The following is a 57671-nucleotide window of genomic DNA, read 5'->3' as shown; positions in this document are numbered from 1 at the left end:
ACGGGCGCGGCGTGGATCGCACGCAGCTGGGCCAGGGTCAGGGTGCCGGGCTTGAGGGTGAATTCGGTCACGTTGCTACTCCAAATCGCGTGGAGCCGCAGGCCCGTTTTTCGGTGCCTGCGCGCTCCTTCTTGTTGTTCAGTATCACCCCTTGCAGGGTGCGATCCAAAGCGCGGCGATCAGCCAGTGATCATCGGCAGGTCCAGGCCCTGCTCCTTGGCGCAGTCGATGGCGATGGCGTAACCGGCATCGGCGTGGCGCATCACGCCAGTCCCCGGGTCGTTGGTCAGCACGCGGGCGATACGCTCGGCGGCTTCGTCGGTACCGTCGCAGACAATCACCATACCCGAGTGCTGCGAGAAGCCCATGCCCACGCCACCTCCGTGGTGCAGCGACACCCAGGTGGCGCCGCCTGCGGTGTTCAGCAGGGCGTTGAGCAGCGGCCAGTCGGAGACAGCGTCCGAGCCATCACGCATGGCTTCGGTTTCGCGGTTAGGGCTGGAGACCGAACCCGAGTCCAGGTGGTCACGGCCGATCACCACCGGTGCCGACAGCTCGCCGCTGCGGACCATTTCGTTGAACGCCAGGCCCAGCTTGGCGCGCAGGCCCAGGCCAACCCAGCAGATACGTGCCGGCAGGCCCTGGAAGCTGATGCGCTCGCGGGCCATGTCCAGCCAGCGGTGCAGGTGGGCGTCATCGGGGATCAGTTCCTTGACCTTGGCGTCGGTCTTGTAGATGTCCTCGGCATCGCCAGACAGCGCCGCCCAGCGGAACGGGCCGATACCACGGCAGAACAGCGGGCGAATATAGGCCGGCACGAAGCCCGGGAAGTCGAAGGCATTGGCCACGCCTTCTTCCTTGGCCATCTGGCGGATGTTGTTGCCGTAGTCGAAGGTCGGGATGCCCTGCTTCTGGAAGTCCAGCATGGCTTGTACGTGCACGGCCATCGACTGCTTGGCGGCCTTGACCACGGCAGCCGGTTCGGTCTGCGCACGGTCGCGGTACTGTTCCCAGGTCCAGCCGGCTGGCAGGTAGCCGTTCAGTGGGTCGTGGGCGCTGGTCTGGTCGGTGACCATGTCCGGGCGCACGCCACGCTTGACCAGCTCTGGCAGGATTTCGGCAGCGTTGCCGTGCAGGGCGATGGAGATGGCCTTGCCTTCGGCAGTGTACTTGGCGATGCGCGCCAGGGCGTCGTCGAGGTCGGTGGCCTGCTCGTCGACGTAGCGGGTTTCCAGGCGGAAGTCGATGCGGCTCTGCTGGCATTCGATGTTCAGCGAGCAGGCGCCGGCCAGGGTAGCGGCCAGTGGCTGGGCGCCGCCCATGCCGCCCAGGCCTGCGGTGAGTACCCACTTGCCTTTCAGGCTGCCGCCGTAGTGCTGGCGACCGGCTTCGACGAAGGTTTCATACGTGCCCTGGACGATGCCCTGGCTGCCGATGTAGATCCAGCTGCCGGCGGTCATCTGGCCGTACATGGCCAGGCCTTTGGCGTCCAGTTCGTTGAAGTGTTCCCAGTTGGCCCAGTGCGGCACCAGGTTGGAGTTGGCGATCAGCACGCGTGGGGCGTTGCTGTGGGTCTTGAACACGCCGACCGGCTTGCCCGACTGCACCAGCAGGGTTTCGTCGTCTTCCAGGCGGGTGAGGGTTTCGACGATCTTGTCGTAGCATTCCCAGTTACGGGCAGCGCGGCCGATACCGCCGTACACCACCAGTTCTTTCGGGTTTTCCGCAACCTGTGGGTCGAGGTTGTTCATCAGCATGCGCAGTGGCGCTTCGGTCAGCCAGCTTTTGGCGGTCAGCTTGTTGCCACGTGGGGCACGGATTTCAACGTCACGGTATTTGTTGTTGTCGGTCACGGGAAAGGTCCTCTGCGGTCGTCCGCGGGCGGGTATGTCGTGGTCAATATACAAACACACCTTTACTTGTATGTACAAGCATGGACAACCAAAATATTTGGACTGATCCGCTGAACGGCTGAAAAAGCTGGGGCCGCTTTGCGGCCCCGAATAGCTCAACGTGAAATGAGTTCGATCAGGCAGAACCGCCCCTGAACCTCCAGCCCAAGCAATTCGTCATTGCCTTCGAGCCGCAGGCAGTCATGCAACCCCAACCGCTGCGTTTCGCGCCCTGCCATGGTCACCTCAACCTGGCTACTGGCCGCAAACAACAACACCGTCGACGCCGAGCTGTACAACCGGCTGGTGCCATCGAACCACTGCAACCGCGCCCGATACCGCTGCGGTGCATAGATCAGGTTGAAATCGCGAATCGGCCCGCCCAGCAGCTTGCAGCTGACCTGGCTTTCGCCGCTGAAGGCAAAGGCATCCAACGGCAACAACGGTCGACTGGCCTGGCCATTGACCAGCAGTCGCATGCCATCGCCCTGCAGCACAGTGATGATCCGCTGGTAGCCGGCGAACGTGGAAAACCCGCCCGACTCCTCGATATCGGCAATCGACAGGCGCCAGCCAAAACCGTCCAGCCCTTCACCGCTGTCGCGGGTAATTTCTTCGGTGAAACCGCCACCGTTCTTCCACGGCATGCGCGGGTAATCCTGCGCACGCAACAACTGCAGTTGGCTCATTTACTGAAACGTCCTTCCAGGCGATGACGGGAACCGGGGTGTATCAACCGTGCAGCGGTCACCGGCTGGCGGCCGGACCAGGTGCGGCGGCGAATCAGCAGACAAGGCTCGCCCCGCTCGATCTGCAACAGGGTGCATTCGTCCGGCTCGGCCAGGATGGCCTCGACCACGTGCTCGCCCTCGGTCAGCGGCGCCACCTGGGACAGGTAGGCGTAAGGCGTCTGCCGGGTGAAGTCCTGCTTGAGGTAGTCAGGGGCAATGGCCGCGTTGACGTAGCGGTCCTCGATCTGCACCGGCACGCCGTTTTCAAAATGCACGATCAGCGAGTGGAACACCCGCTGGCCTTCACGCATGTCCAGGGCCAGGGCCCGTTCGGAGCCGGCGGCTTCTTCGGCAAGGGTAATGACCTGGCAGCTATGCTGATGGCCGCGTGCGGCGATTTCGTCGGCAATGTTGTTGACCTCGAACAACGCCGATCGGCCCTTGGGCTCAGCCACGAAGGTACCCACGCCTTGCATGCGCACCAGCAGGCCTTCAGCCGTAAGCTCGCGCAGGGCGCGGTTGATGGTCATGCGGCTGAAACCCAGCTCGCTGACCAGTTCGCTCTCGGAGGGAACCCGGTGGTGGGGCGGCCAGCTGCCGTTGTCGATCTGCTGGACGATCATGTGTTTGACCCGGGCATACAGCGGCGCCGGGCCCTCGCCCATCTGGGCAACCAGCGCGGAGACAGGAGGTGTCGGCACGGCGTTGAGTCCTTTGCAATGGAATGAGCGGTAGCTTGCCGCAGTTTACCCGGCAGGCAAACGCCTGTATATGTATATACAAGTTAACAATAACAGGATTTTACCGATGTCCGCCTACTTCGCCGAACGCGCCCTGCTGCCAACGGGCTGGGCCAACCATGTCCGTATCGAGGTCGCCAGCGATGGCCATGTAGTCAGCATCGAGCCGGGCGCTTCGGCCGAAGGTGCTGAACGCCTGGCCGGCCCGTTGCTGCCCGGCATGCCCAACCTGCACTCGCATGCCTTCCAGCGCGCCATGGCAGGCCTGGCGGAAGTCGCTGGCAACCCCAACGACAGTTTCTGGACATGGCGCGACCTGATGTACCGCCTGGTCGGGCAGATCACCCCGGACCAGCTGCAGGTCATCGCCCGCCAGCTGTACATCGAGATGCTCAAGGCCGGCTACACCTCGGTAGCCGAGTTTCATTACGTGCATCATGACAATGCCGGCAAGGCCTACGCCGACCCGGCCGAGCTTTCCCGCCGCATCAGCGCGGCTGCGGCCGACAGCGGCATTGGCCTGACCTTGCTGCCGGTGCTGTACAGCCACGCCGGCTTCGGCGGCCAGGCACCGAACGACGGGCAGCGGCGCTTCATCAATTCCACCGAAGGGTACCTGCAACTGCAGGCACAACTGTCCCCGATCCTGGCCGCGCAACCTGCACAGCAGTTGGGCCTGTGCTTCCACTCGCTGCGAGCGGTAACGCCTGGGCAGATCGCCGACGTGCTGACGGCCAGCGACAAGCAATGCCCGGTGCATATCCATATCGCCGAGCAGCAGAAGGAAGTGGACGACTGCCTGGCCTGGAGCGGCCTGCGCCCGCTTCAATGGCTGTACGAACATGTCGATGTCGATCACCGCTGGTGCCTGGTGCATGCCACTCATGCCGAGCCGGATGAAGTCACCGCCATGGCCCGCAGCGGTGCCGTGGCCGGGCTGTGCCTGACCACCGAGGCCAACCTGGGTGACGGGATTTTCCCGGCGGTGGACTACCTGGCGCAGGGCGGGCGCATGGGCATTGGTTCAGACAGCCATGTGTCGCTGAGCGTGGTGGAAGAACTGCGCTGGCTGGAATATGGCCAGCGCCTGCGTGACCAGCGGCGTAACCGCCTGTACCGCGCCGACCAGCCGATGGTCGGGCGCACGCTGTATGACGCAGCACTGGCAGGTGGTGCGCAGGCACTGGGGCAAGGGATTGGAGAGCTGGCCGTGGGCAAGCGTGCCGACTGGCTGGTACTCGACGGGCAGGACCCTTATATCGCTATGGCGGATGGGGATGCCATTCTTAACCGCTGGCTGTTTGCGGGTGGGGATCGCCAAGTGCGCGATGTGATGGTGAATGGGCAGTGGGTAGTGCGCCAAGGGCGGCATGCACAGGAAGAGGAAAGCGCGCGGGCGTTTGCTCAGGTATTGCGGCAGCTTTTGGGTTGAGTGTACTGGGGCTGCTTTGCAGCCCCAAAAAATCAGTGCATTTTTACAATCTGTTGATCAGACGCCCGCCAAATCAAGCGGCTGGTGTCATACCCCTGCTGCCGAGCCTTGGACAACAGGTTCTCACGCTCCCACGCCGGCAATGTCGGCGTACGCGACAGAATCCACAGGTGCTTGCGATCCGGGCTGCCGACCACTGCCGTGCGGTAACGGTCATCCACGTACAGAATCCAGTACTCGCCCCGAGCCACGCCCGGCACCAGCTTGGTAAACCAGTTGTCGAACTCTACCCACAGCTTGTCGGTATGCCCCGGTTCCTGAATGCTGGCGTGCCCCTCGGCACGCAGCCATTCATCACCCATGGTGCGGCAACGGTTGAGCACGCCAAAGCTGCCATCCGGCTTGAGGTTGTAGTGCGCCTCGGACTGCTCGCAGCCGGTCTGGTAGCGCATAGGCAGGCGTGCCAGCTCGAACCATTTGCCCTGATAGCGCTTGAGGTCGACATTGCCGGCGGTTTTCGGCGCCAGCGGGTCATGCACGGAGCCTGCACAACCGCCCAGCAGCAACGCCAGGCACACCCCCATCAGCAGGTACGCACGCCTCATTTGAGACCCTGCCCTGAATACATCAGCACCTTGTCAGCTGCGTACTGCACGCTGATGAAGCTCTTCTCGTCCCCCCAGGTGCAGCTGCTCATGCCCAACGCGCCAGAGCACTCGGTCGGCGTGCCGAGCAACTTCTCGACCTCGGCCTTGTTCATACCGGCCTTGATCTTGGAATAGTTTTCCTGGTTGATCTTGCTGCAGGCAGTAAGGACGACGCACAGCGACAACAGGGCGAGGGAACGCAACGACATGAAGGACACTCCTGGAGAGGGGATACAGGCGAGTGGCCTGTAGTGACCTTCGACGGAAAAAACCCTCCCAGGTTCCCTACTCCACCCCATTTACCCCTACACCATTGGTCGGGTGGCCACTACCGTGCGATTAATCACAAAGTAATAGTCATCGCCCAATAAAAAAGGCCGCCCCTTGTAGGAGCGGCCTTGCGTCACGACAGCCTGCGCAGCAGGCCCAATGCCTCAGAACCTGGACCCGGGCTCCAGCAAAAAGTCCATCTCTTCACTGGTACTCGGCCGCTCCAGCACCAGATTGCGGTGCGGGAAGCGCCCGAACCGGGCAATCACGCGCTGATGCTGCTCGGCATAGTCGAGGAAGCCTTCGAACAGCCGGCGATGGGCCTCTGGCTGCTCGTCGAGCAATACCTGATAACGCTCGACACACAGGTTCTGCCAGTCCAGCACCTCGGCATGCTCCAACACCAGCAGCACGAACACCCGCTGGATGGGCAGCAACTGGTAGTCCCAGCCCTTCTGCAGGCCCTGCATGGCCACCACCTGGGCACGCCGGTCGCCCTCGAAAGCGCGCGGCGTGTCGCGGTAGATCATGCGCGGCAGCTGGTCCAGCAGAATCAGCAGGCCCAGCCAGCCCTGCGGGCTTTGCTGCCACTCGTCGAGCCCGCCGGCCAAGGCCTGCTCGGTCAGGTCGCCAAACAGCGCATGGGCATCGGCATCGTGATGCTTGCCGAACCACAGCGTGCTCTTCTCGTCAGCCACGGCCTGGGGACTGGTGCCCCAACCGAACCACCATTCCAGCAACGGCTGCCAAGGTGCGAGCATGACTTACTCCTTGTGGTAGGCGGTAACGCGCTCGACCTCTTCCTTCGAGCCGAGGATCACCGACACGCGCTGGTGCAGGCTTTCTGGCTTGATGTCGAGGATGCGATCGTAACCGTTGGTGGAGGCGCCGCCGGCCTGCTCGATGATGAAGGACATCGGGTTGGCTTCGTACATCAGGCGCAGCTTGCCCGGCTTGCTTGGTTCACGGGCGTCACGTGGGTACATGAACAGGCCGCCACGGGTCAGGATGCGGTGCACGTCGGCCACCATCGAGGCGATCCAGCGCATGTTGTAGTTCTTCTTCAGCGGGCCGGTCTCGCCTGCCAGCAGCTCGCCCACGTAGCGTTGTACCGGGGCTTCCCAGTGGCGCTGGTTGGACATGTTGATGGCGAATTCGGCGGTGCTTTCCGGCACACGGATGTTTTCGTGGGTCAGAACGAAGCTGCCCAGCTCGCGGTCCAGGGTGAAGCCCTTCACGCCATTGCCCAGGGTGAGGATCAGCATGGTCTGCGGGCCGTAGATGGCGTAACCGGCGGCGACCTGCTGGGTGCCTGGCTGCAGGAAGGCGTTTTCGTTCAGGGTTTCGTTCTGGCTCAGGTATTCGTTAGGGCAACGCAGTACCGAGAAGATGGTGCCGACCGACACGTTGACGTCGATGTTCGACGAACCGTCCAGCGGGTCGAAGACCAGCAGGTAGGCGCCTTTCGGGTATTTACCCGGGATCTGGTAGGCGTTGTCCATTTCTTCGGACGCCATGCCGGCCAGGTGGCCGCCCCACTCGTTGGCTTCCAGCAGGATATCGTTGGAAATCACGTCCAGTTTCTTCTGGACTTCGCCCTGCACGTTTTCAGTGCCCATGCTGCCCAGCACACCACCCAGGGCGCCTTTGGACACGTGATGGCTGATTTCCTTGCACGCACGCGCCACCACTTCGATCAGGAAGCGCAGATCGGCAGGGGTATTGTTGCTGCGGGTCTGCTCAATCAGATAGCGACTCAGGGTAACGCGGGACATGTATGGCTCCGAACGGATTGGGGGGGATGAAAAACCCCCGCAGTTTACAGGGAGAGTTGCAGGCTAGCGAGTGATGAGACTCGCCACGGCTCTCTGACGGCACAATAGGTCGGTAGTTCAGCCTTCGCCAGGCCGGTGGTCTGGTTGTGGGCCCATTCGCGGGCACGCCCGCTCCCACAGGTGTCTCGCAAGCTGCGAGGCTTGTGATGCACCTGTGGGAGCGGGCGCGCCCGCGAATGGCCTCACATCAATCCAAAGCCTTCCAGATCTCGGTGGCATACTCCCGAATGGTCCGGTCCGACGAGAACCACCCCATCCGCGCCGTGTTCAGCACCGCCATGCGCCACCACTCCTGCGGCGTGTGCCACAGTTCCTCGACCCGCCGCTGGGCATCCCAGTAGGCATCGAAGTCGGCGCACACCAGGAAGCGGTCATACGCCACCAGCCCGTCGATCAAGCCGGCGTAGCGCGAAGGGTCGTCCGGCGAGAACACACCGCTGCGAATCGCCTGCAGCACGTCACTCAGGCGGTTGGACGCAGCAATCGCCGCACTGGCACCAAAATCACCCGCCTTCTTGCGCGCCTCGACCTGCTGGGCTGTCAGGCCAAAGATGAACATGTTGTCGGCACCCACCTGCTCGCACATCTCCACGTTGGCGCCATCCAGCGTGCCGATGGTCAACGCGCCGTTCAGCCCGAACTTCATGTTGCTGGTACCGGAGGCTTCATAACCGGCCGTGGAAATCTGCTCGGAAAGGTCTGCCGCCGGGATGATGCTTTCAGCCAGGCTGACGTTGTAGTTGGGCAGGAACACCACCTTCAGCAGGCCACGGACGGTCGGGTCGTTGTTCACCACCCGAGCGATGTCGTTGGCCAGTTTGATGATCAACTTGGCCTGGTGATAACTGGCTGCCGCCTTGCCGGCGAAAATCTTCACCCGCGGCACCCAGTTGGTACCGGGGTCGTTGCGTATGGCCTGGTACAACGCCACGGTGTGCAGCAGGTTTAGCAACTGGCGCTTGTACTCGTGGATGCGCTTGACCTGCACGTCGAACAACGCCTCGGGGTTTACCGTAACGCCTATGCGGTCCTGGATGATGCTGGCCAGCGCGCGCTTGCTGTGCAGGCGCTGGGCGGCGAACTGCTTGCGAAAACCAGGCTTGTCGGCAAACGGCACCAGGCCGGCCAGCCGCCCTTCAGGGTCGTCCTTGAGCTCTGGCCCGAGCGCCTCGACCAGCATGTCGGTCAACTGAGGATTGGACTGGTACAACCAGCGGCGGAAGGTAATGCCGTTGGTCTTGTTGTTGATACGCTGCGGGTAAAGCTTGTGCAACTCGGAGAACACGGTGCTCTTCATCAACTTGCTGTGCAGCGCCGACACGCCGTTGACGCTGTGCGAGCCAAGAAACGCCAGGTTGCCCATGCGCACGCGGCGGCCGTTGTCTTCCTCGATCAGCGACACGGCGCGCAGCACGTCGAAATCGTGCAGGCCTTTGGCGCGCAGCGAGTCGATATGGTAGGCATTGATGAGGTAGATGATCTGCATGTGCCGGGGCAGCATGCGTTCCATCAGCGCGACCGGCCAGGTTTCCAGGGCTTCGGGCAGCAGCGTGTGGTTGGTGTACGCGAGCGTGCCGACAGTCAGCTCCCAGGCCTTTTCCCACGGTATTTCATGCTGATCCACCAACAGCCGCATCAACTCCGCCACCGCAATCGATGGGTGGGTGTCGTTGAGCTGGATGGCTGCCGCATCGGGCAGGTTGAGCAGGTCTTTGTGCATGTTCAGGTGACGGCGGAGCAAATCCTGCAACGAAGCCGACACGAAGAAGTACTCCTGACGCAGGCGCAGTTCCTGCCCCGCCTCGGTGCTGTCCGCCGGGTACAGCACGCGAGAAATGCTCTCGGCCCGCGCCACTTCGGCCACGGCCCCCAGGTGGTCGCCCGCATTGAAGCGTTCAAGGTGCAGCTCTTCCAGCGCCCGCGCACGCCACAAGCGCAAGGTGTTGACGCTGGACCCGCGCCAGCCGACAACGGGCGTGTCATAGGCGACCGCCCGCACCGTTTCACCCGGCGACCAGACCTGGCGCTGGGCACCGCTATCATCGCTCAAGGTTTCAACGCTGCCGCCGAAGCTGATCGGGTAGATCACCTCGGCACGCTCGAACTCCCACGGGTTGCCGAAATCCAGCCAGTTTTCGGTCTGCTCCTGCTGCCAGCCATCGACCACGGCCTGACGGAACAGCCCATGCTCGTAGCGGATGCCATAACCATGGGCGGCAATGCCCAAGGTGGACATACTTTCCATGAAGCATGCTGCCAGCCGGCCAAGGCCTCCGTTACCCAGCGCGGCATCGGGTTCGAGCAGGCGGATGCGCTCCAAGTCCACATCCAGCCCTTCCAGTGCATCGCGGGCGATGTCCAGCAGCCCCAGATTGCTAAGGCTGTCGTACAGCAGGCGCCCGATAAGGAATTCCAGGGAGAGGTAGTAGACCCGCTTCTGGCTGCGTCGATAAGCCTGGCGGGTATGGTCCATCCAGTGGTCGACCATGTGATCGCGCGCAGCCAGGGCAATGGCTTCGAACCAGTCATGGTCGAAGGCGTGCTCCGGGTCCTTGCCAACCGCATAGGTCAGCTTGTTCAGTACGGCGGCGCGAAAATCCGCGACTTCGGCGTCACGTGCTTTGGGTTCCTGGGACATGCGACATCCTCGGGCAAGTTGACGAAAGCGGAGGGAGATTGTTGAGACTAGACCCTTCGACCGGGAGTGACAGTTACGGTTCGCAGTTTTCATGCCCACTCTGCGATTCCGGCAAAAGGTTGTTCATAAATTGAACAATTCCGGTATCATCGCGCGCCCCAAGACCGTGATCCACCCTATAAAGATGAAAACAACCCTGATCGCCGCCGCCGAAGTCGACCGCCTGGAGACTTGGCAGCGCTACACCAGCCACATGTGCGGTGGCTGCCACTCGACCTGTTGCACCCTGCCGGTGGAGGTGAAGATCAAGGATCTGATCCGTATCGGCGTGGTAGACGAGTTCGAAAAAGACGAACCGCCGAAGAACGTGGCCAAACGCCTGCAGAAGGAAGGCATCATCGAGCGCTTCAACCAGAAGTCGGGGATCTTCACCCTGACCCGGATGAGCAACGATGACTGCATGTATCTGGATCGTAAAAGCCGCCTGTGCACCATTTATGACAAGCGCCCGGATACCTGCCGCAACCACCCCAAGGTCGGGCCGCGACCGGGGTATTGTGCGTACAAGCCCAAGGTGGTTGGGCGCTGATCGTTAGCCTTCAAGTGCCGCTTCGCGGGCTTGCCCGCGAAGCGGGCAGCACAATTCCTGAAGGCATAAAAAAACGCCCCCGGCCTTTCGACCGGGGGCGTTTTCATTCAGCCTGAGCTAACTCAGTTCTTGGCTTTCTTGGCAGCGCGGGTACGCTCGCCTTCGTCCAGGATCTTCTTGCGCAGACGGATCGACTTAGGCGTCACTTCGCACAGCTCGTCGTCCTGGATGAATTCCAGGGCCTGTTCCAGGGTGTGGCGAACTGGCGGTACCAGGGCGATGACTTCGTCTTTGCCCGAAGCACGCATGTTGTCGAGCTTCTTGCCTTTGGTCGGGTTCACGCCCAGGTCGTTGTCTCGGCTGTTCAGGCCGATGATCTGACCGTTGTAGATCTCCTGGCCGTGCTCGACGAACAGCTTGCCGCGCGCCTGCAGGGTTTCCAGCGAGTAGGTCAGCGCCTTGCCGGTTTCGACCGAAACCAGTACGCCGTTCAGGCGGCCGGACATCTGGCCCGACTTCATGGTGTCGTAACGATCGAAGATCGAGGTCAGGATGCCTGCACCGTTGGTCAGGGTCAGGAACTGGTTACGGAAACCGATCAGACCACGGGCTGGAATGTTGTACTCCAGGCGCACACGGCCCTTGCCATCCGGAACCATGTTGGTCAGGTCGCCTTTACGCAGACCCATCTCTTCCATCACCTTGCCCTGGGATTCTTCAGGGATGTCGATGGTGACGTTCTCGAACGGCTCCTGCTTCACGCCGTCAACTTCGCGGATGATTACTTCAGGACGGCCTACGGCCATCTCGAAGCCTTCACGGCGCATGGTTTCGATCAGAACCGACAGGTGCAGCTCACCACGGCCCGATACCTTGAACTTGTCAGGGGAATCGGTTTCCTGAACGCGCAGAGCAACGTTGTACAGCAGCTCTTTGTCCAGACGGTCCTTGATGTTACGGCTGGTGACGAACTTGCCTTCTTTACCGCAGAACGGCGAGTCGTTGACCTGGAAGGTCATGGAAACGGTCGGCTCGTCAACGGTCAGCGGCTTCATCGCTTCTACCGCATCCGGGGCGCACAGGGTGTCGGAGATGAACAGCTCGTCGAAACCGCTGATGCAGACGATGTCGCCAGCCTGGGCTTCTTCAACGTCTACACGGTGCAGGCCGTGGTGGCCCATCAGCTTCAGGATACGGCCGTTACGCTTCTTGCCGTTGGTGTCGATGGCAACAACCGGGGTGTTCGGCTTGACGCGACCACGGGCAATACGGCCAACGCCGATAACGCCGAGGAAGCTGTTGTAGTCCAGTGCGGAGATCTGCATCTGGAACGGGCCGTCACGGTCAACAGACGGCGCAGGTACGTTGTCGACGATCGACTGGTACAGGGCGGTCATGTCTTCGCCCATTTCGGTGTGGTCCAGGCCGGCAATGCCGTTCAGGGCCGAGGCGTAGACGACTTTGAAGTCCAGCTGTTCGTCGGTAGCACCGAGGTTGTCGAACAGGTCGAAGATCTGGTCCAGAACCCAGTCAGGACGTGCGCCCGGGCGGTCAACCTTGTTGATCACGACGATTGGCTTCAGGCCGGCTTCGAAGGCTTTCTTGGTCACGAAGCGGGTTTGCGGCATCGGGCCGTCCTGGGCGTCGACCAGGAGCAGCACGGAGTCGACCATCGACATTACACGCTCAACCTCGCCACCGAAGTCGGCGTGGCCGGGGGTGTCGACGATGTTGATGTGGTAGCCGTTCCAGTTGATGGCGGTGTTTTTCGCCAGAATGGTAATACCGCGCTCTTTTTCCTGGTCGTTGGAGTCCATGACGCGCTCGTCGTTGAGCTCGTTACGCTCCAGAGTGCCGGACTGACGCAGGAGTTTGTCGACCAGGGTGGTTTTACCATGGTCAACGTGGGCGATGATGGCGATGTTACGCAGATTTTCGATCACAAGTGTATCTCGATCAGAGGATTCGGTTGCCGCCCAGTGTAGGCGGCCAATATGTACTGTTTAAGGCTCAGCGGGCCCGGCGGTCGGGAGGGCGATGGCGGATACTGCCGCCATACAGCCCCGGCGTCTTATGTCGGACGATAAACACGCACATTGGCATGTCCCTCACTGAGCAGGTGGTGTGCGTGCAAACGGCTCATCACACCCTTGTCGCAATACAGCAAGTACTGGCGCGTGGGGTCCAGGTGCTTGAACTTGCTGTTGATCGCGTAGAACGGCATGGCCTGGACTTCGATACCTTCCAGCGCCAGGGGTTCGTCTTCCTGGGCATCGGGGTGACGAATGTCGATGACGATCTGGCCTGGCAACGCTTCGGCCACTTCCTCGATTTCGATGTCCTTGCCCAGCTCATCGATCACATGGTCGATGGAAATGAATTTGGCGCGCTCCAGGGCGCGCTCCAGCACGGCCATGTCGAACTGTTTTTCTTCATGCTCCATGCGGTGGCGCTTGGCGTGGGTGGTCGGGTTTACCGAGATCACGCCGCAGTATTCTGGCATGTGCTTGGCGAAATCGGCGGTGCCGATTTCGGTGGCCTGGTCGATGATGTCCTGCTTGTGGCTGGCCAGCAACGGGCGCAGCACCAGCTTGTCGGTGGCCGAGTCGATGATCGACAGGTTCGGCAGCGTCTGGCTGGACACCTGGGAAATCGCCTCGCCGGTGACCAGCGCGTCGATCTGCAGGCGGTCGGCCATGTGCGCGGCACCGCGCAGCATCATGCGCTTGAGGGTGACGCCCATGTAGCTGTTGTCGACCTTGTTGAGGATTTCGCCGACCACTTCTTCGAACGGCACGCTGATGAACAGCACACGCTGGCTGCTTCCGTACTTTTTCCACAGGAAATGGGCCACTTCCATCACGCCCAGCTCGTGGGCACGGCCGCCGAGGTTGAAGAAGCAGAAGTGGGTCATCAGGCCACGGCGCATCATCTGGTAGGCCGCCACGGTGGAGTCGAAACCACCGGACATCAGCACCAGGGTCTGCTCCAGGGCGCCCAGCGGGTAACCGCCGATGCCGTTGTGCTGGTTGTGGATCACGTACAGGCGCTGGTCGCGGATTTCGATGCGCACCAGCACTTCAGGGTTCTTCAGCTCGATGCCGGCGGCGCCGCATTGCTGGCGCAGCTGGCTGCCGACGTAGCGGTCGACGTCCATCGAGGTGAAGTCATGGTGGCCACCGCGCTTGCAGCGCACGGCGAAGTGCTTGCCGGCCAGCAAGTGGCCGAAGTGGTGCTTGCACTTGGCGACGATGTCGTCGAAGTCACCCAGCGGGTATTCCTCTACCTGCAGGAAGTGGGTGATACCCGGCGTGCAGGTGAGGCGCTCGATCATCTCGCGCTGGACTTTCTCGTCTTCGACGCGGGTGACCACTTCGAGATTGTCCCAGACACCATCGACCGCGAGCTCAGGGTCGAGGTCCTTGAGCACGTTGCGGATGTTCTTGCCGAGCTGGCGGATGAAGCGCTTGCGCACCGGCCGGCTCTTGATGGTGATTTCTGGGAAGACTTTGACGATAAGTTTCATTGGTTAACAGCGCGCACAGGGCCTGCCGAAAATGAGGGGCGCGAATTATAGCGGAAATTGCTCAGGATTTGACCAACTTTTGATCAGAAGCTTTCAGATAAATGCAAGGCGGGGGTTTTGCGGTGCCCGTGAGATCGATCGCAGTCGCGACACAAATCAAGTAATGCACTTCTTTGGTGCGCCGACACCAAAGCCCGCATCTTAAGGGTGCATTTTTCGCCATCATCCGCGTACCAAATGCCCGCAAACGCCCCCTTTTATCCCGCCCTCGCCATTTTCGGGCACTGGCATGCAATTTGCTCCCTTGTGAGGCAGGTAAGCTTGGCCGACTATCCGCGCCCGGCAACACCCTTTTTCCAGGGCAGCGGCCCACCGCGCTCTAGACCATCCGGAGGACAACATGTCGAAGTCGGTTCAACTCATCAAAGATCATGACGTCAAGTGGATTGATCTGCGTTTCACGGACACCAAAGGCATTCAGCACCACGTGACCATGCCGTCGCGTGATGCGCTGGACGAGGACTTCTTCGAAGTCGGCAAGATGTTCGACGGTTCCTCCATCGCTGGCTGGAAAGGCATCGAAGCTTCCGACATGATCCTGATGCCGGTTGACGAAACCGCCGTGCTGGACCCGTTCACCGAAGAACCAACCCTGATCATCACCTGCGACATCGTCGACCCGTCGAGCATGCAGGGCTACGATCGTGACCCACGCGCAATCGCCAAGCGCGCCGAAGAGTACCTGAAGAGCACCGGCATCGGTGACACCGTATTCGCAGGCCCGGAGCCAGAGTTCTTCATCTTCGACGAAGTGAAGTTCCAGTCGGACATCTCCGGCTCGATGTTCAAGATCTTCTCCGAGCAAGGCTCGTGGATGACCGGTGCTGACGTGGAAGGCGGCAACAAAGGCCACCGTCCAGGCGTGAAAGGCGGCTACTTCCCGGTTCCGCCGTTCGACCACGACCACGAAATCCGTACTGCCATGTGCAACGCACTGGAAGAAATGGGTCAGACCGTTGAAGTTCACCACCACGAAGTGGCGACTGCCGGCCAGAACGAAATCGGCGTCAAGTTCAACACCCTGGTGAAGAAGGCTGACGAAGTACAAGCCCTGAAATACGTCGTGCACAACGTTGCCGACGCCTACGGCCGTACTGCCACCTTCATGCCGAAGCCACTGTACGGCGACAACGGTTCGGGCATGCACGTACACATGTCGATCTGGAAAGACGGCAAGAACACCTTCTCGGGTGAAGGCTATGCCGGCCTGTCCGACACCGCCCTGTACTTCATCGGCGGTATCATCAAGCACGGTAAGGCCCTGAACGGCTTCACCAACCCGTCGACCAACTCGTACAAGCGTCTGGTTCCAGGTTTCGAAGCCCCGGTAATGCTGGCCTACTCGGCGCGTAACCGTTCCGCCTCGATCCGTATTCCTTACGTCGGCAGCCCGAAAGCCCGCCGTATCGAAGCACGCTTCCCGGACCCATCGGCCAACCCGTACCTGGCCTTCGCGGCCCTGCTGATGGCTGGCCTGGACGGCATCCAGAACAAGATCCACCCAGGCGATGCTGCCGACAAGAACCTGTACGACCTGCCACCAGAAGAGGCCAAGGACATTCCGCAAGTGTGCGGCAGCCTGAAAGAAGCCCTGGAAGAGCTGGACAAAGGCCGTGCGTTCCTGACCAAGGGCGGCGTGTTCTCCGACGACTTCATCGATGCCTTCATCGAGCTGAAATCGGAAGAAGAGATCAAGGTCCGTACCTTCGTGCACCCGCTGGAATACGAGCTGTACTACAGCTGCTGATCTGATCGGCGCCTTGCGCCGATGACATGATCAGGAACGGCCTCCCTCGGGAGGCCGTTTTCGTTTCTGCGCCACACAGAAATCACCTCACCCACGCTATGCTCTATATTGGTGCACAACAAAGCGCCATGCCCCTATTTGCTCCCCAATCTGGTTCACATGAAACGTTTCATCCAGAGTTTCTGATCCGAATTTGCGCAGATACAGGCCTTTATCGGCAAATCCCGCTTCTTTTCGGAGCTTTGGTTTGTTTCTTGCATTTCTAGCAGGTACAGAGCTTCGCACCAGCGGGGCCACCGCACCTGGCCCTGGCCAAAGCAGTGCCAGGCAAGCGCCAAAAGAGGTCAACGACGCCTTATGACCATCAGCGATGCACAGCACCGTCTGCTTCTGGACAACCTGACCACCGCCACGTTGCTGCTCAATGCCGAGCTGCGCCTGGAGTACATGAACCCGGCTGCGGAAATGCTGCTGGCTGTCAGCGGGCAACGTAGCCATGGGCAGTTCATCAGCGAGTTGTTCACCGAGTCGACCGAAGCGCTCAGCTCGTTGCGCCAGGCGGTCGAACAGGCGCACCCGTTCACCAAGCGCGAAGCGCAGCTCACCTCGCTGACCGGGCAGACCATCACCGTCGACTACGCGGTAACACCCATCCTCAACCAGGGCCAGACCCTGCTGTTGCTGGAGGTGCACCCGCGCGACCGGCTGCTGCGTATCACCAAGGAAGAGGCCCAGCTGAGCAAGCAGGAAACCACCAAGATGCTGGTGCGCGGCCTGGCTCACGAAATCAAGAACCCCCTCGGCGGCATCCGTGGCGCGGCGCAGTTGCTGTCACGCGAATTGCCCGAGGAAGGCCTGCGCGACTACACCAACGTGATCATCGAAGAGGCCGACCGCCTGCGTAACCTGGTAGACCGCATGCTCGGCTCGAACAAGCTGCCGTCACTGGCCATGACCAACATCCACGAAGTGCTGGAGCGGGTCTGCAGCCTGGTCGAGGCCGAAAGCCAGGGTTGCATCACTTTGGTGCGCGATTACGACCCAAGCCTGCCGGACGTCCTGATCGACCGCGAGCAGATGATCCAGGCCGTCCTCAACATCGTGCGTAACGCCATGCAGGCAATCAGTTCGCAGAACGAGCTGCGCCTGGGCCGCATCACCCTGCGCAGCCGCGCCTTGCGCCAGTTCACCATCGGCCATGTGCGCCATCGTCTGGTGGCGCGGGTAGAAATCATCGACAACGGCCCGGGCATCCCGCCGGAACTGCAAGACACCCTCTTCTATCCCATGGTCAGTGGCCGCCCCGACGGTACCGGGCTGGGCCTGGCCATTACCCAGAACATCATCAGCCAGCACCAGGGCCTGATCGAGTGTGAAAGCCACGCAGGCCACACCGCCTTTTCGATCTACCTGCCTCTGGAACAAGGAGCCACCGCCTCATGAGCCGAAGTGAAACCGTATGGATTGTCGACGATGATCGCTCCATCCGCTGGGTACTGGAAAAAGCCCTGCAACAGGAAGGCATGACCACCCAGAGCTTCGACAGCGCAGATGGTGTGATGGGCCGCCTTGCACGCCAGCAACCGGACGTGATCATTTCCGACATCCGCATGCCGGGTGCCAGCGGCCTCGACCTGCTGGCACAGATTCGCGAGCAGCACCCACGCCTGCCGGTCATCATCATGACCGCTCATTCCGACCTGGACAGCGCCGTGGCGTCTTACCAGGGGGGTGCCTTCGAATACCTGCCCAAGCCGTTCGACGTGGACGAGGCTGTCTCGCTGGTCAAGCGTGCCAACCAGCATGCCCAGGAACAGCAAGGGCTGGATGTGCCACAGAACCTGGCGCGCACACCCGAAATCATCGGCGAAGCACCGGCCATGCAGGAGGTGTTCCGCGCCATCGGCCGCCTCAGCCACTCCAACATCACCGTATTGATCAACGGTGAGTCGGGTACCGGTAAAGAGCTGGTCGCCCATGCGCTGCACCGCCACAGCCCGCGTGCGGCGTCGCCGTTCATTGCCCTGAACATGGCCGCCATCCCCAAGGACTTGATGGAGTCCGAACTGTTCGGCCATGAGAAAGGCGCTTTCACGGGTGCCGCCAACCTGCGCCGGGGCCGCTTCGAGCAGGCGGATGGCGGCACGCTGTTCCTCGACGAAATCGGTGACATGCCTGCCGACACCCAGACCCGCCTGCTGCGGGTGCTGGCCGATGGCGAGTTCTATCGCGTTGGCGGCCACGTGCCGGTCAAGGTCGATGTGCGCATCATTGCCGCGACCCACCAGAACCTGGAGTCGCTGGTACAGGCCGGCAAGTTCCGCGAAGACTTGTTCCACCGCCTGAACGTGATTCGCATCCATATTCCTCGGCTGGCCGACCGCCGTGAGGACATCCCCGCCCTCGCCCGCCATTTCCTCGCCCGCGCCGCCCAGGAGCTGGCGGTGGAGCCGAAAATTCTCAAGCCGGAGACCGAAGAGTTCATCCGCAACCTGCCGTGGCCGGGCAACGTGCGGCAGATGGAGAACACTTGCCGCTGGATCACTGTGATGGCCTCCAGCCGCGAGGTGCTGATCGGCGACCTGCCGCCTGAACTGCTGAACCTGCCGCAGGATGCCGCACCGGTCACCAACTGGGAGCAGGCCTTGCGCCAGTGGGCCGACCAGGCGTTGGCACGCGGGCAGTCGAACCTGCTGGACAGCGCGGTGCCAAGCTTTGAGCGGATCATGATCGAGACGGCGCTCAAGCATACCGCCGGTCGGCGCCGGGATGCGGCGCTGTTACTGGGTTGGGGGCGTAATACCTTGACCCGCAAGATCAAGGAGCTGGGGATGAATGTCGCGGGCGGTGATGACGAGGAAGGTGACGACCACTAACTCTCGGTAATCCTGCAAGATCCCTGGGGCCGCTTTGCGGCCCCAGCCATTTCAGCCTACCGATGCACCGATCCTGTGCCCAATGCACCTCTCGAAGGCACAAATCCCCTCAAAAACCGGCCAAATACCCCTCAAAGCCCAATATTCAAGGGCTTTGCAAAATTGGCACGCCCCCTGCAATACCTAATACATACCCAGTTTCGGGGGCCCTGGTACAGGCAGGCCGGGTGAACCCCTCTTTTATTCGCAACACCGCCCGTTTTGGGGACCTCGGTACAGGCAGGCCGGGACATCCCCCCTTTACACGCAACACGCAGTACCCCTTTTGGGGACCCTGGTACAGGCAGGCCGGGATATCCCCTCTTTTATTCGTGCAGCTTCACCTGCACACGCCAACGCCCAGCGTCCTCTGTACCGGCCCACTCGCCGTGCAGGGGACGCGCGGCCACCACTGTCAGCAACAGCCCTTCCTTGCTCTCCTGCACCCGCCAGCTAACTGGCTTCCCCGCCAGGCTCAATTGCCCTTGCTGGGCCTTGCCCTGGGCCTGGAACAGCAACGCAACCGTCCCTTCCACGTTCTCGCCGTGCAGCTGCGGTTCTTCATTGAACCAAAGGTCCAGGCCGTCCTGCACCACCTCCACCTGCTGCAACACCCGCTCTTCGGGCGTTGTCAGGCGGCCAATCATCAACCCGACCATGACGCCAACGATCGCCAGCGACAGCATCATCCGTGGGAAGGCCTTCGAACGCACGTCCGGTTCAGGGGTAGAATGCCCGTCATCTTCACGCTTGGAGCCGTGCATGTTTCACGTCATCCTTTTTCAACCAGAAATTCCGCCAAATACCGGCAACATCATTCGCCTGTGCGCCAACAGCGGCTGCCACCTGCACCTGATCGAACCCATCAGCTTCGAACTGGACGACAAGCGCCTGCGCCGTGCGGGGCTGGACTACCACGAGTATGCCACGCTCAAGCGCCATGAGAGCCTGGCCGGATGCCTGGAAAGCCTGGGCAATCCACGGCTGTTCGCCTTTACCACCAAGGGCTCGCACCCGTTCCATGAAGTGGCCTATCAACCGGGTGATGCCTTCCTGTTCGGGCCAGAGAGCCGCGGGTTGCCAGCCGAGGTGCTGGACAGCTTGCCGGCTGAGCAGCGCCTGCGCCTGCCAATGCGGCCGGGGTGCCGTAGCTTGAACCTGTCGAACACTGTGGCGGTGACCGTGTATGAGGCGTGGCGGCAGAATGCGTTTGCCGGCAGTTGATGCATGGGCAGGAACGGCCTCTTCGCGGGGCAAGCCCGCTCCCACATTCAAATGTGTACGCCAAACCATTGTGGGAGCGGGCTTGCCCCGCGAAGAGGCCCGCACAGGCAATAAAAAAGCGCCCCGAGAGGCGCTTTCTTGATACCGGCAGTGATTACTGCACAGTCGGCGCAGCGCCCGCTTCCTGCATGCGTTGCAGTTCTTGCGCATACAGTGCGTCGAAGTTGACCGGCGACAGCATCAGGGCCGGGAACGAACCGCGGGTCACCAGGCTGTCCAGGGTCTCACGGGCGTACGGGAACAGGATGTTCGGGCAGAACGCACCCAGGGTGTGGCTCATCGAAGCTGCATCCAGGTTGGCGATCAGGAAGATACCGGCCTGCTGTACTTCAGCGATGAACGCCACTTCGTCACCGTTCTTGACGGTAACCGACAGGGTCAGCACCACCTCGTGGAAGTCGCCTTCCAGGGCTTTCTGCTTGGTGTTCAGGTCCAGCGCAACGCTCGGCTCCCAGCTCTGGCGGAAGATCTGCGGGCTTTTCGGGGCTTCGAACGACAGATCGCGCACGTAGATGCGCTGCAGGGAGAACTGTGGGCTGTTGTCTTCTGCAGCAGCGCCGTTGGTCTGTTGGTCAGTCATGGCAGATCCTTATCCTAATGTTTTTGAATGCAGTGCAAATCAGGCCGCCAGCAGCGCGTCGAGCTTGCCGGCGCGCTCCAGGGCATAGAGGTCATCGCATCCACCGACATGGGTGCTGCCGATCCAGATCTGCGGCACCGACGTACGGCCGGCCTTCTGGCTCATCTCGGCGCGCACCTGCGGTTTGCCGTCGACCTTGATTTCCTCGAAGGCCACGCCTTTGCTCTCAAGCAAGTACTTGGCGCGCATGCAGTAGGGGCAGTAGTCGCTGGAATAGACGATGACGGGCTTCATATCACTTCACCAGGGGCAGGTTATCGGCTTTCCAGCTGGAAACGCCACCGCTCAGTTTGGCAGCGGTGTAGCCAGCCTTGAGCAGTTCGCGGCAGTGGGTGCCGGACTGCTGGCCCATTGCGTCGACGACGATCAGGGTCTTCTCTTTGTGCTTGTCCAGCTCGCTCATGCGGGTGGCCAGCTTGTCCTGCGGAATGTTGATCGCACCGACGATGTGGCCGGCGGCATATTCCTTGGCAGTACGGATGTCGACGACCAGACCCTTGTCGGCATTGACCAGGGCGGTCAGCTGGCCGTTGCTCAGGCTCTGGCCGCCACGGCGGATTTCATTGAGCAGCAGCAGGACCAGCAGAACAACGAAGATCGCAACCAGGATGTAGTGATCTGTCGCGAATTGAATCAGGTGAGCAACCATCAGCGGTGTTCCAGGCGATTGAAAATGCCGGCCAGTATACACAGCCCCCCAGTGCCACCAAAGCCCGACAGGCCGGCCGGAAAGGTACCTTCATGTTGCTACATCGGGCGCGCTGGTCAGGCAACAGGACGAATATTCGCCGCTGGTGGCGGATTTGCCCTAAAATGCGTGTCTTTATCATCTTTGAACAACCGTGAGTTTGATTGATGACGAGTACGCCCAAACCCCTGGTCCTGATCATCCTGGATGGCTTCGGCCACAGCGAAAGCCCCGAATACAACGCCATCTACGCCGCCAACACACCGGTCTATGACCGCCTGCGCGCCAGCCAGCCGCACGGCCTCATTTCCGGTTCGGGCATGGATGTCGGCCTGCCGGACGGGCAGATGGGCAACTCCGAAGTCGGTCACATGAATCTCGGCGCCGGCCGCGTCGTGTACCAGGACTTCACCCGGGTGACCAAGGCCATCCGTGACGGCGAATTCTTCGAAAACCCTGTGCTCACCGGCGCCGTGGACAAGGCCGCCAGTGCCGGCAAGGCCGTGCACATCCTCGGCCTGCTGTCCGATGGCGGCGTACACAGCCACCAGGACCACCTGGTGGCCATGGCCGAACTGGCCGCGCAGCGCGGTGCAGAAAAAATCTACCTGCACGCCTTCCTCGATGGCCGCGACACCCCGCCGCGCAGCGCGCAGTCGTCCATCGAACTGCTCGACGCCACCTTCGCCAAGCTGGGCAAGGGCCGCATTGCCAGCCTGATCGGCCGCTACTTCGCCATGGACCGCGACAACCGCTGGGACCGCGTCAGCGCTGCCTACAACCTGATCGTCGACAGCACTGCCGAATACACCGCCGACACCGCGCTGGCTGGCCTGGAAGCGGCCTACGCACGCGACGAAAGCGACGAGTTCGTCAAGGCCACGCGCGTTGGCGAAGCGGTCAAGGTCGAAGATGGCGATGCCGTGATCTTCATGAATTTCCGCGCCGACCGTGCCCGCGAGCTGTCGCGCGTGTTCGTCGAAGCCGACTTCAACGAATTCCCGCGTGCCCGCCTGCCAAAACTGGCGGCCTACATCGGCCTGACCCAGTACTCGGCCAAAATCCCGGCCCCTGCGGCCTTCGCCCCGGCCAGCCTGCACAACGTGCTGGGCGAGTACCTGGCGAAAAACGGCAAGACCCAGCTGCGCATCGCCGAAACCGAGAAATACGCTCACGTCACCTTCTTCTTCTCCGGCGGCCGCGAAGAACCGTTCGAAGGCGAAGAACGCATCCTCATTCCATCGCCGAAGGTTGCTACCTACGACCTGCAGCCGGAGATGAGCGCACCGGAAGTGACCGACCGCATCGTCGAAGCCATCGAGCAGCAACGCTATGACGTGATCGTGGTCAACTACGCCAACGGCGACATGGTCGGCCACACGGGTGTGTTCGAGGCGGCTGTGAAAGCCGTCGAGGCCCTGGACGGCTGCGTCGGCCGCATCGTTGACGCGCTGGACAAGGTGGGCGGCGAAGCGCTGATCACCGCCGACCACGGCAACGTCGAGCAGATGGAAGACGAATGCACCGGCCAGGCGCACACCGCGCACACCACCGAGCCGGTGCCGTTCATCTATGTGGGCAAGCGCAACGTGAAAGTGCGTGATGGCGGCGTGCTGGCCGACGTGGCACCGACCATGCTGAAGCTACTGGGGCTTGAGAAGCCGGTGGAAATGACCGGCACCTCGATCCTGGTTGACGCCTGATTCGGTGGGTTGGGGCTGCAAAGCAGCCCCTTTGCACATGAATTCCGGACAAACGCCCCTCTGCACCCGCAGCGAGGCGTTTTTTTTGCCCGCCCGGGCGGGCATACTAGGCCAGTCTCCATCCTTGGTACGCCAAACCCCATGCTTCGCGCCCTGATTCTCCTAGCCCTGTCTTGCCTGCTCAGCCCGGCATTCGCCGATGAGCGTGCGCAGACCCAGCAGCAACTGGACGCCACCCGCCAGGACATTGCCGAGCTCAAGAAGACGCTGGGCAAGCTCCAGGAAGAAAAGGCCGGTGTGCAAAAGGACCTCAAAGCCACCGAGACCGACATCGGCAACCTCGAAAAACAGGTGGAGGCGCTGCAGCAAGAGCTAAAAAAGACCGAGGGCGATCTGGAGCGCCTTGATACCGAGAAAAAAAAACTCCAGAGCGCCCGCGTTGAACAACAACGGCTGATCGCCATCCAGGCCCGCTCGGCCTACCAGAACAACGGCCGCGAGGAATACCTCAAGCTGCTGCTCAACCAGCAGAACCCTGAGAAGTTCGCCCGCACCCTCACCTACTACGACTACATCAGCAAGGCGCGCCTGGAACAACTGCGCACCTTCAACGAGACCCTGCGCCAGCTGGGCAACGTCGAGCAGGAAATTGCCACCCAGCAGGAGCAGTTGCTGGCCCAGCGCGCCGACCTCGACAGCCGCCGCCAGGCCTTGGAAGCCGAGCGCGGCAAGCGCCAGCAGGTGCTGGCCAAGCTCAATGGCGACATGAAGGACCGCGACCAGAAGTTGCAGGCCCGCGAGCAGGACCAGGCCGACCTGTCCAAAGTCCTCAAGACCATCGAGGAAACCCTGGCCCGTCAGGCCCGCGAAGCCGAGGAGGCGCGCAAGAAAGCCTTGCTGGCCCAGCAGGAAGCGGAAAAACGCCGCCAGCAGGAAGCCCTGGCCGCCGCCGCCCGCGAACAGGCCAAGGAACCTGTGGAACCGCCCAAAAAGGCCCGTACCACCCTCGGCCCGATGGTTTCCAGCGATGGCGCCAACTATGGCGGCGCTTTTTCTGCCGCGCGGGGCAAACTTCCATGGCCCGTCAATGGTCGACTGCTGGCACGCTTTGGTGATGCCCGCGGCAGCGATGCCCGTGCCAAATGGGACGGGGTGATGATCAGCGCCAACCCAGGCACCCAGGTACGTGCGGTGCACGGCGGGCGTGTAGTGTTCGCCGACTGGTTGCGCGGTGCGGGGCTTCTGGTCATTCTCGACCATGGCAACGGTTACCTGAGCCTGTACGGCCACAACCAGAGCCTGCTCAAGAGCGCCGGTGATATCGTCAAGGCCGGTGAAGCCATTTCCACCGTTGGCGACAGCGGCGGCCAGGACGCGGCAGGCTTGTACTTCGCCATCCGCCAGCAGGGCCGCCCGACCGACCCTTCGCAGTGGTGCCGGGGCTAGTCAAATTTCTACGGCGTAGCCTGAGTGCTGCGCCGATGCTCCCCAGGGAGCGCTTACAGGATCAGGAGTTCGTTCGACATGCTGCACTCGCCTCGTCTCACCCAGCTGGCCTTGTCCATCGCCCTGGCGGTCGGTGCGCCCCTGGCCATCGCTGCCGAGCCGGCCAAGGCCGCCGCAGTGCCTGCCACCGAGGTCACGGCCAAGGCGCCACTGCCGCTGGAAGAGCTGCGCACCTTCGCCGAGGTCATGGACCGCATCAAGGCGGCCTATGTAGAGCCAGTGGACGACAAGACCCTGCTGGAAAACGCCATCAAAGGCATGCTCAGCAACCTTGACCCGCACTCGGCCTACCTCGGCCCCGAGGACTTCCAGGAGCTGCAGGAAAGCACCAGCGGCGAGTTCGGCGGGCTGGGCATCGAAGTGGGCCAGGAAGACGGCTTCATCAAGGTGGTCTCGCCTATTGATGACACCCCGGCCTCCCGGGCTGGCGTGCAGGCCGGCGACCTGATCGTCAAGATCAACGGCGCCCCCACCCGCGGCCAGACCATGACCGAAGCGGTCGACAAGATGCGCGGCAAGGTTGGCGAAAAAATCACCCTGACCCTGGTGCGCGACGGCGGCAACCCGTTTGACGTGACCCTGGCCCGCGCGGTCATTCAGGTCAAGAGCGTGAAGAGCCAGCTGCTGGAAAACGACTACGGCTACATCCGTATCACCCAGTTCCAGGTCAAGACCGGCGACGAAGTGGGCAAGGCCCTGGCCAAGCTGCGCAAGGACAACGGCAAGAAGCTGCGCGGCGTTGTGCTGGACCTGCGCAACAACCCGGGCGGCGTACTGCAATCGGCGGTGGAAGTGGCCGACCACTTCCTGACCAAGGGCCTGATCGTCTACACCAAAGGCCGCATCGCCAACTCCGAACTGCGCTTCTCCGCCGACCCGGCGGACGCCAGCGAAGGCGTGCCACTGGTGGTGCTGATCAACGGCGGCAGTGCCTCGGCCTCCGAGATTGTCGCCGGCGCCCTGCAGGACCAAAAACGCGCTGTGCTGATGGGTACCGACAGCTTTGGCAAAGGCTCGGTGCAGACCGTGTTGCCGCTGGCCAACGACCGCGCCCTGAAGCTCACCACCGCGCTGTACTTCACCCCCAATGGCCGCTCGATCCAGGCCCAGGGCATCGTCCCCGATATCGAAGTGCGCCCGGCCAAGCTCACCGCCGAAGTCGACACCGACAATTTCAAGGAAGCCGACCTGCAGGGCCACCTGGGCAACGGCAACGGCGGCGCCGACCGCCCGACCGGCAGCAGCAAGCGCAAAGAGCGCCCACAGGATGACGACTTCCAGTTGAGCCAGGCGCTGAGCCTGCTCAAAGGGCTGAACATCACCTCAGGCAAGTGATTCACCCTATGCGGTATCTGCTGTGTCTGTTGTTCTGCCTGTTGGCCGGGATCGCGCAAGCGGCACCGGCCAACAAGGCCTACATGAGCATCATCATCGACGACCTGGGCCAGAGCACCGAGCGGGACAGCCGCACCCTCGCCCTGCCCGGCCCGGTGACCATGGCGATCATGCCCGACACCCCGCATGCCAGCGATTTCGCTCGTCAGGCACACAAAGCTGGCAAGACGGTGATCCTGCACATGCCGATGGACCCTGCGACCGGTCCCTATGCCTGGCATCCCGAGTTGCCGCTGCCGGTCCTGGCCAACAGGTTGGATGCAGCCTTGGCCAAGGTGCCATTCGCCGCCGGCATCAACAACCACATGGGCAGCCGGATGACCGCACAGCGTGATGCCATGATCTGGTTGATGGGTGAGTTGCAACAACGTCACCTGTTCTTCGTCGACAGCCGCACCAGCGCGGCCACCGTAGCGGCTGCCGAAGCCCAGCGCATCGGCCTGGCCCACGTTTCGCGTGATGTGTTCCTCGACGATGTGCGCACTACCGAGGCCATCAGCGGGCAGTTGCAGCAAGGCATCGCCCTGGCGCGCAAGCAGGGTTCGGCTGTGTTGATCGGGCACCCTTATCCTCAGACTCTCGATGTGCTGGAGCGGGCACTGCCACAGCTCAGAGGCCAAGGCATCGAACTGATCAAGCTCAGCCAGATGATTGCCCTGCGAAGCAACCAAGCGATGCCTGGGCATGGCAAGAATGGCCGCTACACCAATCGCTGAGAAGCAGGGGCTACAACGCGGCCCAATAAAAAACCCGCTCAGGTGAGCGGGTTTTCTTTTACCTCAACAGCCATCAGCTATACACACGCCCCAACAGCTGGCGGTGGCTTTCGAACTGGTCCAGCACATCACGCACGATCTGCTCCGGCGCAAAGCCCATCAGGTCGTACTCCTGGCTGCCGTCGTGCAAATACACCTCGGCACGGTAGAAGCGCTGGCGCACTTCCGGCTCGCCTTCCACCGGCGCCTCGCTCGGCGCGGCCATGTAGCCGTCCAGGCTGACTTCGTAAACGAACGGGTTACCCTCGTCCATCATCACCCGCAGGCCCATCATGTTGCGCGACTGGCCAACACGGGTTTCCACTTCGAAGCCCAGGGTTTGCAGCTGCGCGGCCGCTTCTTTCAGCGCCGGGCTAACCTGCTTGTCCATGAAGCGCTGCACCACGGCCTGGGTCGGCTGCAGTTCCAGCTGGGTGAGGCGCTCGCTGAAGCCGCGACGGCCACGGGCGGCCAGCTCGGCGCGCTCGCTTTCCACCGCCACGTCCTGCTTCATGGCCTTGTACAGACCGAACATGAACAGCACCAGCACCACCGAGAACGGCAGGCCCGCCAGCACCACCATGGTCTGCATGGCTTCGAAGTTACCGGCAAACAGCAGGCCGATGGTGACCAGGGTGATAACCACCGACCAGAACACCACCATCCAGTGCGGGGCGTCTTCGTCGACCTTGCCGCCTTTGCACGACAAGTTGGCCATCATCACCGCGCCGGAGTCGGCCGGGGTGAGGAACAGCACGAAGCCCACGAACACCGCTACACCGATCACGATCTTGGCCGCCGGGAAGTATTCCAGCAGCTGGTAGATCGACATTGACGGTTGTTCCAGCGCGGTCTTGCCCAGCTCCACGGCGCCCTGGTTGATCACCAGGTCCAGCGCGGTGTTGCCGAAGATCGACAGCCAGGCCAGGGTAAAGCCCAGCGGGATCAGCAGCACGCCCATCACCAGTTGGCGCACGGTGCGGCCCTTGGAGATACGGGCAATGAACATGCCGACGAACGGGCCCCAGGAAATCCACCAGGCCCAGTAGAACACGGTCCACAGGCCCAGCCAGCGCTCGGACTTGCCCGCCTCGCCTTCATACACATACAGGTCGAAGGTTTTCAGCACGATGCCGTTCAGGTAGTCACCGATGTTCTGCACGAAGCCGTTGAGCAGGTGCAGTGTTTCACCACCCAGCAGTACGAAGATCAGCAGGCCGCTGAACAGCATGATGTTCAGGTTGGACAGGCGGCGAATGCCGTTCTCCACACCCGACACCGCCGCCACGGTGGCCACACCGGCCATGACCAGGATCACCACCAGCAGGTTGGTCTTGCTGTGGTCCATGCCGAACAGGTATTCCAGGCCGGAGGACACCTGCATCGACCCGATCCCCAGGTTGGTCACCAGGCCCAGCAGGGTCACGAACATGCCGAAGATGTCCACGGCGTTGCCGGCAGCACCCTTGACCCAACGCTCACCCACCAGCGGGTACAGCGCCGAGCGCAGTGCCAGCGGCTGGTTGTGGCGGTAGGCGAAGTAACCCACGGCCAGGCCAACCAGGGCATAGATCGCCCAGCCGTGCAGGCCCCAGTGCAGGAAGGTAAGTTGCAGGCCCTGGCGCGCAGCTTCGAGGCTGGCTGGGGTGCCTTCCGGTGGGTTGAAGTAGTGGTCCAGCGGTTCGGACGCGCCGAAGTACAGCAGCGAAATACCGATACCGGACGAGAACAGCATGCCGGCCCAGGCGCCGTAGCTGAAGTCCGGCTGGTCGTCCTTGCCCCCCAGCTTGAGGCTGCCGTAGTCGGAGAAGGCCAGGTAGACGACAAACAGCAGGTAACCGCAGATCACCAGCATGTAGTACCAGCCAAAGGTGCGCGTCAGCCATTTCTGGGCCACGCCCAGCACCTGGCCGGCGGTTTCGGGTACAGCGATCAGCAAGGCAGTCAGAACAAGGATCATCAGCGCGGAGGTGAAGAACACCACGCGGTTGACCCGTACCCTCTCGGCGGGGGGCTTGGTAAGTGAGGCAGAACTCATTGCACGAATGCTCCGGGCAGTGCGGCTGTGGAGGCTAATCAGTCTTTCCCGAGCAATTGGTGGAATATCCCCACTGCATCAGGTGTTATAAAAGCACCCTGGAAACCGTGATCCCGAATCGATACGTTGCAAAAAAACAGACAGGTGGCCTGCTGAAAAAGCCACACCTCGGCAGAGGTGCGCGCATTCGTCACAGATCACCCCGCCCGCTCCAAGGGCCTGTCGCAGGGCCAGTGACCGTACGGCAGAATCTGCATTTCGCATCGCTCATGCCCGTCAACGCCTTGTATTCCGGGGGTTACGCGATTTCCTGGGGTGTCAACTCGTGCCTTCTCGACCGCCTGAAAAACTGTCAATGGCACAAATTGTCGCAGAGCTTATTCTTTATTGATTGAACGTTCAATCAAAACAAAATAGACTGGCCTTCGCCGAGTCAGCCGCCCGTCGTCTGCTCGCAGGCCTGAGGAGATAGCAAGATGCCCAAGGTCGGTATGCAACCCATCCGCCGCCAGCAGTTGATCGAAGCCACGTTACAGGCGGTCGATCAGGTCGGTCTGGGGGACGCCAGCATTGCGCTGATTGCCCGTTTGGCCGGTGTGTCGAACGGCATCATCAGTCACTACTTTCGGGACAAGAACGGCCTGATTGCAGCGACGATGGGCTACATCATGAACATGCTCAACGAAGGTGTTCGAGCACGTCGCCAGGCCCTGAAGGACGACAGCCCGCGCGCCCACCTGAAAGTGATCATCGAGGGCAACTTCGATGCCAGCCAGGTGAACGGCCCGGCAATGAAAACCTGGTTGGCCTTCTGGGCTTCCAGCATGCACCAGCCCGATTTGCACAGGTTGCAGCGGATCAACGACCACCGCTTGTATTCCAACCTGTGCTGCCAGTTCCGCCGCGCCTTGCCGCTCTACCATGCGCGCAAGGCAGCCCGCGGCCTGGCAGCTTTGATCGATGGCCTGTGGCTGCGTGGTGCCCTGTCGGGTGATGCATTCGACACCGACCAGGCGATACGGATTGCTTACGAATACATGGATCTACAACTGGCTAAACAGCACACCCTGGGTACAAACGACCAGGCCGCTGAACAACCGCGCACGGCCCTTGCCAACCCGGCTGGAGCGTGACGCGCAAGCCAAACCACACACTGCACTTGCGAGGACACTATGGCCCGTTTCGGAACGCAAAAACTCTACATTGATGGCGCTTACGTCGACGCTGGCAGCGATGCCACCTTCGAAGCCATCAACCCGGCCACCGGCGAAGTCCTCGCCCACGTACAGCGTGCCACCCAGGCTGACGTCGAGAAGGCTGTGGAAAGCGCCGAGCGCGGCCAGAAAGTCTGGGCAGCGATGACTGCCATGCAGCGTTCGCGCATCCTGCGCCGCGCCGTCGACATCCTGCGCGAGCGCAACGACGAGCTGGCCATGCTGGAAACCCTGGACACCGGCAAGTCGTACTCCGAAACCCGCTACGTCGACATCGTCACCGGCGCCGACGTGCTGGAATACTACGCAGGCCTGGTACCGGCCATCGAAGGTGAGCAGATCCCGCTGCGCGAATCGTCCTTCGTCTACACCCGTCGCGAGCCGCTGGGCGTCACCGTGGGTATCGGTGCCTGGAACTACCCGATCCAGATCGCCCTGTGGAAGTCCGCCCCGGCCTTGGCCGCTGGCAACGCGATGATCTTCAAGCCGTCGGAAGTCACCTCGCTGACCACCCTGAAACTGGCCGAGATCTACACCGAGGCCGGCCTGCCAAACGGCGTGTTCAACGTCCTGACCGGCAGCGGCCGCGAAGTCGGCACCTGGCTGACCGAGCACCCACGCATTGAAAAAGTGTCCTTCACCGGCGGCACCACCACCGGCAAGAAGGTCATGGCCAGCGCCTCCAGCTCGTCGCTGAAGGAAGTGACCATGGAACTGGGCGGCAAGTCGCCCCTGATCATCTGCGCCGACGCCGACCTGGACAAGGCTGCCGACATCGCCATGATGGCCAACTTCTACAGCTCGGGCCAAGTGTGCACCAACGGCACCCGCGTGTTCATCCCTGCCGAGATGAAAGCGGCTTTCGAAGCCAAGATCGCCGAGCGCGTTGCCCGCATTCGTGTTGGCAACCCAGAAGACGAAAACACCAACTTCGGCCCGCTGGTCAGCTTCCCGCACATGGAAAACGTGCTGGGCTACATCGCCAAGGGCAAAGAAGAAGGTGCCCGCGTGCTGTGCGGCGGCGAACGTCTGACTGCCGGTGACTTCGCCAAGGGCGCCTTCGTGGCCCCGACCGTGTTCACCGACTGCACCGACGACATGACCATCGTCAAGGAAGAAATCTTCGGCCCGGTGATGAGCATCCTCACCTACGAAACCGAAGAAGAAGTGATCCGTCGTGCCAACGACACCGAGTACGGCCTGGCCGCCGGTGTGTGCACCAACGACATCACCCGCGCCCACCGCATCATCCACAAGCTGGAAGCCGGTATCTGCTGGATCAACGCCTGGGGCGAATCGCCGGCCGAAATGCCGGTCGGTGGCTACAAGCAGTCGGGCGTCGGCCGTGAGAACGGCGTCAGCTCGCTGGCTCAATACACCCGCATCAAGTCGGTCCAGGTCGAGTTGGGCGGCTACAACTCGGTCTTCTAAGGCCCAGTCCAGCCACGCCCGTGCCGCTGCGCACGGGCGTTCCCGCTCCCTGATCACCGCCAACACGAGGGTACTTTCATGTCCCAAGAATTCGATTACATCATCGTCGGCGCAGGCTCCGCCGGTAACACCCTGGCGACCCGCCTGACCGAAGACGCCGGCGTTACCGTACTGCTGCTGGAAGCCGGTGGCCCCGACTACCGCTTCGACTTCCGCACCCAGATGCCAGCCGCACTGGCTTTCCCGCTGCAGGGCCGCCGCTACAACTGGGCCTACGAGACCGACCCGGAGCCGTACATGGACGGCCGCCGCATGGAATGTGGCCGCGGCAAGGGCCTGGGCGGCTCGTCGCTGATCAACGGCATGTGCTACATCCGCGGTAACGCCATGGACTTCGACGGCTGGGCAGAACTGCCAGGCCTGGAAGACTGGACCTACCTGGACTGCCTGCCGTACTTCCGTAAAGCCGAAACCCGCGACATCGGCCCGAACGACTATCACGGCGGCGAAGGCCCGGTCAGCGTGACCACGCCAAAAGCGGGCAACAACCCGCTGTTCCACGCCATGATCGAAGCCGGCGTGCAGGCCGGTTACCCGCGCACCGAAGACCTCAACGGCTACCAGCAGGAAGGCTTCGGTCCCATGGACCGTACCGTGACCAAGAACGGCCGCCGTTCCAGCACCGCCCGTGGCTACCTGGACCAGGCCAAGAAGCGCCCGAACCTGACCATCGTCACCCACGCCCTGAGTGACCGCGTGCTGTTCGACGGCAAGCGCGCCGTTGGCGTGACCTACCTGGTCGGCGACAGCGAAGAGCGCGTTGAAGCCCGTGCGCGCAAGGAAGTGATCGTCAGCTCCGGCGCCATCGCTTCGCCGCAACTGCTGCAACGTTCCGGCGTCGGCCCGCGTGCCCTGCTGGAAAGCCTCGACATCCCGGTAGTGCACGACCTGCCGGGCGTTGGCGAAAACCTGCAGGACCACCTGGAGCTATACCTGCAGTACGCCTGCACCCAGCCGGTGTCGCTGTACCCCTCGCTGCTGTGGTGGAACCAGCCGGCCATCGGTGCCGAGTGGATGTTCAACGGCACCGGCATCGGCGCCAGCAACCAGTTCGAGGCTGGCGGTTTCATCCGTACCCGCCCTGAATTCAAATGGCCGAACATTCAGTACCACTTCCTGCCAGTGGCCATTAACTACAACGGCTCCAATGGCGTGAAGGAACATGGTTTCCAGGCGCACATGGGTTCCATGCGCTCCCCTGCCCGCGGCCGCATCCAGGTCAAATCGAAGGACCCGCGCCAACACCCGAGCATCCTGTTCAATTACATGTCCACCGAGCAGGACTGGCAGGAATTCCGTGACGGCATCCGCCTGACCCGTGAAATCATGGCCCAGCCGGCGCTGGACCCGTACCGTGGCCGCGAAATCAGCCCGGGCGCCCACGTGCAAACCGACGAAGAACTGGACAAGTTCATCCGCGAGCACGCCGAAACTGCCTTCCACCCGTCCTGCTCGTGCAAGATGGGCACCGATGACATGGCAGTGGTCGACGGCGAAGGCCGTGTGCACGGCATGAAGGGCCTGCGCGTGGTCGATGCGTCGATCATGCCGCTGATCATCACCGGCAACCTCAACGCCACCACGATCATGATCGCCGAGAAAATCTCGGACAAGATCCGTGGACGCAAGCCGCTGCCGCGCAGCACCGCCAAATACTACGTGGCGGGCGATGCACCGGTGAAGGGCAAGCCGATGCGTGAAGTGAAGCAAGGCTGACAGCAGTACTAATGGGGCTGCTTTGCAGCCCCAAATCACTTGATTGGCTGACATCAAAGATGTGTCACGTCGGTACCGCAAAAAACGTACGCATCAACCCGTCATCCTCCACACCCAACCGTTCAGCCATCACCTGACGGTCGAACAAGGCCCCCGTGCGCATCTCACGCACCCTCGCCCCCTCCGGCGCCCGCGCCAGTGCCTTCAGGCACACTTCCATGAAGCGATGATTGCCTCCCTTCACCGGCGTCAGCTTTTCAACCTGCAAATAACGCCCCGGCATCATCAGCGACTCCGCCTCGTCCGGACGCCTTGAGAACGGCCCGATCGGCATTGCCTGCACGTTCTCACCCGGCTCCAGCACATACACCAACGCATTGTCGCCAAAAGCCGCCTTGCCGCTCGCCTGGGTCTGCGGGTCGTTGAACACCTCCCACAGGGCATAAGGGTTTTCTGCGAACGACGTGAAATCGCTGGTCACCAACACGTCGCCCACTGCAAGGGCACCCTCGCCTGTCGTCGGTATGCCAGAACCACGCAGGCCGGACGCCGCACGGTACAGCCGCACTTGATTGTTCAAGCCTAATTGCCCAAGCGCATGTGCAAGGTCGTGGCTGCGCTGGATGCTCTCTGCACGCGAGCCTTCCAAAGGCAAACCTTGCCACAAGTTGTTGTAGCGCTCCGGCGAGCTGGTGTATTCGGCAATGGCGGCCGAGCCAAAGCCATGCTCATCGCGGTAAACCGGGTAGGGCTCACTGAAAGCATCGAGATAAGCACCGCCGGCACCTACGCTGTCGAGATCGGCCCAAGGCACCGCTCCAAGCAAAGCGGCCTGGCGAGCCAAGGCCTGATCCGACATGGCCAGCAACTCGTCTGCAGCCGGTGCCATGTAGCGCGCCCAGTCCACCTTGGCAACGACGGTTTGCGCCTGGCCTGCCACGCGTAGCGGCAGGCGGGCATCGGTGAACAGCTCACTGGCACGCAGCATTGCCGCATCGAGCAGAATGAACAGCACATCCACAACCACCGCCCACCAGGCAGCCGTGCGCCAGGCCGCCTTGCCATTGAGGGCACGGTCCAGGTGCAGGGCCAGGCTCGCAGTGCCAAGCCCGAGCGACGTCAGGATCACCGGCCAACCCACTGGCGCCATCGGCGCAATCAACATGCTAGCAGCCTGCAACCCAGCCAGCCATTCGGCCTTGCGCAGCTGTGCATTGGTGGTCAGCCGTTGGTGGGCCTCATGGACCAGCGCATCCATGAACATCTCACGAACACGAATGAACAGGTCACCCACAACAGCTTGCCGCTGCGTGTCATTCGAAAAAGCATGCGCTGCAATCCAGGCCTGTAACGCCTGGCGGCCGCCAAATACCAGCAGCACATCCTGCGCAGCGGGTAGAAAAGCGCACGCTCTACCGGTCTTGAGCGTGTACAGGAACAGTGGCTTGGCATCAGGGGCATGGCCGGACAGCGCACACCAGCCACCCCGGGCATTTGCAGGGTAATGCTCGCGCAAGGCTTTCAGGCTACTCGGCAGCTTCGTCACACGGAGTGTTGCCGCCAGCAGTTCACGCCGCTCAGGTTCGCTCAGCACGGATTGACCGACAGCGGCAAGAAAGCGAGCGCGCGCCAGCACGCAGTAATCATCGCCACGCTGCGCCCGAAACCGGTTCAACGCCTCGGTGTAGCGCCCCGCAAAATCCATTTGCCAGAACGCCTTTAGCATCGCCTGCGGGTCGAGCCGCACTTCGTTACGCTCGTCATAATCGCTATGGCTGGCATCCACCCGGTAGAAACCGCCGTAGACACTCAACTCATCGGCAGCAGTCTGCTGCTGAGGGCTGAAGCGTTGGATAACCAGCTCGGTCAGGCTCAGCGACCGCCGCGGCGGCCCACGGTGGCGCCAGCCGGTGTAGCTGCGGGAGCTGTTGGCCGTTGACTTGAATTCATGCCAGTAGAGCGTGTCCGGGTCCAGCCAGTATCCCAGCTGGTGGCGCAGCACATGGCCCGCCGCCTCGCGCGCCATGCCGTGCAGATCTGGAAATTGCCCGAGCAGGCGCTGGGCCACCTGGGCAAGAGGGAGACGTTGTTTATCGTTCATGTTACTCGGCTGCCTGACTGTGGGGGTCACCACTACATCCGCAAGCCGTAACTACAGTGCGGTATCGCTTTACAGCCCGCATCAGCCTCAGGTTAGAATCGATTGGCACGCGACCTGCTAGCTTTTGCTGAAAAATCCGCTACCACGTCCCTTCCCCCGCTGTTTCGGAGTACCTGCCTTTGGATGCAAGCACCATCAATAGCCTGTTCCTGATCGGCGCATTGCTGGTGGGTGCAAGTATCCTGGTCAGCTCGCTGTCGTCGCGCCTGGGCATCCCTATCCTGGTCATCATCCTCGCCGTCGGCATGGTCGCCGGTGTGGATGGTGGCGGCATCATCTTCAACAACTACCCCACCGCTTACCTGGTGGGCAACCTGGCACTGGCCGTGATCCTGCTCGACGGTGGCCTGCGCACACGGGTGGCAAGCTTTCGCGTGGCACTGTGGCCGGCGCTGTCGCTGGCCACGGTCGGGGTAATGATCACCACCGCCCTCACCGGCTTGGTCGCCGCCTGGCTGTTCAACCTCAGCCTGATCCAGGGCCTGCTGATCGGCGCCATCGTCGGCTCTACCGACGCTGCGGCGGTGTTCTCGCTGCTGGGCGGCAAAGGCCTGAACGAGCGGGTTACCGCTACGCTGGAAATCGAGTCGGGCAGCAACGACCCGATGGCGGTGTTCCTCACTGTCACCCTGATCGACATGATCGCCAGCGGCCAGACTGGCCTGCACTGGAGCCTGCTGGGCCATCTACTGCGCGAATTCGGCATCGGCGGCCTGTTGGGGCTGGGCGGTGGCTGGCTGATGCTGCAACTGGTCAACCGCATCAACCTGGCCGGCGGCCTGTACCCCATCCTGGTGGTGGCCGGTGGCCTGGTGGTGTTCTCGCTGACCAACGCCCTGCACGGCAGTGGCTTCCTCGCCGTGTACCTGTGCGGCCTGGTGCTGGGCAACAAGCCGATCCGCAGCCGCCACGGCATCCTGCACATGCTCGACGGCATGGCCTGGCTGGCCCAGATCGGCATGTTCCTGGTGCTGGGGCTGCTGGTCACCCCGCACGACCTGCTGCCTATCGCCCTGCCGGCGCTGGGCCTGGCGCTGTGGATGATCCTGGTGGCGCGGCCGCTGTCGGTGGTCGCCGCCTTGCTGCCCTTCAAGGCCTTCCATGGCCGCGAGAAAGGCTTCATTTCCTGGGTCGGCCTGCGCGGCGCGGTACCGATCATTCTGGCGGTGTTCCCGCTGATGGCCGGCCTGCCGGACGCCCAGCTGTTCTTCAACCTGGCGTTCTTCATCGTGCTGGTGTCGCTGCTGGTGCAAGGCACCAGCCTGCCGTGGATGGCCAAGCTGCTGAAAGTGACCGTACCGCCAGACCCGGCACCGATTTCCCGCTCTGCCCTGGAAGTGCACATCACCAGCGAGTGGGAGCTGTTCGTGTACCGCCTGGGTGCCGAAAAATGGTGCATCGGCGCCGCCCTGCGCGAACTGAAAATGCCCGAAGGCACGCGGATCGCCGCCCTGTTCCGTAACGAGCAACTGCTGCACCCGTCGGGCAGTACCGTGCTGGAAGTAGGCGACATGCTCTGCGTGATCGGCCACGAGCACAACCTGCCGGCCCTGGGCAAACTGTTCAGCCAGGCGCCACAGCGTGGCCTGGACCTGCGTTTCTTCGGCGATTTCGTGCTCGAAGGCGATGCCGAACTGGGCGCAGTGGCAGCGTTGTACGGCCTGAAACTCGATGGCCTGGACGCGAAAATGCCGTTGGCGCAGTTCATCCGACAAAAGGTCGGAGGCGCTCCAGTAGTAGGTGACCAGGTCGAATGGCATGGCACGATCTGGACCGTGGCGACCATGGACGGGAACAAGATCCAGAAAGTGGGCGTCAGATTCCCCGAAGGAACGCGACCCGGACCAGGATTGTTCCTCTAAACTTCGTTTCTGCCGGATCCACAAGTAGTCTGCCTATGTCCCTGCGCGTGTACCTTCGCACAGCCCTGCTCGGGCTGTGCCTGTCCCTTTCCTTTGCGGCCACTGCCGCAGAGGCCCCGACCACCGCCAGCATCCAGAACAGCCTCGACAAGATCGCTGAGCGCAAGCTGCCTGAGGCCGACCAGAAGGCCCTGCAGCAGGTGCTCGAACAGACCTTGAGCCAGCTGGCCAGCAAGGAAGACAGCGAGAAGAAGCTTGCCGCGCTGAAGCAGCAGCTGGCCGGGGCCCCGAAAGAAACCAGCGACAGCCAGAAAGAGCTCGCCAGGCTCAAGGAAAGCAAGCCCCAGCCCGTCGCCCAGCGGTATGCCACGCTGAGCGTGCCGCAGCTTGAGCAGATGCTCAGCGAGCGCAACACCCAACAGGGCGAGCTGCAAAAGGCGCTGTCCGAAGCCAATAGCCTGATCATCAATTCTCAAACCCGCCCGGAACGCGCCCAGGCCGAAATCAGCAACAGCCAGGCCCGTACCCAGCAGATCAACAACATCCTGAAAACCGGCAAGGACGGCGGCAAATCCATCAACGCCGACCAGCGCAACCAGCTCAATGCCGAGCTGGCCTCGCTCAATGCGCTGACCCTGCTGCGCCGCCAGGAGCTGGCCGGCAACAGCCTGCTGCAAGACCTGGGGAACGCCCGCCACGACCTGCTGATCGAACGCGCTACGCGCCTGGAGCAGGAAATCCAGGACCTGCAGACCCTGATCAACGACAAGCGCCTGGCCCAGTCTCAGGAGGCGGTTACCCAGCAGTCCATCGAAGCCCAGAAGGCCGGCGGCAGCAGCCTGCTGGCCACCGAAAGCGCGCTTAACCTCAAGCTTTCCGACTACCTGCTGAAAAGTACCGACCGCCTGAACGAACTGACCCAGCAGAACCTGCGCACCAAACAGCAACTGGACAGCCTGACCCAGGCCGACCAGGCGCTGGACGAGCAGATCAACGTGCTCAAGGGCAGCCTGTTGCTGTCCAAGATCCTCTACAAGCAGAAGCAGACCCTGCCGCACCTGAAGGTCGACCGCGACCTGGCCGACCAGATCGCCGACACCCGCCTGTACCAGTTCGAGGTCAACCAGCAGCGCGAGCAAATGAGCAGCCCGGTCACCTACGTCGACAAGCTGCTGGCTGCCCAACCGCAGGAAGAGGTGACGCCTCAACTGCGCAAGGCCCTGCTGGAAGTGGCCATCAACCGTAGCGACCTGCTGGAGCGGTTGAACCGCGAGCTGTCGGCGCTGCTGAACGAATCGATCACCCTGCAGCTCAATCAGAAGCAGTTGCTGGGCACCGCGCAGAGCCTGCGCACCACCCTCGACGAGCAGATGTTCTGGATCCCCAGCAACAAGCCGCTGGACTGGGACTGGCTGAGCTATGTGCCAGAGCGCCTGGCCGACCAGGTAGCCAACCTGCCGTGGGGCTCGGGCCTGAAAGAACTGGCCGACGGTCTCAGCCAGCGCCCGCTGCTGTTCCTGCCATTGCTGCTGGTGATTGGCGCCTTGCTGTGGCGGCGCAAGTACCTGTACCAACGGCTGGGCAAGGTGCACCAGGACATCGGCCACTTCCGCCGTGACAGCCAGTGGCACACGCCCCAGGCAATCCTCATCAATATCCTGCTGGCAATGCCGGTCAGCCTTGGCCTGGCGCTGTGCAGCTACGCCCTGCAGATCGACGCCCGCGGGCAGAACGCCAACCTGGGCGCCGCCCTCTGGCAACTGGCCCAGGCCTGGCTGGTGTTCTACACCGCCTACCGCATCCTCGCCCCCGGTGGCGTGGCCGAAATCCACTTCCGCTGGCACAAGCCGCAGGTCGAATTCCTGCGCGGCTGGGTACGCCGCCTGGGGACCGTGGTGCTGGCGCTGGTCGGTGTGGTGGCGGTGGCCGAGCACCAGCCCTCGGCGCTGGCCGACGACGTGCTGGGGATCGGCGTGGTGCTGACGTGCTACGCACTGATGGCCTGGCTGCTCAGCCGCCTGCTGCTCAGCAGCCCGGCACACCGCGACACTTCACTGTTCCGCAAGGCAGTGGGCGTGGCCTTCACCGCCCTGCCCATCGCCCTGTTCGTCGCCGTGTGCTTCGGCTACTACTACACCGCGCTGAAACTCACCGACCGGCTGATCTACACCCTGTACCTGCTGCTGTTCTGGCTGGTGATCGAGGCTGCATTCGTGCGTGGCCTGTCGGTCGCGGCACGGCGCCTGGCCTACCAGCGGGCGCTGAGCAAGCGGGCGGCGGCCAAGGAAGGGCTGGATGGCGAAGTCATCACCGAAGAGCCGACGCTGGACATCGAGCAGGTCAACCAGCAATCGCTGCGCCTGATTCGCCTGGCCCTGCTCGGCGGCTTCATCGCCGGCCTGTACTGGGTGTGGGCAGACCTGATTTCAGTGTTCGCCTACCTCAACAACTTCGTCCTCTACGAATACACCAGCGGCACCGGCGCCGCCGCCAGCATGGTACCGATCAGCCTTGGCGACCTGCTGGGTGCGCTGGTGATCGTCGGTATCACCTTCGCCCTGGCCGGCAACTTGCCGGGCCTGCTGGAAGTGCTGGTGCTGTCACGCCTGAACCTGGCCCAGGGCAGCGCCTACGCCACCACCACGCTGTTGTCGTACACCATCGTCGGCGTCGGTATCGTCAGCACCCTGTCCACCCTGGGGGTGAGCTGGGACAAGCTGCAATGGCTGGTGGCTGCACTGTCGGTGGGCCTGGGCTTCGGCATGCAGGAAATCTTCGCCAACTTCATCTCTGGCATCATGATCCTGTTCGAGCGCCCGGTGCGCATTGGCGACACCATCACCATCGGCAACCTGTCCGGCACGGTCAGCAAGATCCGCATCCGCGCCACCACCATCACCGACTTCGACCGCAAGGACATCATCGTCCCCAACAAGACCTTCATCACCGGCCAGCTGATCAACTGGTCGCTGACCGACACGGTTACCCGGGTGACGCTGAAACTGGGCATCGACTACGGCTCCGACCTGGACCTGGTACGTGACCTGCTGCTCAAAGGTGCGCATGAGAACCCACGGGTGCTCAAGGACCCTGAACCGATCGTGTACTTCCTCAACTTCGGCGAAAGCTCGCTGGACCACGAACTGCGGATGCACGTACGCGACCTGGGCGACCGCAACCCGACGCTGGACGAGATCAACCGCTACATCAGCCGCGAGTTCAAGGCGCACAACATCAAGATCTCGGTGCGCCAGGTCGAGGTATTCCTGATGGACCCCAACGGCGGCAAACAGCAGTTGATTCCGATGGAGCAGCCCAAACCGGATGGCACTGCACCGGCCTGAGTGGGCTCGAATGCTTTATTCTGTGCTGAATCTCAGGAGCAGCCCGTGAAAGCCCTCGACCAACTCACCTTCGACAACCGCTTCGCCCGCCTGGGCGATGCGTTCTCTACCCAGGTCCTGCCAGAACCCATCGCAGACCCGCGCCTGGTCGTTGCGAGCGAGTCGGCCATGGCGCTGCTCGACCTCGACCCCGCCCAGGCCGACCTACCGGTGTTCGCCGAGCTGTTCAGCGGCCACAAACTGTGGGAAGAAGCCGACCCACGCGCGATGGTGTATTCCGGCCACCAGTTCGGCTCCTACAACCCGCGCCTGGGCGATGGCCGTGGCCTGCTGTTGGCTGAAGTGCTCAACGACAAAGGCGAACACTGGGACCTGCACCTGAAGGGGGCCGGCCAGACCCCGTATTCGCGCATGGGCGACGGCCGCGCTGTGCTGCGCTCGTCGATCCGCGAGTTTCTGGCCTCCGAAGCCCTGCACGCCCTCGGCATTGCCACCAGCCGTGCGCTGTGCGTGGTCGGCTCCAGCACCCCGGTATGGCGCGAAACCCGCGAAAGCGCTGCCATGCTCACCCGCCTGGCGCAGAGCCATGTGCGCTTCGGCCATTTCGAATACTTCTACTACACCAAACAGCCCGAGCAGCAGCGCGTGCTGATCGATCATGTACTGCAGCAGCACTACCCTGAATGCCAGGATGCCGAGCAACCGTACCTGGCCATGTTCCGCACCATCGTCGAGCGCAATGCCGAACTGATCGCCCGCTGGCAGGCCTATGGTTTCTGCCACGGGGTGATGAACACCGACAATATGTCGATCCTGGGCATCACCTTCGACTTCGGCCCCTACGCCTTCCTCGATGACTTCGACGCCAACTTCATCTGCAACCACTCCGACGACCGTGGCCGCTACAGCTACGCCAACCAGGTGCCCATCGCCCACTGGAACCTCAGCGCGCTGGCACAGGCCCTGACCACGGTGATCGAGGTGGAGCCCCTGAAGGAGGCACTGGGGCTTTTCTTGCCTCTGTACCAGGCCCATTATCTGGACCTCATGCGCCGCCGCCTGGGCCTGACCACTGCCGAGGATGACGACATGGCGCTGGTCGAGCGCCTGCTGCAGTGCATGCAGCGGGGTGGTGTGGACTACAGCCTGTTCTTCCGAAAGCTGGGTGAACAGCCGGTTGCCGAGGCGCTGAACCTAGTGCGCGATGATTTTATCGACCTGGCCGCTTTCGATGCCTGGGGCGCAGATTATCTGGCCCGCTGTGAGCGTGAACCCGGTAATGCCGAAGGGCGCCGTGAACGGATGCATGCGGTGAACCCGCTGTATGTGCTGCGCAATTATCTGGCCCAGAGAGCCATCGAAGCGGCCGAAGCGGGGGATTACAGTGAAGTGCGGCGGTTGCATCAGGTGCTGACCAGGCCGTTCGAGGAACAAGCCGGCATGCAAGCCTACGCTGAGCGACCGCCGGAATGGGGCAAGCATCTGGAAATCAGCTGCTCTTCTTGATTGATGATTGCTCAGCCGGCGATAGGGCCCGCAAAAACAATACAAGGAATTGATATGTCCGACCCACTGGTAATCCCCTGCCCCCACTGCAACGGCCTCAACCGCCTGCCCGCCGGGCGCCTGGGTGACGCCCCGAAATGCGGGCGCTGCAAACAAGACGTGCTGCTGAGCACTCCTTTCGAGCTCACCGAAGCCAGCTACGCCAGCCAGATCAAAGGCGACCTGCCGCTGCTGGTCGACATCTGGGCCGGCTGGTGCGGCCCGTGCAAATCCTTCGCCCCCACCTTCGAACAGGCTGCCCGCCAGCTGGCTGGCCGTTGCCGACTGGCCAAGCTCGACAGCGAAGCCAACCGCAACCTCGCCGGGCAACTCGGCATCCGCTCGATCCCCAGCCTGCTGCTGTTCAAGAGCGGCCGCGAAGTCAGCCGCCAGGCCGGGGCGTTTCCACTTCAGTCGTTGCTGGAGTGGGTGCGTAGCCAAGGGGTTTAGGTGTGTTTTCTGGTGCATGCCTTTAGCAGGATGGCGGCTGTGGCATCGAGCGCCGCGCGGGCGGCGCTCGATTTCACAGGCGCCGAAAATGCTGCGCCAGGCACCTGGCAGCCTTGATACCTAACAGACGTCTAACCTCTCTCCTCCAGCAAATCATGCAACTCGACAAACTGCTGGGTCAGCTTGTGCTTCGGCTCCAGGTGAATCAGGGGCAGGCTGGCGTGGTGCGATTCACGCATCTTCACCGAGCTGCCCAGGTACACCGGTAACACCGGCAGGCCTTCGGCCAGCAGTTCGTCGAGCATCTGCTGCGGCAGGCTGGCGCGGGACTGGAACTGGTTGACCACGATACCTTCGACCAGCAGGTCTTCGTTGTGGTCATCCTTGAGGTCTTCGATCTCGGCCAGCAGGCCGTACAGGGCCTGGCGTGAAAAACTGTCGCAGTCGAAGGGAATCAGTACGCGATCGGCGGCAATCAGTGCAGAAACCGCGTAAAAATTCAGCGCTGGCGGGGTGTCGATGTAGATCCGGTCGTAATCCTCGTCCAGCTCGTCCAACAGCTTTCGCAGCTTGTTGATCTTGTGCTTGGCCTCAAGCTTGGGTTGCAAATCGGCCAGTTCTGCCGTGGCGGTGACCACATGCAGGTTGTCGAAAGGGGTTTCGTAGATATCGACCTTGTTCTTCTTGCTGAACGGCCCGCTGGACAGGCTTTGCTTGAAGAAGTCGGCAATCCCCATGGGGATGTCCTCGCCGGTGAGGCCGGTAAGGTACTGGGTCGAGTTGGCCTGGGCATCCAGGTCGATCAACAGGGTCCGATAGCCTTCATTGGCACTGACCGCCGCCAGGTTGCAGGCAATGCTCGACTTGCCCACGCCACCTTTCTGATTGAACACCACGCGCCGCATGATTGACCTCCGTGTTTCAACGAATGCCCGAGTATGTGGCGGCACTGCGGCAATGGCCAGTGCCATTTGACCGGCATCAGCCCTGGCCGACCACCTGCCCCGTCAACAGCTCGGCAAACGCCTTGGCCATCACCGAATTGCCGCGCTCGCGCTGCACCAGCCAAACCGCCGACATCGCCCCTTCATCCAGCAAGGTGCGGTACACCACCCCCTCGATGCGCATGCGCTGGAATGACGCCGGCAACACCGACACCCCCAACCCCGCCGACACCAGCCCGATGATGGTCATCGCCTCCCCCGCCTCCTGGGCAAAGTGCGGGCTGAAACCTGCCTGACGCGCCAGGCTCAGCAACTGCGCATGCAAACCGCTGCCATAACTGCGTGGGAAGAACACGAATGGCTCATGGGCCAGCGCCGCCATGTGCACACCCTGTTCAGTGCCCTCGGCAAGCGGATGCGAAGCATTGATGACTGCCACCAGCGGCTCACGAAACAACTCGGTGACCTGCAAACCTTCAGGCAACGGCATCGGCCGCATCAACCCGACTTCGATGGACTCGTCGAACACCCCTTCGGCGACATCGCGGCTGCTCATTTCCTTGAGGTTCAGGTGCACCGCCGGGAAACGCTGGCGAAAGGCATGGATGGCCTTGGGGATCTTCGAGGTGAAGGGCGCAGACGAGGTAAAGCCGATCTTCATTTCACCCAGTTCTCCCAGCTGAGCACGCCGGGCCACATCGGCCGCCTTCTCCACCTGCGCCAACACCCGACGCGCCTCCTCAAGGAATAACCGCCCTGCCTCGCTCAGCTCCACCCGACGGTTGGTACGCTCGAACAGCCGAGCTCCCAGCTCCTGCTCCAGGGCCTGGATCTGTTGGCTCAGCGGCGGCTGCGAGATGCCCAGCTGCTGCGCGGCACGGCCAAAGTGCAGCTCTTCGGCCACGGCGATGAAGTAACGCAGATGGCGCAGTTCCATGATCGGCTCCAAACAGGTCGTAAAACATCTCAAATAGGTCGAACAATATATTGGATCTAATCATTAGCCAGCTATATGCTTTTTTCCATTGCGCCAGAGGTACCCGCCCGTGAAAACTGCTGTAGCCCCCCTTCCCGCCGAGCCAGAACCTGCGCCCCTGAACGAAATGTGGATCGAAAAAGGCACCCCCGCCTTCATGAAGACCGTGCTGGCCTTGTTCAGCGGCGGCTTCGCCACCTTCGCCCTGCTGTACTGCGTTCAGCCGATGATGCCGCTGTTGTCCAAGGAATTTGCCATCAACGCTGCGCAAAGCAGCCTGGTGCTGTCGGTGGCCACCGCCATGCTGGCGTTCGGCCTGTTGATCACCGGCCCTATCTCTGATCGCATCGGGCGCAAGCCGGTAATGGTCTTTGCCCTGGTTTGCGCAGCCCTCTCCACCTTGGCCAGCGCAGTGATGCCGAGCTGGGAGCTGGTACTGGTCACCCGCGCACTGGTCGGCCTGTCGTTGAGTGGCCTGGCGGCAGTGGCCATGACCTACCTGAGCGAAGAGATCCACCCGCAGCACATCGGCCTGGCCATGGGCCTGTACATCGGGGGCAACGCGATTGGCGGCATGAGTGGGCGGCTCATCACTGGCGTACTGATCGACTTCGTCAGCTGGCACACGGCGATGCTGACCATCGGCGGCCTGGCCCTGGTGGCCGCACTGGTGTTCTGGAAGGTATTGCCCGAATCGCGCAACTTCCGCCCACAGTCGATGAACCCGCGCAGCCTGCTGGACGGCTTTGTCATGCACTTCAAGGATGCCGGCCTGCCTTGGTTGTTCCTTGAAGCCTTCCTGCTGATGGGGGCTTTCGTCACCCTGTTCAACTACATCGGCTACCGCCTGCTGGCTGAGCCCTACCATATGAACCAGGCGCTGGTCGGCCTGCTGTCGGTGGTGTACCTGTCTGGCATCTACAGCTCGGCGCAGGTCGGCGCACTGGCGGACAAGCTGGGCCGGCGCAAGGTGTTCTGGGCCAGTATCGTGGTGATGGCGGGAGGCTTACTGATGACCCTGGCCAGCCCGCTGGCGATGGTGATCTTAGGCATGCTGGTGTTCACCTTCGGCTTCTTTGGCGCGCACTCGGTTGCCAGCAGCTGGATCGGCCGCCGGGCGCTGAAGGCCAAGGGGCAGGCCTCGTCGCTGTACCTGTTCAGCTATTACGCCGGGTCGAGCGTGGCGGGTACTGCGGGCGGGGTGTTCTGGCACCAGTGGGGCTGGAATGGCATCGGGCTGTTCATTGGCAGCTTGCTGGCGGTGGCGTTGCTGGTGGCGTTGCACCTGAGCAAGCTTCCACCGAAAACGGCTTGAGGGCCATTCGCGGGTTTACCCGCGAATAGGCCCTCGGATCAGTTGATGATCTCGACAATATCCACATCCACTTCCCGGCTCATCAGGTGCTTCTCCACCTCACCGGTCAGCTTGACCTTGGTCTTGTCATTGAACGGCGTAGGCGGCAGGTCTTCGTCATCGATCTCGACGGTGATGGTGCCGGTGTTGTCCTTGAACTCGTACTTGTCGTCGTTGTTGATCTTCTTGGTCACGAAGCCTTGCAGCACCACCGGAGTGTCATCGGCAGCGTCGTTGGCAGCGGCCACCGTAGTGACCGACTGGGCGCCGGGGCCGGTATAGCTCGCAGCCAGTGCGGCGGTGCTGAACAGAGGGGCGAGGATCAGGGCGAGATAACGTGCTTTCATGGGGATCGGGTCCTTTTTGGGTTTCGATGGGACCAGATTAACGACGATCGCTGAATTAAAACTTAATGCGACAAAAAGCCCGGCACAGGGCCGGGCTTGGGTTTTCAGCCTTCAGATCACTGATGATACTGCGCCGACAGCTCATGCACGGCGTTGATGAACACACCCGCGTGCTCCGGGTCGACTTCCGGAGTAATGCCGTGGCCCAGGTTGAACACATGGCCCGTGCCGTGACCGTAGCTGGCCAGGATGCGCGCCACTTCCTGGCGGATGGCTTCCGGCTTGGCGTACAGCACGGTCGGGTCCATGTTGCCTTGCAGGGCCACCTTGTCACCCACGCGGCGGCGGGCGTCGCCGATCTCGCAGGTCCAGTCCAGGCCCAATGCGTCGGCACCGGCGTCGGCAATGCTTTCCAGCCACAGGCCACCGTTCTTGGTGAACAGGATCACCGGCACCTTGCGCCCTTCGTGCTCGCGGATCAGGCCGCTGACGATCTTGCGCATGTAGGCCAGGGAGAATTCCTGGTAGGCCGCCGCCGACAGGTTGCCACCCCAGGTGTCGAAAATCTGCACAGCCTGGGCACCGGCCAGAATCTGGCCATTCAGGTAGCTGGTCACCGACTGGGCGAGCTTGTCCAGCAGCAGGTGCAGGGCTTGCGGGTTGTCGTAGGCCATGGCCTTGGTCTTGCGGAAGTCTTTCGACGAGCCGCCTTCGACCATGTAGGTGGCCAGGGTCCACGGGCTGCCCGAGAAGCCGATCAGCGGCACACGGCCGTTGAGCTCGCGGCGAATGGTGCTGACCGCGTCCATCACATAACCCAGGTCTTTCTGTGGGTCGGGGATTGGCAGCGCTTCGATGTCGGCCGGGGTGCTGATGACCTTCTTGAAACGCGGGCCTTCGCCGGTTTCGAAGTACAGGCCCAGGCCCATGGCGTCAGGGATGGTGAGGATGTCCGAGAACAGGATCGCCGCGTCCAGCGGGTAGCGGTCCAGCGGCTGCAAGGTGACCTCGCAGGCGAACTGCGGGTTCATGCACAGGCTCATGAAATCACCGGCCTTGGCGCGGCTGGCGCGGTACTCCGGTAGGTAGCGGCCGGCTTGGCGCATCATCCACACCGGGGTGACATCTACGGGTTGCTTGAGCAGTGCACGCAGGAAACGATCGTTCTTCAGGGCAGTCATGTCGGCATCCGGAAAAATAGTGCGGGCATTTTCTCAGACGCACAAAGAAAAGGCACGGCTCATTGCCGTGCCTTTTCTCTATGCGTATGTCCTGGATCAATAGATTTTGTATACAAAATCTAAATGATTTCAGATTTCGAGGTAGTCCAGGATGCCTTCAGCAGCGGTACGCCCTTCGAAGATGGCCGTTACCACAAGGTCCGAACCGCGCACCATGTCGCCACCGGCAAACACTTTCGGGTTGCTGGTCTGGTGCTTGAACTTGCCTTTCTCCGGCGCCACCACGCGGCCTTGGCTATCCAGCTGGATACCATGCTGCTCGAACCACGGCGCCGGGCTTGGACGGAAGCCGAAGGCGATCACCACGGCATCGGCCGGCAGGATCTCTTCAGAACCCGGGATCGGCTCGGGGCTACGGCGGCCACGGGCATCCGGCTCGCCAAGGCGGGTTTCGACCACTTTCACGCCTTCCACCTTGTCCTCGCCAACGATGGCGATAGGCTGGCGGTTGTAGAGGAACTTCACGCCCTCTTCCTTGGCGTTCTTCACCTCTTTGCGCGAACCCGGCATGTTGGCTTCGTCACGGCGATAGGCGCAGGTCACCGATTTGGCGCCCTGACGGATCGACGTGCGGTTGCAGTCCATCGCAGTATCGCCACCGCCCAGCACCACAACCTTCTTGCCCTGCATGTCGACGAAGTCTTCCGGCGACTTCTCGAAGCCCAGGTTACGGTTGACGTTGGCGATCAGGAAGTCCAGCGCGTCGTGCACGCCTGGCAGGTCCTCGCCCGGGAAGCCACCCTTCATGTAGGTGTAGGTACCCATGCCCATGAATACGGCGTCGTACTCGGCGAGCAGCTGTTCCATGGTGACGTCCTTGCCCACCTCGGTGTTCAGGCGGAATTCGATGCCCATGCCGGTGAAGACTTCGCGGCGGTTGCTGAGCACGGTTTTTTCCAGCTTGAACTCGGGGATGCCGAAGGTCAGCAGGCCACCGATTTCCGGATTCTTGTCGAACACCACCGGGGTCACGCCGGCACGCACCAGTACGTCGGCGCAGCCCAGGCCAGCAGGGCCGGCGCCGATAATGGCAACGCGCTTGCCGGTTGGCTTGACCTTGGACATGTCCGGGCGCCAGCCCATGGCGAAGGCGGTGTCGGTGATGTACTTCTCCACCGAACCGATGGTCACCGCACCAAAGCCGTCGTTCAGGGTGCAGGCACCCTCGCAAAGGCGGTCTTGCGGGCACACGCGGCCGCACACTTCCGGCAGGGTGTTGGTCTGGTGCGACAGCTCGGCGGCGGCCAGGATGTTGCCTTCAGAAACCAGCTTCAACCAGTTGGGGATGAAGTTGTGTACCGGGCACTTCCATTCGCAATACGGGTTACCGCAGCCCAGGCAGCGGTGCGCCTGTTCCACGGACTGCTGCGGCTTGAACGGTTCGTAGATTTCCACGAACTCTTTCTTGCGCTGGCGCAGCAGCTTTTTCTTCGGGTCCTTGCGGCCCACTTCGATGAACTGGAAGTCGTTGTTCAGACGTTCAGCCATTTTTCAAAACCTCTTTACAGCAGCTGCAAGCTACAAGCTGCAAGCCGCAAGACGATCACTTAAGCCGGGCAAACCTCGTACTGCCTTTACGTGCAGCTTGAGGCTTGCCACTTGCAGCTGTTTTTACTGCGGGTTGGCACGGGTGCTGGACAGCAGTTGCTTCAGGTTGGCTGCCTTCGGCTTCACCAGCCAGAAGCGCCGCACGTAGTCGTCCAGGTTCTCCGAGAGCTCACGCCCCCACTCGCTGCCGGTTTCTTCCACATACTCGTCAAGGACGCGCGCCAGGTGGCTGCGGTAGGCCTCCATCGCTTCACCACTGATACGCTGGATTTCCACCAGTTCGTGGTTGAGCTTGTCGACGAAGCTATTGTCCATGTCGAGCACGTAGGCGAAGCCGCCAGTCATGCCAGAACCGAAGTTGTAACCGGTCTTGCCCAACACGCAGACAAAGCCGCCGGTCATGTATTCACAGCAGTGATCGCCAGTCCCCTCGACAACAGCGTGGGCGCCGGAGTTACGCACAGCGAAGCGCTCGCCCGCAGTACCCGCAGCAAACAGCTTGCCGCCAGTGGCACCGTACAGGCAGGTGTTGCCGACGATGGCGCTGTGTTGGGTTTCGAACGGGCTGCCGGCTGGCGGCACGATGGTGAGCTTGCCACCGGTCATGCCCTTGCCGACGTAGTCGTTGGCGTCGCCTTCCAGGTGCAGGTTCAGGCCACCGGCGTTCCACACCCCGAAGCTTTGGCCCGCAGTACCCTTGAAACGGAAGGTGATCGGCGCCGCAGCCATGCCCTGGTTGCCGTGCAAGCGGGCGATTTCACCCGACACGCGCGCACCGATGGAACGGTCGCAGTTGCAGATGTCGAGGTTGAACTCGCCACCAGCCTGGTCACGGATGGCCGGCATGGCCATTTCCACCATTTTCTCGGCCAGCTCGCCCTGGTCGAACGGCGGGTTCTTGTCCACTTCGCAGAACTGCGGCTTGTCAGCCGGGATGTGCGAGCTGCCCAGCAGCGGCGACAGGTCCAGGTACTGCTGGCGCTCGGTGTCGCCTGGCAATACGTCGAGCAGGTCAGTACGGCCGATCAGTTCGCCCAGGCTGCGCACGCCCAGTTTGGCCAGCCACTCACGGGTCTCGGTGGCGACGAAGGTGAAGAAGTTGATCACCATGTCGACGGTGCCGATGTAGTGATCCTTGCGCAGCTTGTCGTTCTGAGTGGCTACGCCGGTGGCGCAGTTGTTCAGGTGGCAGATGCGCAGGTACTTGCAGCCCAGGGCGATCATTGGCGCGGTACCGAAGCCGAAGCTTTCGGCGCCAAGGATGGCCGCCTTGATCACATCCAGGCCGGTTTTAAGGCCGCCGTCGGTCTGTACCCGCACCTTGCCGCGCAGGTCGTTGCCACGCAGGGTCTGGTGGGTTTCGGCCAGGCCCAGTTCCCACGGGGCGCCGGCGTACTTGATAGAGGTCAGCGGCGAAGCACCGGTACCCCCGTCGTAGCCCGAGATGGTGATCAGGTCGGCATAGGCCTTGGCCACACCAGCGGCGATGGTGCCCACGCCGGCTTCCGCCACCAGCTTGACCGACACCAGCGCCTGCGGGTTGACCTGCTTGAGGTCGTAGATCAGCTGGGCCAGGTCTTCGATCGAGTAGATGTCGTGGTGCGGTGGTGGCGAAATCAGGGTCACGCCCGGTACCGCATAGCGCAGCTTGGCGATCAGGCCGTTGACCTTGCCGCCTGGCAGCTGGCCGCCCTCACCGGGCTTGGCGCCCTGGGCTACCTTGATCTGCAGCACTTCGGCGTTGACCAGGTATTCCGGGGTCACGCCAAAGCGACCGGTGGCCACCTGCTTGATCTTGGAGCTGCGCAGGGTGCCGTAGCGCGCCGGGTCTTCACCGCCCTCACCGGAGTTGGAGCGCGCGCCCAGGCGGTTCATGGCCTCGGCCAGCGCCTCGTGGGCTTCCGGCGACAGGGCACCCAGCGAGATACCGGCGGAGTCGAACCGCTTGAGGATGGCCTCCAGCGGTTCGATCTGCTCCAGCGGCAGCGGCTGGTCGGCCACTTTCACTTTCAGCAGGTCGCGAATCATCGACACCGGGCGGGTGTCGACCAGCGTGGTGTATTCCTTGAACTTGGCGTAGTCGCCCTGCTGCACGGCGGCTTGCAGGGTGTTGACCACGTCCGGGTTGTAAGCGTGGTACTCGCCACCGTGAACGAACTTCAGCAGGCCGCCTTGCTGGATCGGCTTGCGCGCACTCCAGGCTTCGGCTGCCAGCAGCTTCTGGTCGCTTTCCAGGTCTTCGAAGCGCGCACCCTTGATACGGCTGGACACGCCCTTGAAGCTCAGGCCGACCACTTCCTCGGCCAGGCCGATGGCTTCGAACAGCTGCGCACCACGGTACGAGGCGATGGTGGAGATGCCCATCTTCGACAGGATCTTCAGCAGGCCCTTGGAGATGCCCTTGCGGTAGTACTTGAAGACTTCGTCCAGGTCGCCCAGTACTTCGCCGGTGCGGATCAGGTCGGCCAGCACTTCATAAGCCAGGTACGGGTAAACAGCCGAGGCACCGAAGCCCAGCAGCACGGCAAAGTGGTGCGGGTCGCGGGCGGTGGCGGTTTCCACCAGGATGTTGCTGTCGCAACGCAGGCCTTGTTCGGTCAGGCGGTGGTGCACTGCACCCACGGCCAGCGAAGCGTGCACCGGCAGTTTGCCCGGGGCGATGTAGCGGTCACTCAGCACCAGCTGGGTCTTGCCAGCGCGCACGGCTTCTTCAGCCTGGTCAGCGATATTGCGGATGGCCGCCTCCAGGCCGACACCCTCTTCATAGTTGAGGTCGATCAGCTGGCGGTCGAAACCTTCGCGCTCCAGGCTCATCAGCGAACGCCACTTGGCGGGCGAAATGACCGGCGAGCTGAGGATCACCCGCGAAGCGTGCTCCGGGGACTCCTGGAAAATGTTGCGCTCGGCGCCCAGGCAGATTTCCAGCGACATCACGATCGCTTCGCGCAGCGGGTCGATCGGCGGGTTGGTCACTTGGGCGAACTGCTGGCGGAAGAAGTCGTACGGCGAACGCACGCGCTGCGACAGCACGGCCATCGGCGTGTCGTCACCCATCGAGCCGACGGCTTCCTGGCCCTGCTCACCCAGCGGGCGCAGCACCTGATCACGCTCTTCGAAGGTGACCTGGAACATCTTCATGTATTGCTTGAGCTGGTCAGCGTCATAGCTGGCCACGCCCTGGTCGTCGGTCAGCGTCGCCTGGATACGGGTGGCGTGCTGACGCAGCCAGCGCTTGTAGGGGTGACGCGACTTCAGGCGGTTGTCGATGGCGTCGGTGTCGAGGATCTGGCCGGTTTCGGTGTCCACGGCCAGGATCTGACCCGGGCCGACACGGCCTTTGGCCAGCACTTCCTCAGGCTGGTAGCCCCATACGCCGATTTCCGAGGCGATGGTGATGTAGCCATTGGTGGTGGTCACCCAGCGCGCCGGGCGCAGGCCGTTCCGGTCCAACAGGCACACCGCGTGGCGGCCTTCGGTCATGACGATACCGGCCGGGCCGTCCCACGGCTCCATGTGCATGGAGTTGTATTCGTAGAAGGCACGCAGGTCGGCGTCCATGGTCTCGACGTTCTGCCAGGCTGGCGGTACCAGCATGCGCACACCACGGAACAGGTCGATGCCACCGGTCACCATCAGTTCCAGCATGTTGTCCATGCTCGACGAGTCGGAACCCACGCGGTTGACCAGCGGGCCGAGCTCTTCGAGGTCGGGGATCAGGTCGTTGGCGAACTTGGTGCGACGGGCCATGGCCCAGTTGCGGTTGCCGGTGATGGTGTTGATCTCGCCATTGTGGGCGAGGAAGCGGAACGGCTGCGCCAGCGGCCATTTCGGCAGGGTGTTGGTGGAGAAGCGCTGGTGGAACACGCAGATCGCAGTTTGCAGGCGCTCGTCACCCAGGTCTGGGTAGAACGCCGCGAGATCGCGCGGCATCATCAGGCCTTTGTAGATGATGGTCTTGTGCGAGAAGCTGCAGATGTAGTGGTCGGCGTCGTGGGCGTTGGCCACCGACGAACGGCGACGGGCACTGAACAGCTTGATCGCGAATTCCTGATCGCTCAGGCCTTCACCGCCGATGAACACCTGCTCGATCTGTGGCAGGCGCTCCAGGGCCAGGCGGCCGAGCACGCTGGTGTCGATCGGCACCTTGCGCCAGCCGACCAGTTTCAGGCCGGCTGCGAGGATTTCGCGGTCCATGTTGGCGCGGGCGGCTTCAGCTTTGACTGGGTCCTGGTTGAAGAACACCATACCGACGGCGTACTGCTTCGGCAGCTCGACGGCGAAGTGCTCCTGGGCCACGGCACGCAGGAATTGATCGGGCTTCTGCATGAGCAGACCGCAACCGTCACCGGTCTTGCCGTCGGCGTTGATGCCGCCGCGGTGGGTCATGCAGGTCAGCGCCTGCATGGCGGTTTGCAGAAGGTGGTGGCTCGGTTCGCCCGTCATATGGGCGATCAGGCCAAAACCACAGTTGTCCTTGAATTCTTCGGGATGGTACAGACCTGTTTTCATAGACACATTCTCACCAGGTTCACCTCTCAACGGAGGCAAATCTCTTTTTTAACAACCACTTACCATCCACGCCGATCAAATGCCAGCTTTTTTGCGGTGGCCATGGAAAACCATTGTTGCACAGCGACAGCGATGCCCACAAATTTTCATGTCTCACCATTGAAAATTTATGTCGCAATTTTGAATGTTTTTGCGCCATGCGCCGTGATAGCGGCTTGGCTCGAGTCTGAAGCGTTTCAGCCATGACTGCAAGTAAGGCTTGTGGCCGGCAGTCTGGGACAGAAAAGCCTGCCGCGTTAAAACGCAGCAGGCTAGTCGAAAGCTAGAATTCGCTTAGCTACTGGGCGGCGGGGTGATGCCGCCCGGAAGGTATCAGCGGGCCGAGGCCAGCTCTTGTTGGACGCTGGCGACGGTACGTGGCCAAGGTTTACCAGCCTGGACCTTCGCTGGCAAGTTCTTGATTGCCGCAACCGCTGCATCGCGGCTGGCGAAGCTGCCATAAGTCACGACGTACAACGGCTTGCCCTGCAGGTTTTTCTTGAAGTAGCGATAGTCGCCACCCTGGGCCTTGACGTACGCCTGAGCCGAAGCCTCGGAGCTGGTGCCGAGGATCTGCACCACATAGTTACCCGGCTTTTGCCCGGCGTACCAGCCACCGCTGCCACCACCGGATGCCGCTGGCTTTTCAGCCGGTTTGGCGGCTGGCTTGGCCACGGCAACCTGGGTCGGTGCTGGCGCAGGCTTGGCAGGTGCAACCGGTTTGGCCGGTTGGGTTGCGACGGGTTTCGGCGCAGGTGCCACCGGCTGCACAGGCTGGGCAGGCACGCTGGCGACGGGCTGGGCAGGCGCAGGTGCCGGGCCGGCGGGCACGCCTTGCGGCGGAGCAATGGTGGTCACGGTGGGCGGTGGGTTGCCGGGCTGCAGGGCGGTATCGCCTGCCGGGCTGCCTTCTTCACCTTCACCCATGCCTGCGGCTTGGGCCAGCGGTTCGCGCATCACCGGCTGGGACTGGCCCACCAAAGGCAGTGGCATCGGCTGGGACGAGCCAGAGAACTCGATGGCAGCACCTTGCTTGCCTTCGCCAAGCGGCAACTGGGCTTGGGCGGCTGGCGCATCGGCCGGCGCCTTGTCGCCTTTCTTGGGCATCAACACCGCGGCGCCAACGGCGACCACGACCACAGCGGACAGCGCGAGCACATGTTTTTTAGGCATCTTGAACCCCATGGATGGTCGCTTGGCCGTCGAGCGGCTGGCGATCATGGCTTCGATCAAAGTGTCACGGGCGACCTGGTTGATGTTGCCAGGCCAACCGTCGGAGTTTTCATGGATATCGACGATCTGTTCACGGCTGAACACCTCGATGCCCCGGCCCGCGCCTTCCAGACGCTGCTCCAGGTACTCGCGGGTTTCCTCTTCACTGTAGGGGGCGAGCTCGATGATGTGGAAGCGTTCTTCCTCGATATTGAGCTCATCCAGCCCGGCAATCAGTGACGGTTCACCGAACAGGAACACATGCGGGCGCCCTTCCGGTACACCGGCCGCCAATTCCAGCAACGCTTGGAGTGCCGACTCGTCGAGTTGTTCCGCATCGTCCACCAGCAAATACACTTCCTGCCCGGTGAGTGCCAGCTGCACCACCTTGGACAGAATCGCCTGCACTTCAGCCTGGTCCACACCCAGATCCTGGGCGACCTGGGCCAGCATGCCGGAAGCATCGCTGGCACTGCGGGCAGACACCACAACGCTCTGCACCGCCTGTTTGTTGGTACTGGCCACCAGGGCCTGGCGCAGCAGCGACTTGCCGCTGCCCAGCGGGCCGCTGACTACCAGCATCAACTGGCTATAGCGTGCCAGATGGTGCAATTGGCCAAGCACGGGCTTGCGCTGGGCCGGGAAGAACTTGAAGCCGGGCACGCGGGGTGCGAACGGATCGTGGCTCAACTGGTAATGGTCGAGAAAGGCCTCATCGGCATGCAAACTGGTCATTGCGCTGTCACAACCTCAAAGCTGGGCCACGATCGCGCGGTAATCCGCCGACAGCGTGGCCTGTAGAATCTCTTTCGGATAGTCGTCGGTCACCACGGCCTCGCCCATCTGGCGCAGCAGCACCAGACGCAGACGACCGTCGAGCACCTTCTTGTCGACCGCCATGTGCTCCATGAAATGCGCCGGGGTCATTTCCTGTGGTGGCACCACCGGCAAACCTGCGTCCTGCAACAGGCGGATTCCGCGATCGCGCTCGGCCTGGTCGATCCAGCCAAGGCGCATGGACATTTCCAGGGCCATCACCGTGCCCGCTGCCACGGCTTCGCCGTGCAGCCACACGCCGTAGCCCATGTGGGTCTCGATGGCATGCCCGAAGGTATGCCCCAGGTTGAGCGTGGCCCGTACGCCGGACTCGCGCTCATCGGCCCCGACTACCGCAGCCTTTGCCGCGCAGGAGCGACGAATGGCTTCGGTCAGGGCCACAGGGTCCAGGCCGCGCAGGGCCTGCATATTGTCTTCTAGCCAGGCAAGGAACGGCTTGTCGCAGATCAGGCCGTACTTGATCACCTCGGCCAGGCCAGCCGAAAGCTCGCGTGCAGGCAGCGTCTTCAGGCTGGTGGTGTCGATCAGCACGGCGTTGGGCTGATAGAAGGCACCGACCATATTCTTGCCCAGCGGGTGGTTGATACCAGTCTTGCCACCCACCGAGGAGTCGACCTGGGACAGCAGGGTGGTCGGCACCTGGACGAAATCGACACCACGCTGGTAGCAGGCGGCCGCGAAGCCGGCCATATCACCGATCACACCCCCGCCCAGAGCGACCACGGTGGTGCGGCGATCATGGCGGGCGGTCAGCAGGCCATCGAAAATCAGCTGCAGGGTTTCCCAGTTCTTGTAGGCTTCGCCATCGGGCAGCACCACTGGCAGCACCGAATAGGCACCGAGGGTCTTGGTCAGGCGTTCGAGATACAGGGGCGCGACGGTCTCGTTGGAAACGATGGCGACTTGCCGGCCGGCAATGTGCGGCGCCAGCAACTCGGGCTGGTCCAGCAAGCCTTCGCCTATGTAGATCGGGTAGCTACGCTCGCCCAGGTCGACCTTAAGTGTCTGCATGTATCCCCACAATGTACTTGGGCGCGGCGCCGTACGGGCAACCTGCGCGGTAACGTTGAACCTCGCCTCGGCGCTGGTGGCCGAGAATAGTCCCGGGTTAACGGGGCGGCAACTGCTGCAAGCGCTCGAGAATGTCGATCACCACCATGCGCGGCGGCCGCTCGTCGGTTTCCACCACCAGGTCGGCGATCTCGCGGTAGAGCGGGTCGCGCGCTGCCAGCAGGGAGCGCAAGGTCGCCTCGGGGTTGGCGGTGCGAAGCAGCGGGCGATTACGGTCGCGCGCGGTACGGCCAACCTGCTGCTCCACCGAGGCGTGCAGGTAGATCACCCGACCACCCTGGTGCAATGCCTGGCGGTTGGCTTCGCGCATCACCGCGCCGCCGCCGGTGGCCAGGACCACGCCATCAAGCGCGCACAGTTCGGCGATCATCGCTTGCTCGCGATCACGAAAACCCGGCTCGCCTTCCTTGTCGAAAATCCACGGGATATTGGCGCCGCATCGCAGTTCGATTTCCTTGTCGGAATCCTTGAACAGCAGGCGCAGCTCTTTGGCCAAAAGGCGTCCAATGGTGCTTTTACCAGCGCCCATGGGCCCCACAAGTATCAAATTTCGCACAGAATCAACGACTCACAGCAATCGCCTGGTCACTCATGATACGCGGAGTCAGGAAGACCAGCAGCTCGGATTTTTTCTCTTGTAATGCATCGCGTCGAAACAGCCGCCCAACATACGGCAGATCGCCGAAAAATGGCACCTTGTCGACCACATTGTTTTGCGAAGTGGAGTACACGCCACCAATCACGATGGTTTCACCGTCCGCCACGCGAACCTTGGCATT

At 62.3% G+C, this 57671-nt stretch carries 45 protein-coding genes (2 of these 45 running past the window's edge); 18 read left to right on the top strand and 27 right to left on the bottom strand.

The window, feature by feature from the left end; genetic code table 11:
- The 4 genes from hutH to hutC form a co-directional block, all read right to left on the bottom strand.
- Nucleotides 1–71 carry the start of a histidine ammonia-lyase gene (gene hutH, locus D906_RS07280; protein WP_019098304.1) on the bottom strand. It extends 1462 nt beyond the left edge of the window, so the window shows 71 of its 1533 coding nt (coding positions 1–71); the start codon lies at nucleotides 69–71; its stop codon lies beyond the left edge, outside the window.
- Between the two features lie 108 nt (nucleotides 72–179).
- Nucleotides 180–1853, bottom strand: coding sequence for a urocanate hydratase (gene hutU / locus D906_RS07275; RefSeq protein WP_016712451.1), 1674 nt, complete (start codon nucleotides 1851–1853; stop codon nucleotides 180–182).
- Nucleotides 1854–2008: 155 nt separating this feature from the next.
- Nucleotides 2009–2581, bottom strand: a complete 573-nt coding sequence (locus D906_RS07270; protein WP_016712452.1) for a HutD family protein — start codon at nucleotides 2579–2581, stop codon at nucleotides 2009–2011.
- Nucleotides 2578–3288: a histidine utilization repressor gene (gene hutC, locus D906_RS07265; RefSeq protein WP_174244684.1), complete on the bottom strand. Its 711-nt coding sequence runs from the start codon at nucleotides 3286–3288 to the stop codon at nucleotides 2578–2580. The genes D906_RS07270 and hutC overlap by 4 nt, the downstream gene beginning before the upstream one ends.
- Before the next feature lie 142 nt (nucleotides 3289–3430).
- On the opposite strand from hutC, the gene D906_RS07260 reads away from it, so the two are divergent.
- Entirely contained in the window at nucleotides 3431–4795 is a 1365-nt protein-coding gene (locus D906_RS07260) for a formimidoylglutamate deiminase (RefSeq protein WP_027614848.1), read from the top strand.
- A gap of 32 nt (nucleotides 4796–4827) precedes the next feature.
- Here the strand turns inward: D906_RS07260 and D906_RS07255 are convergent, their stop codons facing one another.
- From D906_RS07255 to D906_RS07230, 5 genes are all read right to left on the bottom strand, one after another.
- A complete protein-coding gene (locus tag D906_RS07255; protein WP_019098302.1) occupies nucleotides 4828–5400 on the bottom strand; it encodes a lipocalin family protein in 573 nt (190 codons plus the stop codon).
- Nucleotides 5397–5651: an outer membrane protein assembly factor BamE gene (bamE, locus tag D906_RS07250; protein WP_027614847.1), complete on the bottom strand. Its 255-nt coding sequence runs from the start codon at nucleotides 5649–5651 to the stop codon at nucleotides 5397–5399. The genes D906_RS07255 and bamE overlap by 4 nt, the downstream gene beginning before the upstream one ends.
- Nucleotides 5652–5876: 225 nt before the next feature.
- Nucleotides 5877–6473 (bottom strand): DUF924 family protein, encoded by a 597-nt coding sequence (locus D906_RS07245; RefSeq protein ID WP_019098301.1) that lies wholly within the window; start codon nucleotides 6471–6473, stop codon nucleotides 5877–5879.
- A 3-nt stretch (nucleotides 6474–6476) separates the two neighbouring features.
- Complete coding sequence (locus D906_RS07240; RefSeq protein WP_016712457.1) at nucleotides 6477–7487, bottom strand: class 1 fructose-bisphosphatase; 1011 nt, start codon at nucleotides 7485–7487, stop codon at nucleotides 6477–6479.
- A gap of 247 nt (nucleotides 7488–7734) precedes the next feature.
- On the bottom strand, nucleotides 7735–10185 hold the full coding sequence (locus D906_RS07230; protein ID WP_019098300.1) for a glycogen/starch/alpha-glucan phosphorylase: 2451 nt from the start codon (nucleotides 10183–10185) through the stop codon (nucleotides 7735–7737).
- 184 nt (nucleotides 10186–10369) lie between these two features.
- Between D906_RS07230 and D906_RS07225 the strand changes: the two genes are divergently transcribed.
- The gene (locus D906_RS07225) at nucleotides 10370–10774 is read left to right on the top strand and encodes a YkgJ family cysteine cluster protein (protein WP_025752310.1); all 405 of its coding nucleotides are present in this window, start codon (nucleotides 10370–10372) and stop codon (nucleotides 10772–10774) included.
- Nucleotides 10775–10896: 122 nt separating this feature from the next.
- Here D906_RS07225 and typA read toward each other — a convergent pair whose 3' ends face one another.
- Together typA and thiI are read right to left on the bottom strand one after the other, a co-directional pair.
- Entirely contained in the window at nucleotides 10897–12717 is a 1821-nt protein-coding gene (gene typA, locus D906_RS07220) for a translational GTPase TypA (RefSeq protein ID WP_016712460.1), read from the bottom strand.
- A gap of 128 nt (nucleotides 12718–12845) precedes the next feature.
- Nucleotides 12846–14300, bottom strand: coding sequence for a tRNA uracil 4-sulfurtransferase ThiI (gene thiI, locus D906_RS07215; protein WP_016712461.1), 1455 nt, complete (start codon nucleotides 14298–14300; stop codon nucleotides 12846–12848).
- Between the two features lie 400 nt (nucleotides 14301–14700).
- Here thiI and glnA point away from each other — a divergent pair, with 400 nt between their 5' ends.
- The 3 genes from glnA to ntrC all read left to right on the top strand — a co-directional run bounded on the left by glnA (nucleotide 14701) and on the right by ntrC (nucleotide 18983).
- Complete coding sequence (glnA, locus tag D906_RS07210; protein WP_016712462.1) at nucleotides 14701–16107, top strand: type I glutamate--ammonia ligase; 1407 nt, start codon at nucleotides 14701–14703, stop codon at nucleotides 16105–16107.
- A 357-nt stretch (nucleotides 16108–16464) separates the two neighbouring features.
- The gene (glnL, locus tag D906_RS07205; RefSeq protein ID WP_016712463.1) at nucleotides 16465–17550 is read left to right on the top strand and encodes a nitrogen regulation protein NR(II); all 1086 of its coding nucleotides are present in this window, start codon (nucleotides 16465–16467) and stop codon (nucleotides 17548–17550) included.
- Nucleotides 17547–18983 (top strand): nitrogen regulation protein NR(I), encoded by a 1437-nt coding sequence (gene ntrC, locus D906_RS07200; protein ID WP_016712464.1) that lies wholly within the window; start codon nucleotides 17547–17549, stop codon nucleotides 18981–18983. Before glnL ends, ntrC begins: the two co-directional genes overlap by 4 nt.
- 365 nt (nucleotides 18984–19348) lie before the next feature.
- On the opposite strand, the gene D906_RS07195 is transcribed toward ntrC, so the two are convergent.
- A complete protein-coding gene (locus D906_RS07195; protein WP_019098298.1) occupies nucleotides 19349–19786 on the bottom strand; it encodes a hypothetical protein in 438 nt (145 codons plus the stop codon).
- On the opposite strand from D906_RS07195, the gene trmL reads away from it, so the two are divergent.
- Nucleotides 19785–20246, top strand: coding sequence for a tRNA (uridine(34)/cytosine(34)/5-carboxymethylaminomethyluridine(34)-2'-O)-methyltransferase TrmL (gene trmL, locus D906_RS07190; protein WP_016712466.1), 462 nt, complete (start codon nucleotides 19785–19787; stop codon nucleotides 20244–20246). The two genes, D906_RS07195 and trmL, sit on opposite strands and share 2 nt — an antisense overlap.
- Before the next feature lie 154 nt (nucleotides 20247–20400).
- Here trmL and secB read toward each other — a convergent pair whose 3' ends face one another.
- The 3 genes from secB to D906_RS07175 are packed head-to-tail and all read right to left on the bottom strand — an operon-like array spanning nucleotide 20401 to nucleotide 21595.
- Nucleotides 20401–20886, bottom strand: a complete 486-nt coding sequence (gene secB / locus D906_RS07185) for a protein-export chaperone SecB (protein WP_016712467.1) — start codon at nucleotides 20884–20886, stop codon at nucleotides 20401–20403.
- Nucleotides 20887–20925: 39 nt separating this feature from the next.
- Nucleotides 20926–21180 carry a glutaredoxin 3 gene (gene grxC / locus D906_RS07180; protein ID WP_003249204.1) on the bottom strand — a complete coding sequence of 85 codons (255 nt, stop codon included), beginning with the start codon at nucleotides 21178–21180 and terminating at the stop codon, nucleotides 20926–20928.
- Between the two features lies 1 nt (nucleotide 21181).
- A complete protein-coding gene (locus tag D906_RS07175; protein WP_019098297.1) occupies nucleotides 21182–21595 on the bottom strand; it encodes a rhodanese-like domain-containing protein in 414 nt (137 codons plus the stop codon).
- Between the two features lie 206 nt (nucleotides 21596–21801).
- Between D906_RS07175 and gpmI the strand changes: the two genes are divergently transcribed.
- From gpmI to D906_RS07155, 4 genes are all read left to right on the top strand, one after another.
- Nucleotides 21802–23337 carry a 2,3-bisphosphoglycerate-independent phosphoglycerate mutase gene (gene gpmI / locus D906_RS07170; protein WP_019098296.1) on the top strand — a complete coding sequence of 512 codons (1536 nt, stop codon included), beginning with the start codon at nucleotides 21802–21804 and terminating at the stop codon, nucleotides 23335–23337.
- A 141-nt stretch (nucleotides 23338–23478) separates the two neighbouring features.
- A complete protein-coding gene (locus tag D906_RS07165; RefSeq protein WP_027614846.1) occupies nucleotides 23479–24783 on the top strand; it encodes a murein hydrolase activator EnvC in 1305 nt (434 codons plus the stop codon).
- A 78-nt stretch (nucleotides 24784–24861) separates the two neighbouring features.
- Nucleotides 24862–26178 (top strand): S41 family peptidase, encoded by a 1317-nt coding sequence (locus D906_RS07160; protein WP_016712472.1) that lies wholly within the window; start codon nucleotides 24862–24864, stop codon nucleotides 26176–26178.
- 8 nt (nucleotides 26179–26186) lie between these two features.
- A complete protein-coding gene (locus D906_RS07155) occupies nucleotides 26187–26954 on the top strand; it encodes a divergent polysaccharide deacetylase family protein (RefSeq protein ID WP_025752292.1) in 768 nt (255 codons plus the stop codon).
- 73 nt (nucleotides 26955–27027) lie between these two features.
- On the opposite strand, the gene D906_RS07150 is transcribed toward D906_RS07155, so the two are convergent.
- Entirely contained in the window at nucleotides 27028–28974 is a 1947-nt protein-coding gene (locus D906_RS07150) for a BCCT family transporter (RefSeq protein WP_230852945.1), read from the bottom strand.
- A gap of 533 nt (nucleotides 28975–29507) precedes the next feature.
- Between D906_RS07150 and betI the strand changes: the two genes are divergently transcribed.
- The 3 genes from betI to betA all read left to right on the top strand — a co-directional run bounded on the left by betI (nucleotide 29508) and on the right by betA (nucleotide 33452).
- On the top strand, nucleotides 29508–30164 hold the full coding sequence (gene betI, locus D906_RS07145) for a transcriptional regulator BetI (RefSeq protein WP_016712476.1): 657 nt from the start codon (nucleotides 29508–29510) through the stop codon (nucleotides 30162–30164).
- Nucleotides 30165–30203: 39 nt separating this feature from the next.
- Nucleotides 30204–31676 (top strand): betaine-aldehyde dehydrogenase, encoded by a 1473-nt coding sequence (gene betB, locus D906_RS07140; RefSeq protein WP_027614845.1) that lies wholly within the window; start codon nucleotides 30204–30206, stop codon nucleotides 31674–31676.
- 78 nt (nucleotides 31677–31754) lie between these two features.
- Nucleotides 31755–33452, top strand: a complete 1698-nt coding sequence (gene betA, locus D906_RS07135; protein WP_016712478.1) for a choline dehydrogenase — start codon at nucleotides 31755–31757, stop codon at nucleotides 33450–33452.
- 64 nt (nucleotides 33453–33516) lie between these two features.
- On the opposite strand, the gene D906_RS07130 is transcribed toward betA, so the two are convergent.
- On the bottom strand, nucleotides 33517–35553 hold the full coding sequence (locus D906_RS07130) for a dermonecrotic toxin domain-containing protein (RefSeq protein ID WP_027614844.1): 2037 nt from the start codon (nucleotides 35551–35553) through the stop codon (nucleotides 33517–33519).
- 179 nt (nucleotides 35554–35732) lie between these two features.
- On the opposite strand from D906_RS07130, the gene D906_RS07125 reads away from it, so the two are divergent.
- Genes D906_RS07125 through trxC form a run of 4 tightly spaced genes read left to right on the top strand, consistent with a single transcriptional unit; the run spans nucleotide 35733 to nucleotide 42814 of the window.
- Nucleotides 35733–37475: a potassium/proton antiporter gene (locus D906_RS07125; protein WP_016712480.1), complete on the top strand. Its 1743-nt coding sequence runs from the start codon at nucleotides 35733–35735 to the stop codon at nucleotides 37473–37475.
- A gap of 35 nt (nucleotides 37476–37510) precedes the next feature.
- Nucleotides 37511–40819, top strand: coding sequence for a mechanosensitive channel MscK (mscK, locus tag D906_RS07120; RefSeq protein ID WP_025752287.1), 3309 nt, complete (start codon nucleotides 37511–37513; stop codon nucleotides 40817–40819).
- Between the two features lie 45 nt (nucleotides 40820–40864).
- Complete coding sequence (gene selO, locus D906_RS07115) at nucleotides 40865–42325, top strand: protein adenylyltransferase SelO (protein ID WP_016712482.1); 1461 nt, start codon at nucleotides 40865–40867, stop codon at nucleotides 42323–42325.
- A gap of 54 nt (nucleotides 42326–42379) precedes the next feature.
- Nucleotides 42380–42814 carry a thioredoxin TrxC gene (trxC, locus tag D906_RS07110; RefSeq protein WP_027614843.1) on the top strand — a complete coding sequence of 145 codons (435 nt, stop codon included), beginning with the start codon at nucleotides 42380–42382 and terminating at the stop codon, nucleotides 42812–42814.
- A gap of 131 nt (nucleotides 42815–42945) precedes the next feature.
- Here the strand turns inward: trxC and D906_RS07105 are convergent, their stop codons facing one another.
- Nucleotides 42946–43719: a ParA family protein gene (locus D906_RS07105; RefSeq protein WP_019098291.1), complete on the bottom strand. Its 774-nt coding sequence runs from the start codon at nucleotides 43717–43719 to the stop codon at nucleotides 42946–42948.
- 76 nt (nucleotides 43720–43795) lie between these two features.
- A complete protein-coding gene (locus tag D906_RS07100) occupies nucleotides 43796–44695 on the bottom strand; it encodes a LysR family transcriptional regulator (protein WP_025752284.1) in 900 nt (299 codons plus the stop codon).
- Between the two features lie 166 nt (nucleotides 44696–44861).
- On the opposite strand from D906_RS07100, the gene D906_RS07095 reads away from it, so the two are divergent.
- Nucleotides 44862–46049: an MFS transporter gene (locus D906_RS07095; RefSeq protein ID WP_202607039.1), complete on the top strand. Its 1188-nt coding sequence runs from the start codon at nucleotides 44862–44864 to the stop codon at nucleotides 46047–46049.
- A gap of 38 nt (nucleotides 46050–46087) precedes the next feature.
- Here D906_RS07095 and D906_RS07090 read toward each other — a convergent pair whose 3' ends face one another.
- The 8 genes from D906_RS07090 to D906_RS07055 all read right to left on the bottom strand — a co-directional run.
- Complete coding sequence (locus tag D906_RS07090; RefSeq protein WP_019098288.1) at nucleotides 46088–46435, bottom strand: YgiW/YdeI family stress tolerance OB fold protein; 348 nt, start codon at nucleotides 46433–46435, stop codon at nucleotides 46088–46090.
- 116 nt (nucleotides 46436–46551) lie between these two features.
- Complete coding sequence (hemE, locus tag D906_RS07085; RefSeq protein WP_019098287.1) at nucleotides 46552–47616, bottom strand: uroporphyrinogen decarboxylase; 1065 nt, start codon at nucleotides 47614–47616, stop codon at nucleotides 46552–46554.
- Nucleotides 47617–47745: 129 nt separating this feature from the next.
- A complete protein-coding gene (locus D906_RS07080; RefSeq protein WP_027614842.1) occupies nucleotides 47746–49164 on the bottom strand; it encodes an FAD-dependent oxidoreductase in 1419 nt (472 codons plus the stop codon).
- Between the two features lie 123 nt (nucleotides 49165–49287).
- Nucleotides 49288–53733 (bottom strand): glutamate synthase large subunit, encoded by a 4446-nt coding sequence (gene gltB / locus D906_RS07075; protein ID WP_019098285.1) that lies wholly within the window; start codon nucleotides 53731–53733, stop codon nucleotides 49288–49290.
- Between the two features lie 372 nt (nucleotides 53734–54105).
- Nucleotides 54106–55719, bottom strand: a complete 1614-nt coding sequence (locus D906_RS07070) for an SPOR domain-containing protein (protein ID WP_027610018.1) — start codon at nucleotides 55717–55719, stop codon at nucleotides 54106–54108.
- Nucleotides 55720–55734: 15 nt separating this feature from the next.
- The gene (gene aroB, locus D906_RS07065; protein WP_025752278.1) at nucleotides 55735–56832 is read right to left on the bottom strand and encodes a 3-dehydroquinate synthase; all 1098 of its coding nucleotides are present in this window, start codon (nucleotides 56830–56832) and stop codon (nucleotides 55735–55737) included.
- Between the two features lie 97 nt (nucleotides 56833–56929).
- Nucleotides 56930–57448 (bottom strand): shikimate kinase AroK, encoded by a 519-nt coding sequence (gene aroK, locus D906_RS07060; protein WP_025752276.1) that lies wholly within the window; start codon nucleotides 57446–57448, stop codon nucleotides 56930–56932.
- A gap of 4 nt (nucleotides 57449–57452) precedes the next feature.
- Nucleotides 57453–57671, bottom strand: partial view of a type IV pilus secretin PilQ gene (locus D906_RS07055; protein ID WP_081741843.1) — the 3' end only. Its footprint extends 1050 nt past the window's final position; 219 of the gene's 1269 nt are visible here — the last part of the coding sequence; the start codon falls outside the window, past its right edge; it ends in the stop codon at nucleotides 57453–57455.

The organism is Pseudomonas sp. LAIL14HWK12:I1 (assembly GCF_003202095.1).
Lineage (GTDB): Bacteria > Pseudomonadota > Gammaproteobacteria > Pseudomonadales > Pseudomonadaceae > Aquipseudomonas > Aquipseudomonas monteilii.
This window is presented reverse-complemented; position numbering and strand designations above follow the sequence as displayed.

Excerpts from the sequence above, each read along its gene's own strand:
- D906_RS07070 (WP_027610018.1), bottom strand. The coding sequence starts at position 55,719 with ATGACCAGTTTGCATGCCGATGAGGCCTTTCTCGACCATTACCAGTTG.
- D906_RS07175 (WP_019098297.1), bottom strand. The coding sequence starts at position 21,595 with ATGGTTGCTCACCTGATTCAATTCGCGACAGATCACTACATCCTGGTT.
- D906_RS07225 (WP_025752310.1), top strand. The coding sequence starts at position 10,370 with ATGAAAACAACCCTGATCGCCGCCGCCGAAGTCGACCGCCTGGAGACT.
- grxC (WP_003249204.1), bottom strand. The coding sequence starts at position 21,180 with ATGAAGCCCGTCATCGTCTATTCCAGCGACTACTGCCCCTACTGCATG.
- betA (WP_016712478.1), top strand. The coding sequence starts at position 31,755 with ATGTCCCAAGAATTCGATTACATCATCGTCGGCGCAGGCTCCGCCGGT.
- D906_RS07270 (WP_016712452.1), bottom strand. The coding sequence starts at position 2,581 with ATGAGCCAACTGCAGTTGTTGCGTGCGCAGGATTACCCGCGCATGCCG.
- betI (WP_016712476.1), top strand. The coding sequence starts at position 29,508 with ATGCCCAAGGTCGGTATGCAACCCATCCGCCGCCAGCAGTTGATCGAA.
- D906_RS07240 (WP_016712457.1), bottom strand. The coding sequence starts at position 7,487 with ATGTCCCGCGTTACCCTGAGTCGCTATCTGATTGAGCAGACCCGCAGC.
- D906_RS07105 (WP_019098291.1), bottom strand. The coding sequence starts at position 43,719 with ATGCGGCGCGTGGTGTTCAATCAGAAAGGTGGCGTGGGCAAGTCGAGC.
- gltB (WP_019098285.1), bottom strand. The coding sequence starts at position 53,733 with ATGAAAACAGGTCTGTACCATCCCGAAGAATTCAAGGACAACTGTGGT.
- gpmI (WP_019098296.1), top strand. The coding sequence starts at position 21,802 with ATGACGAGTACGCCCAAACCCCTGGTCCTGATCATCCTGGATGGCTTC.
- D906_RS07260 (WP_027614848.1), top strand. The coding sequence starts at position 3,431 with ATGTCCGCCTACTTCGCCGAACGCGCCCTGCTGCCAACGGGCTGGGCC.
- thiI (WP_016712461.1), bottom strand. The coding sequence starts at position 14,300 with ATGAAACTTATCGTCAAAGTCTTCCCAGAAATCACCATCAAGAGCCGG.
- D906_RS07080 (WP_027614842.1), bottom strand. The coding sequence starts at position 49,164 with ATGGCTGAACGTCTGAACAACGACTTCCAGTTCATCGAAGTGGGCCGC.
- mscK (WP_025752287.1), top strand. The coding sequence starts at position 37,511 with ATGTCCCTGCGCGTGTACCTTCGCACAGCCCTGCTCGGGCTGTGCCTG.
- bamE (WP_027614847.1), bottom strand. The coding sequence starts at position 5,651 with ATGTCGTTGCGTTCCCTCGCCCTGTTGTCGCTGTGCGTCGTCCTTACT.
- D906_RS07160 (WP_016712472.1), top strand. The coding sequence starts at position 24,862 with ATGCTGCACTCGCCTCGTCTCACCCAGCTGGCCTTGTCCATCGCCCTG.
- glnL (WP_016712463.1), top strand. The coding sequence starts at position 16,465 with ATGACCATCAGCGATGCACAGCACCGTCTGCTTCTGGACAACCTGACC.
- D906_RS07255 (WP_019098302.1), bottom strand. The coding sequence starts at position 5,400 with ATGAGGCGTGCGTACCTGCTGATGGGGGTGTGCCTGGCGTTGCTGCTG.
- D906_RS07195 (WP_019098298.1), bottom strand. The coding sequence starts at position 19,786 with ATGCACGGCTCCAAGCGTGAAGATGACGGGCATTCTACCCCTGAACCG.
- trmL (WP_016712466.1), top strand. The coding sequence starts at position 19,785 with ATGTTTCACGTCATCCTTTTTCAACCAGAAATTCCGCCAAATACCGGC.
- D906_RS07095 (WP_202607039.1), top strand. The coding sequence starts at position 44,862 with ATGTGGATCGAAAAAGGCACCCCCGCCTTCATGAAGACCGTGCTGGCC.
- D906_RS07230 (WP_019098300.1), bottom strand. The coding sequence starts at position 10,185 with ATGTCCCAGGAACCCAAAGCACGTGACGCCGAAGTCGCGGATTTTCGC.
- betB (WP_027614845.1), top strand. The coding sequence starts at position 30,204 with ATGGCCCGTTTCGGAACGCAAAAACTCTACATTGATGGCGCTTACGTC.
- D906_RS07100 (WP_025752284.1), bottom strand. The coding sequence starts at position 44,695 with ATGGAACTGCGCCATCTGCGTTACTTCATCGCCGTGGCCGAAGAGCTG.
- D906_RS07130 (WP_027614844.1), bottom strand. The coding sequence starts at position 35,553 with ATGAACGATAAACAACGTCTCCCTCTTGCCCAGGTGGCCCAGCGCCTG.
- aroB (WP_025752278.1), bottom strand. The coding sequence starts at position 56,832 with ATGCAGACACTTAAGGTCGACCTGGGCGAGCGTAGCTACCCGATCTAC.
- ntrC (WP_016712464.1), top strand. The coding sequence starts at position 17,547 with ATGAGCCGAAGTGAAACCGTATGGATTGTCGACGATGATCGCTCCATC.
- glnA (WP_016712462.1), top strand. The coding sequence starts at position 14,701 with ATGTCGAAGTCGGTTCAACTCATCAAAGATCATGACGTCAAGTGGATT.
- D906_RS07165 (WP_027614846.1), top strand. The coding sequence starts at position 23,479 with ATGCTTCGCGCCCTGATTCTCCTAGCCCTGTCTTGCCTGCTCAGCCCG.
- D906_RS07090 (WP_019098288.1), bottom strand. The coding sequence starts at position 46,435 with ATGAAAGCACGTTATCTCGCCCTGATCCTCGCCCCTCTGTTCAGCACC.
- hutC (WP_174244684.1), bottom strand. The coding sequence starts at position 3,288 with ATGGGCGAGGGCCCGGCGCCGCTGTATGCCCGGGTCAAACACATGATC.
- D906_RS07245 (WP_019098301.1), bottom strand. The coding sequence starts at position 6,473 with ATGCTCGCACCTTGGCAGCCGTTGCTGGAATGGTGGTTCGGTTGGGGC.
- secB (WP_016712467.1), bottom strand. The coding sequence starts at position 20,886 with ATGACTGACCAACAGACCAACGGCGCTGCTGCAGAAGACAACAGCCCA.
- D906_RS07155 (WP_025752292.1), top strand. The coding sequence starts at position 26,187 with ATGCGGTATCTGCTGTGTCTGTTGTTCTGCCTGTTGGCCGGGATCGCG.
- hemE (WP_019098287.1), bottom strand. The coding sequence starts at position 47,616 with ATGACTGCCCTGAAGAACGATCGTTTCCTGCGTGCACTGCTCAAGCAA.
- trxC (WP_027614843.1), top strand. The coding sequence starts at position 42,380 with ATGTCCGACCCACTGGTAATCCCCTGCCCCCACTGCAACGGCCTCAAC.